Source organism: Pseudoxanthomonas taiwanensis (assembly GCF_010093135.1).
GTDB classification, from domain to species: domain Bacteria; phylum Pseudomonadota; class Gammaproteobacteria; order Xanthomonadales; family Xanthomonadaceae; genus Pseudoxanthomonas; species Pseudoxanthomonas taiwanensis.
On record NZ_PDWK01000002.1, the window covers coordinates 1 to 55813 of the forward strand.

General features: G+C 72.7%; 48 protein-coding genes and 1 pseudogene (1 of these 49 cut by a window edge). 25 read left to right on the forward strand and 24 right to left on the reverse strand.

All coding sequences use genetic code 11. The annotated features are described in order from the left end of the window. The 4 genes and pseudogenes from CR938_RS14420 to otsB form a co-directional block, all read right to left on the reverse strand. Positions 1 to 103: pseudogene (locus tag CR938_RS14420) on the reverse strand (transposase family protein); the annotation flags it as partial. 131 nt (positions 104 to 234) lie between these two features. Then, a complete protein-coding gene (gene otsA / locus CR938_RS00610) occupies positions 235 to 1605 on the reverse strand; it encodes an alpha,alpha-trehalose-phosphate synthase (UDP-forming) (protein ID WP_162123144.1) in 1371 nt (456 codons plus the stop codon). After that, positions 1602 to 3383 carry a glycoside hydrolase family 15 protein gene (locus CR938_RS00615; protein ID WP_162123225.1) on the reverse strand — a complete coding sequence of 594 codons (1782 nt, stop codon included), beginning with the start codon at positions 3381 to 3383 and terminating at the stop codon, positions 1602 to 1604. The genes otsA and CR938_RS00615 overlap by 4 nt, the downstream gene beginning before the upstream one ends. A 20-nt stretch (positions 3384 to 3403) precedes the next feature. Then, positions 3404 to 4186 (reverse strand): trehalose-phosphatase, encoded by a 783-nt coding sequence (gene otsB / locus CR938_RS00620; RefSeq protein ID WP_162123145.1) that lies wholly within the window; start codon positions 4184 to 4186, stop codon positions 3404 to 3406. 204 nt (positions 4187 to 4390) lie between these two features. On the opposite strand from otsB, the gene CR938_RS00625 reads away from it, so the two are divergent. The 6 genes from CR938_RS00625 to CR938_RS00650 all read left to right on the forward strand — a co-directional run bounded on the left by CR938_RS00625 (position 4391) and on the right by CR938_RS00650 (position 14141). Beyond that, the gene (locus CR938_RS00625) at positions 4391 to 6634 is read left to right on the forward strand and encodes a TonB-dependent receptor (RefSeq protein WP_162123146.1); all 2244 of its coding nucleotides are present in this window, start codon (positions 4391 to 4393) and stop codon (positions 6632 to 6634) included. A 104-nt stretch (positions 6635 to 6738) separates the two neighbouring features. Next, complete coding sequence (locus tag CR938_RS00630; protein ID WP_162123147.1) at positions 6739 to 8343, forward strand: hypothetical protein; 1605 nt, start codon at positions 6739 to 6741, stop codon at positions 8341 to 8343. A gap of 69 nt (positions 8344 to 8412) precedes the next feature. Further along, on the forward strand, positions 8413 to 9231 hold the full coding sequence (locus tag CR938_RS00635; RefSeq protein ID WP_162123148.1) for a DUF3014 domain-containing protein: 819 nt from the start codon (positions 8413 to 8415) through the stop codon (positions 9229 to 9231). Between the two features lie 65 nt (positions 9232 to 9296). Continuing rightward, positions 9297 to 9890: a DUF4166 domain-containing protein gene (locus tag CR938_RS00640; RefSeq protein ID WP_162123149.1), complete on the forward strand. Its 594-nt coding sequence runs from the start codon at positions 9297 to 9299 to the stop codon at positions 9888 to 9890. A gap of 205 nt (positions 9891 to 10095) precedes the next feature. Next, positions 10096 to 12681 (forward strand): ATP-dependent chaperone ClpB, encoded by a 2586-nt coding sequence (gene clpB / locus CR938_RS00645; RefSeq protein WP_162123150.1) that lies wholly within the window; start codon positions 10096 to 10098, stop codon positions 12679 to 12681. 173 nt (positions 12682 to 12854) lie between these two features. Next, a complete protein-coding gene (locus CR938_RS00650) occupies positions 12855 to 14141 on the forward strand; it encodes an O-acetylhomoserine aminocarboxypropyltransferase/cysteine synthase family protein (protein ID WP_162123151.1) in 1287 nt (428 codons plus the stop codon). Between the two features lie 28 nt (positions 14142 to 14169). Here CR938_RS00650 and CR938_RS00655 read toward each other — a convergent pair whose 3' ends face one another. From CR938_RS00655 to CR938_RS14890, 4 genes are all read right to left on the reverse strand, one after another. After that, entirely contained in the window at positions 14170 to 15381 is a 1212-nt protein-coding gene (locus CR938_RS00655) for an NAD(P)/FAD-dependent oxidoreductase (protein WP_162123152.1), read from the reverse strand. Between the two features lie 51 nt (positions 15382 to 15432). Beyond that, positions 15433 to 17136 (reverse strand): YbaL family putative K(+) efflux transporter, encoded by a 1704-nt coding sequence (ybaL, locus tag CR938_RS00660; protein ID WP_162123153.1) that lies wholly within the window; start codon positions 17134 to 17136, stop codon positions 15433 to 15435. Between the two features lie 156 nt (positions 17137 to 17292). Further along, positions 17293 to 19680 (reverse strand): TonB-dependent receptor plug domain-containing protein, encoded by a 2388-nt coding sequence (locus tag CR938_RS00665; RefSeq protein ID WP_162123154.1) that lies wholly within the window; start codon positions 19678 to 19680, stop codon positions 17293 to 17295. Between the two features lie 145 nt (positions 19681 to 19825). Continuing rightward, the gene (locus tag CR938_RS14890; RefSeq protein WP_425502388.1) at positions 19826 to 20191 is read right to left on the reverse strand and encodes a phosphatase domain-containing protein; all 366 of its coding nucleotides are present in this window, start codon (positions 20189 to 20191) and stop codon (positions 19826 to 19828) included. Here CR938_RS14890 and CR938_RS00670 point away from each other — a divergent pair. The 3 genes from CR938_RS00670 to CR938_RS00680 all read left to right on the forward strand — a co-directional run bounded on the left by CR938_RS00670 (position 20117) and on the right by CR938_RS00680 (position 23345). After that, positions 20117 to 21976, forward strand: coding sequence for an ABC-F family ATP-binding cassette domain-containing protein (locus CR938_RS00670; RefSeq protein WP_162123155.1), 1860 nt, complete (start codon positions 20117 to 20119; stop codon positions 21974 to 21976). The two genes, CR938_RS14890 and CR938_RS00670, sit on opposite strands and share 75 nt — an antisense overlap. A 77-nt stretch (positions 21977 to 22053) precedes the next feature. Continuing rightward, the gene (gene bla / locus CR938_RS00675; RefSeq protein WP_162123156.1) at positions 22054 to 22977 is read left to right on the forward strand and encodes a class A beta-lactamase; all 924 of its coding nucleotides are present in this window, start codon (positions 22054 to 22056) and stop codon (positions 22975 to 22977) included. 77 nt (positions 22978 to 23054) lie between these two features. After that, a complete protein-coding gene (locus tag CR938_RS00680; protein ID WP_162123157.1) occupies positions 23055 to 23345 on the forward strand; it encodes an FmdB family zinc ribbon protein in 291 nt (96 codons plus the stop codon). Positions 23346 to 23422: 77 nt separating this feature from the next. On the opposite strand, the gene CR938_RS00685 is transcribed toward CR938_RS00680, so the two are convergent. Next, positions 23423 to 24085 (reverse strand): DUF3011 domain-containing protein, encoded by a 663-nt coding sequence (locus CR938_RS00685; RefSeq protein ID WP_425502391.1) that lies wholly within the window; start codon positions 24083 to 24085, stop codon positions 23423 to 23425. A 454-nt stretch (positions 24086 to 24539) separates the two neighbouring features. On the opposite strand from CR938_RS00685, the gene aspS reads away from it, so the two are divergent. The 3 genes from aspS to CR938_RS00700 all read left to right on the forward strand — a co-directional run bounded on the left by aspS (position 24540) and on the right by CR938_RS00700 (position 27214). Further along, positions 24540 to 26297 carry an aspartate--tRNA ligase gene (gene aspS / locus CR938_RS00690; protein WP_162123158.1) on the forward strand — a complete coding sequence of 586 codons (1758 nt, stop codon included), beginning with the start codon at positions 24540 to 24542 and terminating at the stop codon, positions 26295 to 26297. Between the two features lie 96 nt (positions 26298 to 26393). Beyond that, positions 26394 to 26690 carry a DNA primase gene (locus tag CR938_RS00695; RefSeq protein WP_162123159.1) on the forward strand — a complete coding sequence of 99 codons (297 nt, stop codon included), beginning with the start codon at positions 26394 to 26396 and terminating at the stop codon, positions 26688 to 26690. Beyond that, entirely contained in the window at positions 26690 to 27214 is a 525-nt protein-coding gene (locus tag CR938_RS00700) for a GNAT family N-acetyltransferase (RefSeq protein ID WP_162123160.1), read from the forward strand. Before CR938_RS00695 ends, CR938_RS00700 begins: the two co-directional genes overlap by 1 nt. A 15-nt stretch (positions 27215 to 27229) precedes the next feature. Here the strand turns inward: CR938_RS00700 and CR938_RS00705 are convergent, their stop codons facing one another. Both CR938_RS00705 and CR938_RS00710 read right to left on the reverse strand, forming a co-directional pair. Then, entirely contained in the window at positions 27230 to 28177 is a 948-nt protein-coding gene (locus CR938_RS00705) for an AraC family transcriptional regulator (RefSeq protein ID WP_162123161.1), read from the reverse strand. A 554-nt stretch (positions 28178 to 28731) separates the two neighbouring features. Continuing rightward, entirely contained in the window at positions 28732 to 29649 is a 918-nt protein-coding gene (locus tag CR938_RS00710; protein ID WP_162123162.1) for an alpha/beta fold hydrolase, read from the reverse strand. Positions 29650 to 29774: 125 nt separating this feature from the next. Between CR938_RS00710 and CR938_RS00715 the strand changes: the two genes are divergently transcribed. The 7 genes from CR938_RS00715 (at position 29775) to ruvB (ending at position 36278) form a co-directional block, all read left to right on the forward strand. Continuing rightward, positions 29775 to 30614: an AraC family transcriptional regulator gene (locus tag CR938_RS00715; RefSeq protein WP_162123163.1), complete on the forward strand. Its 840-nt coding sequence runs from the start codon at positions 29775 to 29777 to the stop codon at positions 30612 to 30614. Positions 30615 to 30633: 19 nt separating this feature from the next. After that, positions 30634 to 31263, forward strand: a complete 630-nt coding sequence (locus CR938_RS00720; RefSeq protein ID WP_246190928.1) for an esterase/lipase family protein — start codon at positions 30634 to 30636, stop codon at positions 31261 to 31263. Positions 31264 to 31299: 36 nt separating this feature from the next. Next, a complete protein-coding gene (locus CR938_RS00725) occupies positions 31300 to 32040 on the forward strand; it encodes a YebC/PmpR family DNA-binding transcriptional regulator (RefSeq protein WP_162123165.1) in 741 nt (246 codons plus the stop codon). Positions 32041 to 32131: 91 nt separating this feature from the next. Then, positions 32132 to 32653: a crossover junction endodeoxyribonuclease RuvC gene (ruvC, locus tag CR938_RS00730; protein ID WP_162123166.1), complete on the forward strand. Its 522-nt coding sequence runs from the start codon at positions 32132 to 32134 to the stop codon at positions 32651 to 32653. Positions 32654 to 32684: 31 nt separating this feature from the next. Further along, positions 32685 to 33275 carry a Holliday junction branch migration protein RuvA gene (gene ruvA, locus CR938_RS00735; RefSeq protein WP_162123167.1) on the forward strand — a complete coding sequence of 197 codons (591 nt, stop codon included), beginning with the start codon at positions 32685 to 32687 and terminating at the stop codon, positions 33273 to 33275. Between the two features lie 20 nt (positions 33276 to 33295). Beyond that, positions 33296 to 35209 carry a potassium transporter Kup gene (locus CR938_RS00740; protein WP_162123168.1) on the forward strand — a complete coding sequence of 638 codons (1914 nt, stop codon included), beginning with the start codon at positions 33296 to 33298 and terminating at the stop codon, positions 35207 to 35209. Between the two features lie 43 nt (positions 35210 to 35252). Then, positions 35253 to 36278, forward strand: a complete 1026-nt coding sequence (gene ruvB / locus CR938_RS00745) for a Holliday junction branch migration DNA helicase RuvB (protein ID WP_162123169.1) — start codon at positions 35253 to 35255, stop codon at positions 36276 to 36278. A 37-nt stretch (positions 36279 to 36315) separates the two neighbouring features. On the opposite strand, the gene pdxA is transcribed toward ruvB, so the two are convergent. From pdxA to CR938_RS00775, 6 genes are all read right to left on the reverse strand, one after another. After that, positions 36316 to 37293 carry a 4-hydroxythreonine-4-phosphate dehydrogenase PdxA gene (pdxA, locus tag CR938_RS00750; RefSeq protein WP_162123170.1) on the reverse strand — a complete coding sequence of 326 codons (978 nt, stop codon included), beginning with the start codon at positions 37291 to 37293 and terminating at the stop codon, positions 36316 to 36318. Positions 37294 to 37297: 4 nt separating this feature from the next. Continuing rightward, entirely contained in the window at positions 37298 to 38653 is a 1356-nt protein-coding gene (locus tag CR938_RS00755; RefSeq protein ID WP_162123171.1) for a peptidylprolyl isomerase, read from the reverse strand. Between the two features lie 4 nt (positions 38654 to 38657). Next, positions 38658 to 40949 (reverse strand): LPS assembly protein LptD, encoded by a 2292-nt coding sequence (gene lptD, locus CR938_RS00760; RefSeq protein ID WP_246190923.1) that lies wholly within the window; start codon positions 40947 to 40949, stop codon positions 38658 to 38660. 108 nt (positions 40950 to 41057) lie between these two features. Next, positions 41058 to 41969 carry a histone deacetylase family protein gene (locus CR938_RS00765; RefSeq protein WP_162123172.1) on the reverse strand — a complete coding sequence of 304 codons (912 nt, stop codon included), beginning with the start codon at positions 41967 to 41969 and terminating at the stop codon, positions 41058 to 41060. Positions 41970 to 42024: 55 nt separating this feature from the next. Continuing rightward, positions 42025 to 42588, reverse strand: a complete 564-nt coding sequence (locus CR938_RS00770) for a cob(I)yrinic acid a,c-diamide adenosyltransferase (protein WP_162123173.1) — start codon at positions 42586 to 42588, stop codon at positions 42025 to 42027. A 21-nt stretch (positions 42589 to 42609) separates the two neighbouring features. Further along, positions 42610 to 43200: a hypothetical protein gene (locus CR938_RS00775; RefSeq protein ID WP_162123174.1), complete on the reverse strand. Its 591-nt coding sequence runs from the start codon at positions 43198 to 43200 to the stop codon at positions 42610 to 42612. 97 nt (positions 43201 to 43297) lie between these two features. Here CR938_RS00775 and ubiH point away from each other — a divergent pair, with 97 nt between their 5' ends. Both ubiH and CR938_RS00785 read left to right on the forward strand, forming a co-directional pair. Further along, the gene (ubiH, locus tag CR938_RS00780; RefSeq protein WP_162123175.1) at positions 43298 to 44500 is read left to right on the forward strand and encodes a 2-octaprenyl-6-methoxyphenyl hydroxylase; all 1203 of its coding nucleotides are present in this window, start codon (positions 43298 to 43300) and stop codon (positions 44498 to 44500) included. After that, a complete protein-coding gene (locus CR938_RS00785; protein ID WP_162123176.1) occupies positions 44497 to 45672 on the forward strand; it encodes an FAD-dependent oxidoreductase in 1176 nt (391 codons plus the stop codon). Before ubiH ends, CR938_RS00785 begins: the two co-directional genes overlap by 4 nt. Positions 45673 to 45676: 4 nt before the next feature. Here the strand turns inward: CR938_RS00785 and CR938_RS00790 are convergent, their stop codons facing one another. Beyond that, positions 45677 to 46066: an EF-hand domain-containing protein gene (locus CR938_RS00790; protein ID WP_162123177.1), complete on the reverse strand. Its 390-nt coding sequence runs from the start codon at positions 46064 to 46066 to the stop codon at positions 45677 to 45679. 470 nt (positions 46067 to 46536) lie between these two features. Continuing rightward, positions 46537 to 47253: a hypothetical protein gene (locus tag CR938_RS00795; RefSeq protein WP_162123178.1), complete on the reverse strand. Its 717-nt coding sequence runs from the start codon at positions 47251 to 47253 to the stop codon at positions 46537 to 46539. 189 nt (positions 47254 to 47442) lie between these two features. On the opposite strand from CR938_RS00795, the gene CR938_RS00800 reads away from it, so the two are divergent. Further along, on the forward strand, positions 47443 to 48594 hold the full coding sequence (locus tag CR938_RS00800) for a Gfo/Idh/MocA family protein (protein ID WP_162123179.1): 1152 nt from the start codon (positions 47443 to 47445) through the stop codon (positions 48592 to 48594). 13 nt (positions 48595 to 48607) lie between these two features. Here the strand turns inward: CR938_RS00800 and rlmM are convergent, their stop codons facing one another. The 4 genes from rlmM to CR938_RS00820 all read right to left on the reverse strand — a co-directional run bounded on the left by rlmM (position 48608) and on the right by CR938_RS00820 (position 52385). Continuing rightward, positions 48608 to 49660, reverse strand: a complete 1053-nt coding sequence (gene rlmM, locus CR938_RS00805; RefSeq protein ID WP_162123180.1) for a 23S rRNA (cytidine(2498)-2'-O)-methyltransferase RlmM — start codon at positions 49658 to 49660, stop codon at positions 48608 to 48610. 4 nt (positions 49661 to 49664) lie between these two features. Then, positions 49665 to 50225, reverse strand: a complete 561-nt coding sequence (locus CR938_RS00810) for a nucleoside deaminase (protein WP_162123181.1) — start codon at positions 50223 to 50225, stop codon at positions 49665 to 49667. Between the two features lie 2 nt (positions 50226 to 50227). Further along, on the reverse strand, positions 50228 to 50572 hold the full coding sequence (locus CR938_RS00815; protein ID WP_162123182.1) for a hypothetical protein: 345 nt from the start codon (positions 50570 to 50572) through the stop codon (positions 50228 to 50230). A 76-nt stretch (positions 50573 to 50648) separates the two neighbouring features. Beyond that, positions 50649 to 52385, reverse strand: a complete 1737-nt coding sequence (locus CR938_RS00820; protein ID WP_162123183.1) for a glutamine--tRNA ligase/YqeY domain fusion protein — start codon at positions 52383 to 52385, stop codon at positions 50649 to 50651. A 137-nt stretch (positions 52386 to 52522) separates the two neighbouring features. On the opposite strand from CR938_RS00820, the gene CR938_RS00825 reads away from it, so the two are divergent. Beyond that, complete coding sequence (locus CR938_RS00825; RefSeq protein WP_162123184.1) at positions 52523 to 52783, forward strand: putative signal transducing protein; 261 nt, start codon at positions 52523 to 52525, stop codon at positions 52781 to 52783. Positions 52784 to 52819: 36 nt separating this feature from the next. Then, the gene (msrA, locus tag CR938_RS00830) at positions 52820 to 53458 is read left to right on the forward strand and encodes a peptide-methionine (S)-S-oxide reductase MsrA (protein WP_162123228.1); all 639 of its coding nucleotides are present in this window, start codon (positions 52820 to 52822) and stop codon (positions 53456 to 53458) included. Positions 53459 to 53520: 62 nt separating this feature from the next. Here msrA and CR938_RS00835 read toward each other — a convergent pair whose 3' ends face one another. After that, a complete protein-coding gene (locus CR938_RS00835; protein ID WP_162123185.1) occupies positions 53521 to 54495 on the reverse strand; it encodes a transaldolase in 975 nt (324 codons plus the stop codon). A 258-nt stretch (positions 54496 to 54753) separates the two neighbouring features. On the opposite strand from CR938_RS00835, the gene pyk reads away from it, so the two are divergent. Further along, positions 54754 to 55813 carry the 5' portion of a pyruvate kinase gene (gene pyk, locus CR938_RS00840; protein ID WP_162123186.1) on the forward strand. It continues 407 nt past the right edge of the window, so the window shows 1060 of its 1467 coding nt (coding positions 1-1060); the start codon lies at positions 54754 to 54756; the stop codon falls past the right edge of the window.

The window sequence follows — 55813 nt, forward strand, 5'->3', positions numbered from 1 at the left end:
GGCCGCAGCGCGGGCAGGCCAGGCGCAGCCGCGGTACCCACAATTCCACCGCGTATTCGAACAGCGGCAGGTCCCGGATCCGGCGAACGGTCTGGTCGTGGATGGCCGCTACCGGCTGGTCACAGCCGCGTTGGAACCTCGGTGCGGATGGAACGCGCACACCCGGCGCATGGCATGGCCGCCCGGACGCGCGCGTGCGCCCCATCATCGGCATCCACAGCTGAGGGGAAGCTGTCAGGCCGATTCCAGGGCTGCCAGATAGTCCTTGCGCCAAGCCTGGATGTCGTGCTTGCGCAGGTGCTCCATCATCGCATGCCAGCGCTCCTTGCGCCGCGCCAGCGGCATGGTGGCCGCGGTGGCGATGGCGTCGGCCACGCCGTCCAGGTCGTGCGGGTTGACCAGCAGCGCCTCGCGCAGCTCCTGCGCGGCGCCGGCCAGCAGCGACAGCACCAGCACGCCGGGGTTCTCGGGATCCTGCGAGGCCACGTACTCCTTGGCCACCAGGTTCATGCCGTCGCGCAGCGGCGTGACCAGGCCGATGCGCGCGGTGCGGTAGAAGCCGGTGAGGGTGGCGTGCGGGAAGTTGCGGTTGACGTAGCGCAGCGGCGTCCAGTCCGGCTCGGCGTGGGCGCCGTTGATGTGGCCGGCGATCTGCTCCAGCTGGCTGCGCAGGTTGCGGTACTCGGTCACGTCGGTGCGCGACAGCGGCGCGATCTGCAGGTAGGTCAGCCGGCCCTTCTGGTCCGGGTGCCGCTGCAGGAAGCGCTCGAAGCCGTGGAAGCGCTCCGGCAGGCCCTTGGAGTAGTCCAGCCGGTCCACGCCGATGGCCAGCATGCGGTCCTCCAGGCTGGTGCGCAGGGCGCGCACCGCGGGCTTGGACACGGCCGCGGCCGCCTGGCGGGCGATGTTCTCGGTGTCGATGCTGATGGGGAAGGTGCCGGTGCGGAAGCGGCGCCCGTCCGGGCCCTCCAGCAGGTTCTCGCCGACGATGCGGCCGCCGCCGTACAGGCGCACGTAGGAGTGGAAGCGGTCGGTGTCGCGCCGGGTCTGGAAGCCGAGCAGGTCGTAGGAGTACAGGCTGGAGAACAGCTGGGTGTGGTCCGGCATGGCCATCAGCAGGTCCGCAGAGGGCACCGGCACGTGCAGGAAGAAGCCGATCCGGCAGCCGACCCCACGCTCGCGCAGCAGCGCCGCCAGCGGAATCAGGTGGTAGTCGTGCACCCACACCGTGTCGCTGTCGCGCAGCAGCGGCGCCAGGCGGTCGGCGAACATGGCGTTGACCCGCCGGTAGCCTTCGCGGGTGGCGCGGTCGTAGTCGATCAGGTCCAGGCGGAAGTGCAGCAGCGGCCACAGGGCGCGGTTGGAGAAGCCGTTGTAGTAGGCGTCCAGGTCCGCGCGGTCCAGGTCCACGGTGACGTAGCGGATGTTGCCGTCCTGCTGCTCGTGGACCTCGCCGCTGCGGGCGCGGCGGGCGGTGCGCCCGCTCCAGCCGAACCACACGCCGCCGCGCTCGCGCAGCGCGGCCAGCAGGGCCACGGCCAGGCCGCCGGGGCGGTTCTCCCCGGGAAGGGCGACACGGTTGGATACGACGATCAGTCGACTCACGAAGCCTCCTGCCAGGAGCGGGACAGCCGCATCGCGGCGATGATCAGGCCCACGTGCGAGTAGGTCTGGGGGAAGTTGCCCCAGCCCTCGCCGCTGTCGAAGGCCATGTCCTCCGACAGCAGGCCCAGGTGGTTCCGGCGCGCGAGCACCCGCTCGAACAGCTCGCGCGCCTCGTCCATGCGGCCGATGGCCGCCAGCGCGTCGATGTACCAGAAGGTGCAGATGGTGAAGCTGGTCTCCGGCGTGCCGAAGTCGTCCGGAGCGACGTAGCGGAACATGCCGTCGCCGCGGCGCAGCTCGCGGCCGATGGCCTCCACCGTGGCCACGTAGCGCGGGTCGCGCGCCTCGATGAAGCCGAACTTGGCCAGCAGCAGCAGCGAGGCGTCCAGGTAGTCGCTCTGGAACGAGGCGCTGAAGCGGCCGCTTTCCGGGCGCCAGGCCCGCTCCAGGGTGGCGGCGTGGATGATGTCGGCGCGCTGCCGCCAGTAGCGGGCGCGGTCCTCCAGGCCCAGGCGCGTGGCGATCTTGGCCAGGCGGTCGCAGGCCACCCAGCACATGGCCGCGGTGTAGGTGTGGACCTCGGCGCGGTTGCGGAACTCCCACAGGCCCGAGTCGGGCACGTCGTACAGGGCGAAGGCGCGTTCGCCCAGCGGCTCCAGGCGGGCGAAGGTGTCCATGTTGCCGGGGTCGGCCAGGCGCTGGTCGAAGAACAGCTGGGTGGAGGCCAGCACCACGCTGCCGTAGACGTCGTGCTGCTTCTGCATCCAGGCCAGGTTGCCGCGCCGCACCGGGCCCATGCCGCGGTAGCCGGCCAGCGAGGGCACCTCGTGCTCCTCCAGGCGCTCCTCGAAGCCGATGCCGTACAGCGGCTGCAGGTGGCCGTCGTGGCTGGCGATGTTGAAGATGTAGCGCAGGAATTCCTCCATGGTGCGGGTCGCGCCCAGGCGGTTGAGGGCGCGCACCACGAAGGCGGCATCGCGCAGCCAGCAGTAGCGGTAGTCCCAGTTGCGCGAGGTGCCCGGTGCCTCCGGGATGGAGGTGGTCATCGCCGCGATGATCGCGCCGCTGTCCTCGTACTGGCACAGCTTGAGGGTGATCGCGCTGCGGATCACCGCTTCCTGCCAGTCCAGCGGGATGGACAGGTAGCGCACCCACTCGCGCCAGTAGTCGCGGGTCAGCGCCAGCGCCTCCTCCACGTAGCCGGGGATGGAGCGGGCCAGCGGCTCGTCCGGGCCCAGCACCAGGTGCATGCGGTGGGTAAGCACGAACGGCAGGCCTTCGCGCACGAAGCGCACCGGCACGTCGGTGGTCAGGCGCAGGGTGAACTCCGGCAGCAGCCAGCGGATGTGGTTGCTGCCCCAGGTATGCTCGGGCACGCGCGCGCCCCAGTCGGCCAGCGGCCGCATGCGTACGCGCACGCGCGGGCTGCCGGCCAGCGGGGTGAGCCGGCGGATGATGGACACCGGCCGGTAGAAGCGCCCGTTCTGGCGCCAGCGCGGGGCGAAGTCCACCACCTCCACCGCGCCGCCATGGGTGTCGTACAGCACGGTGCGCAGGATCGCGGTGTTGGGCAGGTAGGCCTGCTCGGAATGGGAGAAGTCCTCCAGCTCGATGGCGAAGTCGCCGCCCTCGTGCTCGCGCGGGGAGAGCAGGGCACAGAAGGCCGGATCGCCGTCGAATGCCGGCAGGCAGGCCCAGACCACGCGCGCGCGCTGGTCCAGCAGGGCGCCGAAGCTGCCGTTGCCGATCACGCCCAGGTGCAGGTTGGCCTCGTGTATCTGCATGCGCGTCCCCGGATTCAGTCGTGGCCCGGCGTGGCGGTTTCCGCCACCGGTGCGTTGGCCAGCAGCCAGGCGTGCACGGCACGGGTGTCGGGCAGGGCGTAGGTGGCGGCGCTGGCGGTACGGGTGCCCACCAGCACGCTCCATCCTCCGGCACGGTTGGCGGCCTGGAAGCCGTATTCGTCGGTCAGATCGTCGCCGACGAACACCGGTACGCGGCCGGCGAAGGCGGGTTCGGCGAGCATCCGCTGCACCGCCCGGCCCTTGTCGCTGGCCGCAGGCACGAACTCGACCACGTGGTCGCCCGGCTGCAGGCGGTAACCGGGCAATCCTGCGACGCGCGAGCCGGCGAAGTCCAGTACCGCGGCGGCGGCGTGCGGGGCGGCGCGCCAGTGCAGCGCCAGGCTCACGCCCTTGTGCTCCACGCGCACGCCAGGGTGGGCGTGGGCCAGGTGCAGCGCCTCGCGGTGTAGCTCGTGCAGGAAGGCCGAGGTGTCCCCGGGGATGGCTGTGGCGGCCTCGCCGCTGCCGCGGAACTGGTGGCCATGCACGCCGGCGGCCGGCAACCGCAGCGGCGCGAACAGCGCATCCAGCTGCTCCAGGGTGCGGCCGCTGACCAGGGCCACGGCGCCGCCCAGCCGCGCGGCGATGCGGCCGATGGCGTCGCGTACCTGGGGCGGGATGCGGATGGCGGACGGGTCCGGATCGAAGTCGACCAGGGTTCCGTCCACGTCGAGGAACAGGGCGCAACCGTCCCCCAGTGGGGGGGGCAACGGACGTTCGGGTATCGCGTCGACCATGCGGACCATTGTGCACCACCACGGCGTGAGCACCAGGTCGGGGCCGCGCAGGCGCGTCCCGCCGCGGCGTGCGGATCGCGGCGGGCATCGCGCGGAACGCCCGCGGGATGGTATGTATCCGTCCATCCGGATGAAGCGATATGATGTGGCCGGCCGCCGTCCCGACCGGCCCGTCCTCCCTCCCGCCCCACCAGGAGCCTTCCGATGAAGCCCTCGCATCTCCCGCCGCTCCGCCGCCGCCCGCTGCCTGCCGCCCTGGCCGTCCTGCTGGCGGCACCGGCGCTGCACGCGCAGGACGCCGCCACCCTCGATGCGATCCAGGTCACCGCCCAGCGCAAGGTCGAGAACATCCAGGACGTGCCGGTGTCCATCACCAGCGTGGATGCGGAGAAGCTGGCCCTGTACGGCTCCGCCGGCGCCGACATCCGCTTCCTGTCCGCACGCGTGCCCAGCCTCAACATCGAGTCGTCCTATGGCCGCGCCTTCCCGCGCTTCTACATCCGCGGCCTGGGCAACACCGACTTCGACCTCAATGCCTCGCAACCGGTGTCGCTGCTGTACGACGAGGTGGTGCAGGAAAGCCCGCTGCTGAAGGGCTTCCCGCTGTTCGACCTGGAGCGGGTGGAAGTGCTGCGCGGCCCGCAGGGCACCCTGTTCGGGCGCAACACCCCGGCTGGCGTGGTCAAGTTCGAGTCGGTCAGGCCCTCGCAGGAGTTCGGCGGCTACGCCAGGCTGGGCGTGGGCAGCGACGCGATGGTCAACTTCGAGGGCGCGGTCGGCGGCCCGCTCGGCCCGCGCTGGTCGGCGCGCCTGTCGGCGCTGTACCAGCGCCGCGACGACTGGGTCGACAACACCCTCGACGGCGCGCCCAACGAGGGTTTCGAGGGCTACGACGAATCCGCGGTGCGGGTGCAGTTCCTGTACGAGGGCGAGGCCTTCGAGGCCCTGCTGAACCTGCACCGGCGCGACCTCAACGGCACCGCGCGCCTGTTCCGCGCCAACATCATCCAGCCGGGCACGAACGACCTGGTCCCCGGCTTCGATCGCGAAAAGGTCTCGCTGGACGGCGTCAACTTCTCCGACCTGGAGACCTGGGGCGCCAGCGCGCGCCTGCGCTGGGACTTCGACGGCCTGGTACTGCATTCGATCACCGGCTACGAGACGGCCGAATCGCTCAACCGCGGCGACATCGACGGCGGCTACGGCGCGGCGTTCCTGCCCGATTCCGGCCCCGGCGTGATCCCGTTCGCTTCCGAGTCGGCCGACGGCCTGCCGGACCACGAGCAGCTCACCCAGGAGCTGCGCCTGGAGTCGGCCTACGACGGCCCGTTCAACTGGCAGGCCGGCCTGTTCTGGTTCCGCGAGGAGATCACCATCCACGGCTTCAACTACGACTCGCTCAGCCCGGGCAACCCGCAGGCCGGCTTCGCCGTGCAGCAGCAGGAGAACACCGCCTGGGCCGTGTTCGCCTCCGGCGAGTACGACGCCACCGACCGGCTGAAGCTGCGCGGCGGCCTGCGCTACACCCGCGACCGCAAGGACTTCGCCGCGCAGGTGCTGGAGGCCGCGCCGTTCGGCGCACCGGTGGGCGGCCCGTACCGGGTGCACACCGACGCCAACGATGTCAGCTGGGACGCCAGCGTGGTGTACGCGGTGAACGAGGACGTGAACCTGTACGCGCGCGTGGCCAAGGGTTTCCGCGCACCCTCGATCCAGGGCCGGCTGCTGTTCGCCGATCCCGGCGCGCCCAACGGCGGCGTGACCACCGCCGACTCGGAGGAGGTGCTGTCCTGGGAGCTGGGCCTGAAGGCCGACCTGTGGGACCGCCGCGCGCGCCTGGGCTTCAACCTGTTCCGCTACACGGTGGACGACCAGCAGGTCATCGCCGTGGGCGGCGGCAGCAACATCGCCACCCTGCACAACGCCGACCGCACCATCGGCCAGGGCCTGGAGCTGGACCTGGAGGCCTACCTGACCGACCACCTGCTGGTGACCCTGGGCTCCAGCTACAACGACACCGAGATCCGCGACGACACGCTGTCGGTGGCCGTGTGCGCGGCCTGCACCGTGACCGACCCGCTGGACGCGGCCGGCCGGGCGCTGATCGACGGCAACCCGCTGCCGCAGGCGCCGGAGTGGGTGCACAACCTCACCGCGCGCTATGGCATGCCGCTGGCCGGTGGCGAGCTGTACTTCCTCACCGACTGGGCCTACCGCAGCGAGGTCAACTTCTTCCTGTACGAGTCGCGCGAGTTCCGCGGCAAGTCCTCGCTGGAAGGCGGCCTGCGCATCGGCTACCTGTGGAACCAGGGCGACCAGGAAGTGGCACTGTTCGGCCGCAACATCACCGACCAGGAGCGCATCGTCGGCGCGATCGACTTCAACAACCTCACCGGCTTCCTCAACGAGCCGCGTACCTGGGGCGTGGAGTTCCGCACCCGCTTCTGACCGGACGGGGCCGGCCGCGACGCCGGCCCCGCCACGTCCTCCCATCCGTGCGGGCCGGCCCGGTGCCGGTCCGCTTCCACGCGACCCGAGCGAAGACCATCCCGATGTCCGATGCCCCCGCCCAGTCCCGCCGCCTGCCCTGGATCGTCGCCGGCGACCTCAACGGGTTCTTCGGCCTGGTGGTCGACAACCTGTCCATCCTCGGCTTCATCGCCGCGGCCCTGGTCGGGATCTTCCAGTTCCCGGCGGAGGTCGTGTTCGGGCGCATGTTCCCCGGCACCGCGCTGGGCGTGCTGGTCGGCAACCTGGTCTACACCGTGATGGCGCGGTGCCTGGCACTGCGCAGCGGGCGTGACGACGTCACCGCCATGCCGCTGGGCCTGGACGCGCCGACCAGCATCGGCATGGCCCTGCTGGTGCTGGGCCCGGCCTATGCCGGCTTCCTGCGGCAGGGCATGGCCAGCGATGCTGCGGCACTGGCCACCTGGCGGCTGGGCATGGCCTCGCTGGTGGTGATGGGCCTGCTCAAGCTGGTGATGTCCTTCGCCGGCGACTGGGTCACCCGGGTGCTGCCGCGGGCGGCACTGCTGGGTTCCATCGGCGGCGCCGCGCTGGCGCTGCTGGGCTTCCTGCCGCTGGTCGAAACCCTGCGCAACCCGGTGGTCGGCATCGCCACGCTGGGCCTGCTGCTGTACGTGCTGGTCGGCAGGGGCCGGCTGCCGTGGAAGGTGCCGGGCGTGTTCGCCGCGTTCGTCGCCGGCACCGCGCTGTACTACGGGCTGGGCCTGGCCGGCCTCGGCGTGCCGGGTTTCCGCCTGCCGGAGCTGCAGCCGCCGGCCTTGGTGCTGCCGCTGCCCAATGCCGGCTTCATCGCGGGCCTGCCGTATACCGTGCCCTACCTGCCGCTGCTGCTGCCGTTCGGGCTGCTGATGGTGGTCGGCGGGATCAATGTCGCCGAAAGCGCGCGCGCGGCCGGCGACGACTACCGCACCCGCGACGTGCTGCTGGCCGAGGCGGTGTCCACCCTGGTGGCCGGCGTGTGTGGCGGCGTGGCCCAGACCACGCCCTACATCGGCCAGCCGGCGTACAAGCACATGGGCGCGCGCCACGGCTACACGCTGCTGGCCGGCCTGTTCATCGGCCTGGGCGGGATCCTCGGCTACGTGTCCATGCTGGTGCAGTGGCTGCCGGTGGCGGTGCTGGCGCCGATCATCGTCTACGTGGGCCTGGACATCACCGTGCAGGCCTTCCACGACAGCCCGCGCCGGCACGCGCCGGCGGTGGCGCTGGCCTTCCTGCCGGCGATCGCCTACCTGCTGGTGATCAAGCTGGGCAACCCGGCCTGGATCCCGGCGCAGACCTTCGCCGCGCTGTACGAGGGCGCCGACGGCCACGGCCTGCCGGAGCTGGCCGCGATCGTGACCCTGGGCAACGGCTTCATCATCACCGCCATGCTGTGGAGCCCCGCGCGGGTGGCGCTGGTCGGGCAGCGTCCCCGCCGTGCCGCGGCGGTGCTGCTGCTGGCCGCGCTGCTGACCCTGGTGGGCGTCATCCACTCCGTCGACCCGCGTGGCGGCATCTACCTGCCATGGTCGCTGGAGGGGGTGCGCGCCATCATCGCCTGGCAGTTCGCCGCAGGCTACGCGGTGCTGGCGCTGTTGCTCGGCCTGCTGTCGCTGCAGCGTGTGGCGCCCATGCCGCAGGCCTGACGCCGGGCCGGGGAACCCCTGCGGATCCTGCCGGTCAGACCCCGCATGTCCGCCACACGAGGAGACGACATGCACGAGGTCCGCAACCGTCCTGCACGCTGGCCCTGGCTGCTGGTGGCCGCCGCGGTGGCCGTGGCCGGCGGCTGGCTGCTGTGGCCGCGGCCGGCCGATCCGCCGGAAGCGGCCGCGCCGCCCGCGCCAGGCGGGCTCCCGCCATCGCCGCAACAGGCCGGGGACGGGGCGGAGGCGCCGCCGCGCCATCCGGTGGCGCCGCCGGAGGACGCGGCCGATGCGGCGATCCCGGCCCTGGCCGACAGCGACGCGGCAGTGCGCGACGCGCTGGCCGGGCTGGTGGCCGACCCCGCGGTCCTGGAGCTGCTGCTGCGCGACCATCTGGTGCAACGGCTGGTGGTGATGGCCGACAACCTCACCCAGGCGCGCGTGCCGCGCACCGCGCTGGCCTACCGGCCGCTGCCGGGCAGTTACGCGGTGGCGGAGCAGGACGGGGTGCAGATCGCGGACCAGGCGGCCAACGCCGGCCGCTACGCGCCATACGTGGCGGCCCTGACCGCCGCCGATCCGGCACGGGTGGCCGCGCTGTACCGCCGTTTCTACCCGCTGTTCCAGCAGGCCTGGGAGGAACTGGGCCATCCGCCGGCCTATTTCAACGACCGCCTGGTGGCGGTGCTGGACCACCTGCTGCAGGTGCCCGAGCCGGCGCAGCCGCCGGAGCTGGTGCAGGACGCGCACGGCCGGCTGCGCTACGCCGATCCGGCGCTGGAGTCGGCCTCGATCGGCCACAAGGCGCTGCTGCGGCTGGCGCCCGGGCATCGCGCCGAGGTCAAGGCCTGGCTGGCCGCGCTGCGCAGGGCGCTCGCCCGTCCCTGAGGCGGCGCTGCACGGATGCGGGCGCGGCGCTATCCTGCGCGCCCGTTCCACCGCCCGCCGCCACCATGACCGGCCAACCGCCCCCGACCGTCCTGACCACCGCCCCCGAACCGACGGTGTTCCAGCAGGTGCTGCGCGCGCCGTTCTTCAAGCTGCCGGAGAGCGTGCGGCGCCTGCATTCGGTGCGTGGCCGCGACGAGTTCGCCGGGCGGGTGGACATCGAGCGCGGCGGCGGCCTGCTGGCGCGGCTGTGCGGCTGGATCGCGCGGCTGCCGCCGGCGATGCGGCAGGCGCCGCTGCGCATCGGCCTGACCGCCGGGCCGGGCGCGGAGACCTGGCAGCGCCAGTTCGGCGGCCACCGCATGGTCCCCCGCCTGCGCTGCCGCAAGGGCCTGCTGGTCGAGCGCCTGGGGGCGGTGCAGTTCCGCTTCGCCCTGCACGTGGCCGACGGGGTGGTGTACTGGAACGTGGCCGGCGCGCGCCTGCTCGGGCTGCTGCCCCTGCCGGCGCGCCTGTTCGCCGGGACCCGGGGCCGGGAATGGGAGCAGGACGGCCGCTACCACTTCCACGTGGAAATCGCGCTGGTCCTGCTGGGGCCGCTGGTGCGCTACCAAGGCTGGCTGGAGCCGGCGGCGGAGGCGGCCGGCCCGCCGCCCTGACGGGCCGCGGCCGGAGGGGCGCTCTGCTTGGCTTGGCCGGAAGTGACGCTGTCGATGGTGGCAACCATTTCCGGCGGCGTCGGCCAAGGTGAAATTTGCGTAAATACCCCCGCATTCCGTCGCAGGCAGGCTTGAAACGGCCGCCGGCAACCGCACCTCTGGGGCATCGGGCCGGCTGGCGGCCCCAAGACTGGATGGTGCCCACATGCGGATGGACAAGCTCACTTCCCGTTTCCAGCAGGCGCTGGCCGATGCCCAGTCGCTGGCGGTGGCGCGGGACCACAACCTGCTCGAGCCGGTGCACGTGCTGACCGCGCTGCTGGACCAGACCGGCGGCCGCACCCGGCCGCTGCTGGCCCAGGCCGGCGCCAACGTGCCGCTGTTGCGCGAGCGCCTGGGCGAGGCACTGGAGAAGCTGCCGAAGGTGTCCGGCCAGGCCGGCAGCCTGTCCGTCGGCAACGACCTGGCGCGCCTGCTCAACCTGACCGACCGGCTGGCCCAGGAGCATGGCGACCAGTACATCGCCAGCGAATGGTTCGTGCTGGCCGCGCTGGAGGACGGCGGGGCCGCGGGCCAGGCGCTGAAGGCGGCGGGCGTGACCAGGGCCGGCCTGCAGAAGGCCATCGAGAAGGTGCGCGGGGGCGAGACCGTGCAGTCGGAGAACGCCGAGGACCAGCGCCAGGCGCTGGAGAAGTACACCATCGACCTGACCGCGCGCGCCGAGGCCGGCAAGCTGGACCCGGTGATCGGCCGCGACGAGGAGATCCGCCGCACCATCCAGGTCCTGCAGCGCCGCACCAAGAACAACCCGGTGCTGATCGGCGAGCCGGGCGTGGGCAAGACCGCGATCGTGGAGGGCCTGGCCCAGCGCATCGTCAAGGGCGAGGTGCCCGAGCAGCTCAAGGGCAAGCGCCTGCTGGCCCTGGACATGGGCGCGCTGATCGCCGGCGCCAAGTACCGCGGCGAGTTCGAGGAGCGTCTGAAGGCCGTGCTCAACGACCTGGCCAGGAGCGAGGGCCAGATCATCCTGTTCATCGACGAGCTGCACACCATGGTCGGCGCCGGCAAGGCCGAGGGCGCCATGGACGCCGGCAACATGCTCAAGCCGGCGCTGGCGCGCGGCGAGCTGCACTGCATCGGCGCCACCACCCTGGACGAGTACCGCCAGTACGTGGAGAAGGACGCCGCGCTGGAGCGCCGTTTCCAGAAGGTGTACGTGGGCGAGCCGTCGGTGGAGGACACCATCGCCATCCTGCGCGGCCTGAAGGAGCGCTACGCCGTGCACCACGGCGTGGAGATCACCGACCCGGCCATCGTCGCCGCGGCCACGCTGTCGCACCGCTACATCGCCGACCGGCAGCTGCCGGACAAGGCCATCGACCTGATGGACGAGGCCGCCAGCCGCATCCGCATGGAGATCGATTCCAAGCCGGAGGAGCTGGACCGCCTCGAGCGCAGGCTGGTCCAGCTGAAGATCCAGCGCGAGATGCTGAAGAAGGAGACCGACGAGGCCTCCAGGCAGCGCCTGGCCGACCTGGAGGCGGAGATCGCCAGGCTGGAGCGCGAGTTCGCCGACCTCAACGAGGTGTGGAAGTCGGAGAAGGCCGCGCTGCAGGGCGCCACCCGGATCAAGGAGCAGATCGAGCAGGCCAAGCTGGAGCTGGAGGCCGCCCGGCGCGTGCAGGACTTCGCGAAGATGAGCGAGATCCAGTACGGCCGCATCCCGGCCCTGGAGAAGCAGCTGGCCGCGGCGCAGGAGGCGGAGAAGAAGGAATTCCGCCTGGTCCAGGACAAGGTCACCGCCGAGGAGATCGCCGAGGTGGTCAGCCGCTGGACCGGCATCCCGGTCAGCAAGATGCTGGAGGGCGAGCGCGAGAAGCTGCTGCGCATGGAGGCCGAGCTGCACAAGCGCGTGGTCGGCCAGGACGAGGCCATCCGCGCCGTGTCCGACGCGGTGCGCCGCTCGCGCGCCGGCCTGTCCGACCCGAACCGGCCGATCGGCTCGTTCCTGTTCCTGGGCCCGACCGGCGTTGGCAAGACCGAGCTGTGCAAGGCACTGGCCGAGTTCCTGTTCGACAGCTCCGACGCCATGGTGCGCATCGACATGAGCGAGTTCATGGAGAAGCACTCCGTGGCCCGCCTGATCGGCGCGCCCCCGGGCTACGTCGGCTACGAGGAGGGTGGCTACCTGACCGAGGCGGTGCGCCGCCGGCCGTACTCGCTGATCCTGCTGGACGAGGTGGAGAAGGCACACCCGGACGTGTTCAACGTCCTGCTGCAGGTGCTGGACGACGGCCGCCTGACCGACGGGCAGGGCCGCACGGTGGACTTCCGCAACACGGTCATTGTGATGACCTCCAACCTGGGTTCGCACCAGATCCAGGAGATGGCCGGCGACGGTTCGCCGGAGGCCTACGTGCAGATGAAGGCCGCGGTGATGGGCGTGGTGCAGGCGCACTTCCGCCCGGAGTTCATCAACCGCCTGGACGAGATCGTGGTGTTCCACCCGCTGGACAAGGCGCAGATCAAGTCCATCGCCCGCATCCAGCTGCAGGGCCTGGAGAAGCGCCTGCACGATCGCGGCCTGAAGCTGGAGCTGTCGGACGCGGCACTGGAGCTGCTGGGCAACGTCGGCTTCGACCCGGTCTACGGCGCCCGTCCGCTCAAGCGTGCCATCCAGGCGCAGCTGGAGAACCCGCTGGCGCAGAAGATCCTGTCCGGCGAGTTCGGCCACGGGGACACGGTCAAGGTCGGCGCCGAAGGCGGACGCTTGGTGTTCGCCCGCGGCTGAGCCGGCACCGCCGGCCTTGCATGGGGAGGGCCGCCCGCGGGTGGCCCTCCGTGTCTGCGCGGTTATCAGCTGATGCCGCCGGGTAATCGGTTGGCCCTGAAACCATGCGCGCGCGCGGCCGTGGCGCCGGCTATCTTCGATGGCCCTGCCACGCTACGGTGAGACCAGCGCGCATGACCCGGCCGAACTGGAAGCCCGAAACCCTTGCCGTCCACGCCGGCTACCGCCCGGACCCGACCACGAAGGCGGTGGCCGTGCCGATCTACCAGACGGTGGCCTACGCCTTCGACAACACCCAGCACGGTGCGGACCTGTTCGACCTCAAGGTCCAGGGCAACATCTACACCCGGATCATGAATCCGACCACGGACGTGCTGGAACAGCGCCTGGCCGCGCTCGAGGGCGGGGTCGGCGCGCTGGCCCTGGCCTCGGGCCAGGCCGCGATCACCTACGCCATCCAGACCATCGCCGAGGCCGGCGACAACATCGTTTCCTCCAGCGCACTGTACGGCGGCACCTTCAACCTGTTCGCCCACACCCTGCCGCAGTTCGGCATCCAGGTGCGCTTCGCCGACTACCGCGACCCGGGCGCGTTCGAGCGGCTGATCGACGGGCGCACCAAGGCGGTGTTCGTGGAGTCCATCGGCAACCCGCGCGGCAACGTCACCGACATCGAGGCGGTGGCGAAGGTGGCCCACGCCCACGGCGTGCCGCTGATCGTGGACAACACCGTGGCCACGCCCTACCTGCTGCGGCCCTTCGACCATGGCGCCGACATCGTGGTGCACTCGCTGACCAAGTACCTGGGCGGCCACGGCACCAGCGTGGGCGGGGCCATCGTCGATTCCGGGCGCTTCCCCTGGGCCGAGCACCGCGAGCGCTTCCGCCGCCTCAACGAGCCGGACGTGAGCTACCACGGCGTGGTCTACACCGAGGCGCTGGGCCCGGCGGCGTACATCGGCCGCGCACGGGTGGTGCCGCTGCGCAACACCGGCGCGGCGCTGTCGCCGTTCAACGCCTTCCTGATCCTGCAGGGCATCGAGACCCTGGCCCTGCGCATGGAGCGGATCAGCCAGAACGCGCTGGCGGTGGCGCGCCACCTGCAGCGCCACCCGAAGGTGGCCTGGGTCAACTATGCCGGCCTGGACGACCACCCCGAGCACGCCCTGGTGCGCAGGTACCTGCCCAGGGGCGCCTCGGGCCTGCTGACCTTCGGCCTGCCCGGCGGGCGCGAGGCCGGCGCGCGCTTCCTGGACGCGCTGCAGCTGTTCACCCGCCTGGTGAACATCGGCGATGCCAAGTCGCTGGCCACGCACCCGGCCTCCACCACCCACCGCCAGCTCTCGCCGGAGGAGCTGGAACAGGCGGGCGTCAGCGAAGACACCGTGCGCCTGTGCGTGGGCATCGAGCACATCGACGACCTGCTCGCCGACCTGGACCAGGCGCTGGCGGCGGCCTGAGTGCGGCCGGCCGCGCCCGCGGCGCCGGTCAGGCCCTGCGCTCGAACGAGAACAGCGCCGCCAGCGGATGGCGGCGCCGCTCGATGCGCGCGCGCAGCAGCTGCGCGCCGATGGCCGAATAGGTGATGCCGTTGCCGCCGTAGGCCATGGCGAAGTGCACCCGCGGCCCCCACTGCGCGTGCGGGCCGAACCAGGGCAGGCCGTCGCCGGTCTCGGCGAAGGTGCCGGCCCAGGCGAAGGCCGGGCGCAGCCGCAGCTCCGGGAACAGGGCGCCCACCCGCCTGGTCAGCTTCCTGGCCTTGCCCTGGACCCGGGCGTCGCGGCGCAGGGGCACGTCCACCGCGTCGTCCTCGCCGCCGGCCAGCAGGCGGCCGTCCGGGGTCAGGCGCAGGTAGAGGTAGGGACGGGCGCTCTCCCAGATGAGGGTGTCGCGCAGCGCGGCCTGCGCATCGGCCGGCAGCGGGTCGCTGACGAAGGCGTAGCTGGAGCGGTTGCGCGCCACGTTCTTCTCCAGCCAGCGCTGGTTCTCGTAGCCGCAGGCCAGGACCACGTGGCCGGCATGGACCTGCACGCCGGCGTCGGTGGCCAGCACCACCTTGCGCGGCTGCGGGCGAATGGCGACCACCTCCTGGTGGTCGTGGACCGGCGTGCCGGCCCTGGCCAGGCGCGCGAACAGGGCGTGGGCCATGCGGTACGGATCCACCTGCGCGGCCTTGTGGCTGAGGATCGCGCCCGGGGCCTCGAAGCCCCAGGCCTGGCGGATCTGCCCGGGCTCCAGCCAGTCCACGGCGATGCCGTGGCGGCGGCGCGCCTGGAACTCCTCGTGCAGGTCGCGCACGTGCCGGCGCCGGCTGGCGTAGTACAGGCTGGTGCAGGGGCGGAACCCCACCCCGGGCAGGCCGCGGGCCCGGCCGCGCAGCCAGTCGATGGCCTCCACGCAGGCCAGGTAGGCGCCGGCGGCGTTGTCCTCGCCGTGCCGGCGGGCCAGGTCCACCAGGTGGGTGTCGATCTCGTACTGGAGCAGGGCGGTGCTGGCACTGGTGCTGCCCCAGCCCAGGTCGCCCTTCTCCAGCACCACGACCTCGTGGCCGTGCGCGGCCAGTTCGTCGGCGATGAGCGCGCCGGTGATGCCGCCGCCGACCACGGCCACGTCGCAGCGCAGGTCGCCCCGCGGCGGCGGGTGCGGCGGGGCCAGCAGGTTGCGCACCGCCCAGAAGGGGCAGCCGCTCTTGGTATCCATGGCGGCCAGTCAACCCGGCCGCGGGCGATCACCCCGTGAAGGCCGCCCGGCTCAGACCGGCGGCACCGCCACCTCGCGCCCGGCGTAGCGGAACGGCGGGGGGGACATGACCATCTCGGCCAGCGAGTAGGCCAGCTCGCGCTCGGCCATGACGGCGCCGGCGGCGCCGTGCTGCAGCAGGGGCTTGACCTCGGCGTCGCTGGGCGCGCGCGCCCGCACCGGCAGGGCGGGATTGATGGCGCGCAGCTTGGCGATGGCCTCGCCGGCCTCCAGCGGCTGCGGGATGGCCAGGATGGCGATGGCCGCCGATTCCGGGTGCGCCTCGGCCAGCACCTTGTCGGAGGCGGCGTGGCCGCGGATGCCGGGGATGCCGGCCGCATGCGCGCGCTCCACGTGCAGGGCGTTGTCGTCGATGACCACCACCGGCACCCCGCGCTCGCGCAGGACCATGGCCAGCTCGCTGCCGACCCGGCCGTAGCCGATGACGATGGCGTGGTGGCCCGGCTGCAGCGGCGGGCCTGCGGGCGGTTCCGGCTCCTGCCGGGCCGGCGCCTGCTCGCGGTGCCGCGCCTCCCAGCGGTCCAGCAGCATGAAGATCAGCGGGTTGAGCATGATCGTGATCAGGGCGCCGGCCAGCACCAGCGCCTGGCCGGCCACCGGCAGGATCCCCAGCGCCACGCCCAGGCCGGCGATGATGAAGGCGAACTCGCCGATCTGCGCCAGCGAGGCGGAGATGGTCAGTGCGGTGGACTTGGGGTGGCCGAAGGCGCGCACGATCAGGAACGCGGCCGCCGACTTGCCGAACAGGATGATGGCGGCGGTGGCCAGCACCTGCCAGGGATGCTCGACCAGGATGGCCGGGTCGAACAGCATGCCCACCGACACGAAGAACAGCACCGCGAACGCGTCGCGCAGCGGCAGCGAGTCGTTGGCCGCCTTGTGGCTGAGCTCGGACTCGTTGAGCATCATGCCGGCGAAGAACGCGCCCAGGGCGAAGGACACGCCGAACAGGGCGGCCGCGCCGAACGCCACGCCCAGGGCGATGGCCAGCACCGAGAGGGTGAACAGCTCGCGCGAGCCGGTGCCGGCGATCTTCTCCAGCACCCAGGGGATGACCCGTCGCCCTACCAGCAGCATCACCGCCACGAACAGGCCCAGCTGGACGAAGGTCCAGCCGATGCGGGACAGCACGGCGCCGAGGGTGAGCGATTCGCGGCCGGCGTCCGGGCCGAACAGGCTGGCGATGACCGGCATCATCACCAGCGCCAGCACGCAGGCCATGTCCTCCACGATCAGCCAGCCGACCGCGATCTTGCCGCGCATGGTCTCCAGCAGGCGGCGCTCCTCCATGGCCCGCAGCAGCACCACGGTCGAGGCGGTGGCCAGGGAGAAGCCGAAGATCAGGCCGTGCAGGTGCGGCCAGCCCATCAACCAGGCCACACCCCAGCCGAGCACGGTCGCCACCGCGATCTGCGCCACCGCGCCGGGGATGGCGATCCACTTCACCTCCAGCAGGTCGTCCAGCGAGAAGTGCAGGCCCACGCCGAACATCAGCAGCATCACGCCGATCTCCGACAGCTGGTTGGCCAGCTCCTGGTCGGCGACGAACCCGGGGGTGAACGGGCCGACGCAAACGCCGGCCAGCAGGTAGCCGACCAGGGGCGACAGGCGCAGCCGGTTGGCCAGGGCGCCGAGCACGAAGGCCAGGCCCAGGCCGACGGCGACGATCTCGATCAGGCTGGTGTCGTGGTGCATCGGGGAGGGGTGTACCTGGGAGGGGCGGCGGCGGGCCGCGTGCAACGAGTTTCGCCGCTGCCCCCGTGCGCCGTAAGCAAATTCCGGAGCGGCCTTCCCCCGGAACGGAAAGGCCCCGCCGGGGCGGGGCCTTCCGTGCCGGCGCGGCGGCGCGGCTCACCAGGCGTAGCCGACCCGGCCGTAGACGTAGCGCCCGTTGAAGCCGAACGGCGAGTACAGGCTGTACGGCATCATGCCGGAGGTCGAGTTCGGGAAGATGGTCTTCTCCGGGTACTCGTCCAGCACGTTGTCCGCACCCAGGGTGAAGGTCCAGCCCGCCACCGGGCGGAAGCTGACCGAGGTGTCCAGGGTCCAGCGGGCGCCGTAGGTCTGGTCCTGCGCCGGATTGGAGGCATGGCGGCTGGTGAACTCGCCGTAGCGGGTGGCGTTGGCGGCCAGCTCCCAGGCACCCGCGCGCCACAGCGCGCCCAGGGCGAACTTGTCGCGCGGTGCGCCCTCCTCGATGCGGCCGCGCTCGTCGCGGCCGATGCGCTCCAGGTTCGCACCCAGCTGGTCCAGGATCGGCGGGTTGGGCGCGATCCGGGTGACCTCGGTCTTGTTGCGGTTGTAGCTGGCGGTCAGGTCCAAGGCGGAGGCGGCCAGCGGCACCGTCCAGGTGCCGACCACGTCCACGCCGCGGGTGCGGGTGTCGATGGCGTTGTTGAAGTAGCGTGCCGCGGTCACCCCGTTGATGCCGAGGCTGGCCAGCAGGTCCTGCGCGGCCTGGTTGTCGGTCAGGTTGAGGTTGGACGACAGCACGATGCGGTCGTCGATGTCGATCTGGTAGGCGTCGATGGTGATGTACAGGCGCTCGGCCGGCTGCAGCACCAGGCCCAGGCTGTACGACAGCGAGGTCTCGGCCTTGAGCGGCTCGGCGCCCAGGGCCTGGGCCACCGCGCCGGAGGCGGGGAAGGTGCCGGTCTCGGTGACCACGCTGTTGTTGATGTTGGTGGTCACGGCCTGGTAGTTCTGCTGGGCCAGGGCCGGAGCGCGGAAGCCGCTGGACACGGTGCCGCGCAGGGCCACCGCCTCGGAGAAGGCGTAGCGGGCCGACAGCTTGCCCGAGGTCTCGGTGCCGAAGTCGGAGTAGTCCTCGTGGCGGCCGGCGATGCCGGCGGAGAAGCGGTCGGTCAGGTCGGCCTCCAGCCCGGCGTAGACCGCGTAGCTGTGGCGCTCGTAGCTGCCGGCGTTGCGCGGGGTGAAACCGGCGAAGCCCTGCGCGCCGCTGCCGAAGTAGGAATCCGGCTCGCCGGCCGACTGCCGCCACTCCTCGTTGCGGTACTCGGCGCCGAGGGACAGGGTGGCCGGGTAGGCCAGGCCGAGGTCGAGCGCGCGCGAGAAGTCGGCGTTGACCACGTCCTGCCGGTACTGCAGGTTGCCGGTGTAGAAGCGGTGCGGGCTGCCCACGCCCAGGCTGTAGTTGATGGTGTTCTGGGTGTAGAAGTCCAGGTCGTTCTCGCCGAAGTTGTAGCTGATGTCCCAGTTCCAGCCCGACCCGGTGCTGCCGCGGGCGCCGAGCACCACGCTGCGGTCCTGCGAGATCTGGTTGATCTCCGGCACGTAGCCGTCGGGATAGACCTGCGCCAGCAGCGCGCCCTGGCCGCTGTGGTTGCGCGAGCGGTAGAAGGCGAAGGAGACGATGTCGCGGTTGCTGCCGATCAGGGTGGCGTAGAGCTGGCTGCTGTCGCCGATGTCGAAGGCGGCGTTGGCCGAGACCGCGAACTGGTCCACTTCCGGATCGCCCATCTTGAAGGCACGCTCGCCCACGCCCGGGAAGTTGCCGGTGTGCGGCGCGGTGCCCTGGTAGGGGCCGGAGCGGTTGGTCGGGTCCTGGTGGCCGACCTGGGCGGCCAGGTGCAGGGTGCCGCCGTCGTTGCCGAAGGACAGCCCGGCGTCGCCGGCCAGCTGCCACTGGCGGCCGTCGCCCTCGGAATACTCGCCGCCGCCGAGGCTGATGCTGCCGCCCTCGCCGGCGCCCTTGAGCACGATGTTGACCACGCCGGCGATGGCGTCCGAGCCGTACTGCGCCGAGGCGCCGTCGCGCAGCACCTCCACGCGTTCGATCGCGGCGATCGGGATGGCGTTGAGGTCCACGGCCGAGGAACCGCGGCCGATGGTGCCGTTGACGTTGACCAGCGCCGAGACGTGGCGGCGCTTGCCGTTGACCAGGATCAGCACCTGGTCCGGCGAGAGGCCGCGCAGCTGCGCCGGGCGCACGCCGCTGGTGCCGTCGGCCATGGCCGGGCGCGGGAAGTTCAGCGAGGGCAGGGCGCGCGCCAGCGCGGTGGCCAGCTCGGTGGTGCCGGTGGCCTGCAGCGCCTCGGGGGTGATGATGTCGATCGGCGACTGCGACTCGGCCACGGTGCGGTCGGCCACGCGGGTGCCGGTGACGATCACCGTGTCCAGGGTGCTCGCCTGCACCGGGGCCTCCTGGCCGCGCGCGGGCGCGGCGGCGAGCGTGGCGGCGATGGCGATGGCCAGCGGGGAGAAAGCGCGGAAGGACATGTCTGACGGGGCTCCTTTGCGGTGTTGCAGGAACGCCGGGCGGGCCCCGGCGGATGACGGTGTCGCACTGCCAGGAAGCTTCGCACTGGGAACCGGCACGCACGCGTCTGCGGCGTCAATATCGCATTCACCTGCGCGCCGGTTCTCAGGAATTTTGATTATATGCACATGCCCGGAGCGGCCGGGGAGCCGTGCAGGGCGGACCAGCGCGCCGCGAAATCGCGACGCAGGCCAGCTGCGCGGCCGACCGGATGCAGTTCGGGCTGGCCCTGCGCAGGCATTCGGCGGCGGCCGCCGCCGGCAGGTGCCTTTGCACCACCAGGAAGCAGGCCAGCATCGATCCGGCGCGTCCCGGACCACCGCGGCAATGGAAGGCGACCGGCGCGCCGGCGCGCGGGACCGGGGAGGGTGGTGCCGCATCCGCTAGAATCCGCGCATGATCGCCTTCCGCAACTTCGCCCTGCGCCGGGGCGAGCGCCTCCTTTTGTCCGACGTCGACCTGGCCCTGCACGCGGGCTACCGGGTCGGCGTGGTCGGCCGCAACGGTGCCGGCAAGTCCAGCCTGTTCGCCGCCGTGCGCGGCGAGCTGGAGCCGGACCGCGGCAGCCTGGAGCTGCCGGGCAAGGTGCGCATCGCCTCGGTGGCGCAGGAGACTCCGGCGCTGCCGGAGCCGGCGCTGGACTTCGTGCTCGGCGGCGACGCCGTGGTGGCCGCGGCGCTGCGCGAGGAAGCCGAGGCCAGCGCACGCCAGGACTGGGAGGCGGTGGCCGCCGCGCACCAGAAGCTGGCCGAGCTGGGCGGCTACGACGCCGAGGCTCGCGCCGGCCGCCTGCTGCACGGCCTGGGCTTCCCGGCCGAGGTGCACCGCCGGCCGGTGGCCTCCTTCTCGGGCGGCTGGCGCGTGCGCCTGAACCTGGCGCGCGCGCTGATGACGCCCTCGGACCTGCTGCTGCTGGACGAGCCGACCAACCACCTGGATCTGGACGCGGTCTACTGGCTGGAGCAGTGGCTGCTCAAGTATCCGGGCACGCTGCTGCTGATCTCGCACGACCGCGAGTTCTTGGACAACGTCACCACCCACACCCTGCACCTGCACGGCGGCACCGCCAGGCTGTACACCGGCGGCTACACCGACTTCGAGCGCCAGCGCGCCGAGCAGCTGCGCCAGCAGCAGATCGCCTACGAGAAGGAGCAGGCCGAGCGCGCCCACCTGCAGAGCTTCATCGACCGCTTCAAGGCCAAGGCCAGCAAGGCGCGCCAGGCACAGAGCCGGATGAAGCGACTGGCCAAGCTGGCCGGCACCGAGCCGGTGCGGGTGGAGCGGCAGTTCCGCATCGAGTTCGCGCCGCCGCCGAAGCTGCCGCACTCGCTGATCCGCCTGGACGGCGTGGACGCCGGCTACGGCCGCGACGCGGTGGTCCTGCGCGGGGTCGGCTTCGGCCTGGAGGCGGGCGACCGCATCGGCCTGCTCGGCCCCAACGGCGCCGGCAAGACCACCCTGGTGCGCACGCTGGTGGGCGAGCTGCCGGTGCTGGCCGGCGATCGCGCCACCCACCCGGACCTGCGCATCGGCTACTTCGCCCAGCACACGGTGGAGTCGCTGCGCGAGGGCCAGTCGCCGGTGGACCACTTCCGCGAGCTGTCGCCGGACGTGCCCACCCAGGCCATCCGCGACTTCCTGGGCAGGTGGAACTTCCCCGGCGACCGCGCCTTCGAGCCGGTGGACGGCTTCTCCGGTGGCGAGCGCGCGCGCCTGGCCCTGGCCCTGATCGCCTGGCAGCAGCCGAACGTGCTGCTGCTGGACGAGCCGACCAACCACCTGGACCTGGAGATGCGCGAGGCACTGGCCGAGGCCCTGGCGGACTTCGACGGGGCCATCGTCATGGTCAGCCACGACCGCCACCTGATCGGCCTAGTCTGCGACACCTTCTGGCGCGTGGCCGACGGCCAGGTCGAGCCGTTCGACGGCGACCTGGACGAATACGCCGCCTGGCTGCGCACCCGCCCGGTGGCGCAGGGCACGCGCGCGCGCCTGCAGGAACAGGCCCCGCCGCCCAGGCCGGCGCCGCCCCCGGCGCCCGCGCCGGCGCGCAAGGTCAATCCGGTGAAGCTGGCCGCGGCGGAGAAGAAGGTGGCCGAACTGGAGGCGGCCCTGGCCGAGGTGGACGGCCAGCTGGCCGACCCGGCCAACCATCCCGATGCCGCGCGCATGGCCGCGCTGACCCGCCAGCGCGGCGAGCTGGCCGCGCGCCTGGAGCAGGCCGAGCTGGCCTGGCTGGAACTGATGGAAGGCTGACCGGCGGGGCGGCGGCCGGCGTGCCGGCCGCCCTCCCGCGGTCATACTGCGGCCCGGCCGCCACACGGAGGATGCCGATGTCCGACCGCCGCCATTTCCTGCGCCTGGGCGCCGGGGTTTCCGCCCTGGCACTGGCCGGTCCCGTCCTTGCCGCCGCGCCCGCGGCGACCGACCCGGCCCTGGCCGTGATCGCCGCGGCGCCGGACTTCGCCGCGCTGGAGGCGGCCAGCGGCGGGCGCCCGGGCGGATGCCTGCTGGGCACCGCCCGCGGCCGCGGGCAGGGCCACCGCCTGCCCGAGCGCTTTCCCATGTGCAGCACCTTCAAGGCGCTGCTGGCGGCGGCGGTGCTGGCGCAGGCCGACCAGGGCCGGTTGTCGCTGGACCGGCGCCTGCAGGTGCGCGCGCGGGACCTGCTGGAGCACGCGCCGGTGACCCGCCGCCACGTGGGCAAGGACCTGACCGTGCGCGACCTGTGCCGGGCCACCATGGTCACCAGCGACAACACCGCCGCCAACCTGCTGTTACAGGCCATCGGCGGCCCGGCGGCGGTGACCGCCTTCGTGCGCGCGCTGGGCGATGGCGTCACCCGCCTGGACCGCTACGAGCCGGAGCTCAACCTCCACGCGCCCGGCGATCCGCGCGACACCAGCAGCCCGGCGGCGATGGCCGCCAGCCTGGCCCGCGTCGTCGCCGGCGAAGCGCTGGCCCCGGCCTCGCGCCAGCAGCTGGCCGACTGGCTGGTCGACAACCAGACCGGTGACGCCTGCCTGCGCGCCGGCCTGGGCCCGCGCTGGCGGGTGGGCGACAAGACCGGCAGCGACGGCCGCGGCATCCGCAACGACGTGGCCGTGCTGTGGCCGCTGGCCGGCGGCGCGCCGCAGGTGCTGGCGGCCTTCCTGGAGGGCGCGCGGGTCGGGGCCGCGGCACGCGACGCGGTGCTGGCGCAGGCCGCGCGCCTGGCCGAGGGCCTGGTCGGCGGTGGCCAGCCGGCGGGACCTTGAAATCCGCGCTATCGTCCCCACGTCACCGTGGCCGGCCTCCGCCGCCGGCATCCATCTTCCCCGAACCTTTCTCCGTCATGCCGATTTACGCGTTCCAGTGCGCCGAATGCGGCCACAGCTTCGACCGCCTGCAGAAACTCTCCGATCCTGATCCGGACGCCTGTCCGGCCTGCCAGGCCAAGGGCGGCGTCCGCCGCCAGGTCACCGCGCCGGTGTTCCGCCTGGCCGGCAGTGGCTGGTACGAGACCGACTTCAAGAAGGACGGCGACAAGAAGCGCACCCTCGCCGACAAGGGCGAGGGCGGCGCGAAGTCGTCCGATGCCGGCAGCCCGGGCAGCAGCAGCACCACCGCCGCGACGGCCTCCTGAGGCCGCCGCGATCCGCCCACCCGGGGCCGGCCGGCATCACGCCGCGCCGGCCCTTTGCATTGCCGCTGCGGCGGCGCTCAACGCCCGGCGAAGCGCGCGCGGCAGCCGCCGTCCACCCAGACCAGGCCCTCGCGCTCCTTCCAGCCCCAGTTGTGGCCTTCCTGGCAGCGGGTGCTGGACAGCTGCTCGACCAGCACCGGGCGGCCCCAGCGGCGGTCCCAGTTGCCCGCGCGGAAGCGCTTGCCGTCGCTGCTGCAGGTGATCGTGTGGCCGGCGACGGCGCCGGCCAGGGCGAACTCGCCGCGGCAGCCGGCGTCCACCCAGATGTCGCCGCCGCGCTGGCCCCAGTTGCGGCCCTCGACGCAGGCGGGGTCGGACAGCTGCTTCACCAGCACGGCCCGGCCGCGGAAGCCGGCGGGGCCGAGCTGGGGGCGGCGGTCGCGGCTCTCGCAGCGGACGATGCCGCCGCTGCCGGCGTGCGGGCGGCCGCGCCCTTCGGCGAAGCGGCCGCGGCAGCCGCGGTCCCCCCACATGGTGCCGCCGCCACCGCCGAAGTTGACGCCCTCCACGCAGCGCGTCCTGGAGATGTTCTCCACCAGCACCGGACGGCCGCGGAAGGGCGTGCGGCATTCGCGGCGGCGGTGGTCGGTGCTGGAGCAGATCAGGGTCTGGCCGGTCCAGCTGGACCCGTTCCAGCCGCCCCAGCCGGCGCCCGGACGGCCGCTGCGGCTGCCGCGCAGGGACGCGGCGATGTCCTGGCGCACCTGGTCGAAGGTCCAGCCGGCGGCGACCCGGTCCAGGTAGAACTCGAGCTGGTCGTCGGGGATGGCCCGGCCCCGTGCCTGGCGGGCGTACTCGCGTTCGATCGTCTCCACCCGCTCCGGCAGCGGCATCCGCCGCAGGTCCTGGTGCCCGCGCCCTGGCTGGGCGGCGGCCGGGACGGAGGACAGGGCCAGGCACAGGGCCACCAGGGCCGCGGCCGGGAAGGCGGGCTTTCGACGCTGTATGGGGATCGGGACTCCTTGGTGCGGCCACCACGATGGTGGCGATGGGCGGGATTTAACCGGAGCCGGCTTAATGCCGCCCCACCGTGCCCGTCGCAGGGGGCGGCCGCATTTGCCGGACCGCCCCGGCACGCTCAAAATAACTGGCTTTTCCGGCGCCGGCGCGCCGGTCCCCCTCCGTGGAGTTCCCATGCGTACCCATTACTGCGGCCTGGTCGACGAGACCCTGATCGGCCAAACCGTCACCCTCGCCGGCTGGACCGACGTGGCCCGCAACCTCGGCGGCGTGTGCTTCATCGACCTGCGCGACCACGAAGGCATCGTCCAGGTCACGGTCGAGCCCGACAACGCCGAGGCCTTCGCCGTGGCCGCCTCGCTCGGCTACGAGGACGTGATCCAGGTCGAGGGCGTGGTCCGCGCCCGCCACGCGGTCAACGAGAAGATCCGCACCGGCAAGGTCGAGGTGATCGCCAGCCGCATCACCGTGCTCAACAAGGCCGCGCCGCTGCCGTTCCACGCCCACGAGAACCCGGGCGAGGACATCCGCCTGAAGTACCGCTACCTGGACCTGCGCCGCCCCGAGATGCAGCGCATGCAGCGCACCCGCATCCGCCTGGTGCAGGCCCTGCGCCGCTGGCTGGACGCGCGCGGCTTCCAGGACATCGAGACCCCGATCCTGACCAAGGCCACCCCGGAGGGTGCGCGCGACTTCCTGGTCCCGGCGCGCATGCATCCGGGCGAGTTCTACGCCCTGCCGCAGAGCCCGCAGCTGTTCAAGCAGATCCTGATGATCGCGGGCTTCGACCGCTACTACCAGGTCGCACGCTGCTTCCGCGACGAGGCCCTGCGCGCCGACCGCCAGCTGGAGTTCACCCAGCTGGACATGGAGTTCGCCTTCGTGCGCGAGCGCGACGTGCAGGACACCGTGGAGGCGATGATCCGAGACGTGTTCCGCGAGGTCATCGGCGTGGAGCTGGCCGACCCCTTCCCGCGCATGACCTGGGCCGAGGCCATGCGCCGCTACGGCTCGGACAAGCCGGACCTGCGCAACCCGCTGGAGCTGGTGGACGTGGCCGAACTGGTGAAGGACTGCGGCTTCGCGGTGTTCAGCGGCGCGGCCAACGACCCCAAGGGCCGGGTGGTGGCGCTGCGCATCCCTGGCGGGGCCAGCCTGAGCCGCAAGCAGATCGACGAGTACGCCGCGCACGCGGCCAAGTTCGGCGCCAAGGGCCTGGCCTACGCCAGGATCGACGGGAACGGCGCGGTCAACTCGCCGATCGCCAAGTTCTTCGCCGAGGACGCGTTCGCCGCGCTGCTGGCGCACGTGGGCGCGGACAAGGGCGACATCGTGTTCTTCGGCGCCGGCCCCTACAACAGGACCAGCGAGTTCATGGGCGCGGTGCGGCTGAAGGCCGGCAGGGACTTCGGCCTGGTCGAGGAGGGCTGGCGGCCGCTGTGGGTCACCGACTTCCCGATGTTCGAGTGGGACGAGGAGGAGCAGCGCTACGTGGCCCTGCACCACCCGTTCACCGCCCCGGCCGTGGACGACATCGAGCAGCTGCGCGCCGACCCGGCCTCGGCCGTCTCGCGCGGCTACGACATGGTGCTCAACGGCAACGAGATCGGCGGCGGCTCGATCCGCATCCACCGACCGGAGATGCAGAGTGCGGTGTTCGAGCTGCTGGGCATCGGCGCCGAGGAGGCGCAGGCCAAGTTCGGCTTCCTGCTGGACGCGCTCAAGTACGGCGCCCCGCCACACGGCGGCATCGCCTTCGGCATCGACCGCATCGCCGCGCTGATGGCCGGCACCGACTCGATCCGCGACGTGATCCCGTTCCCCAAGACCACCACCGCGCAGTGCCTGATGACCGGCGCGCCCTCGCCGGTGCCGGACGAGCAGCTGGCCGAAGTGCACGTGCGGGTGCGCGAGGAGTCGCTGCAGAAGTAGCCCGGCCGGGCCCGTGCCGCCGGCGCGGCGCGGGCCCCGGCAGGTCCCTTCAGGCCGCTCCCGCCAGGGGCCGGCTTCCATGGCAAGGAGGATGTGATGAGCCAGTTCGCGTTCGCGCTGCAATGGGAAAGGCTGGACAACGAGGGTTCCGAGCCCGGGCTGGTGACCGAGCGTGCGCGCGTGTTCGGCGGCTGGCTGGTCCGCGTCGGCAGCAACCCGTCCGCCATGGCCCTGGCCTTCGTTCCCGATCCCGGGGGGCGCTGGGACGGCGAGGACTTCGGCGAGGACGACTACGCCTGCGACGAGGACGACGAGGACTACGACGAGGACGGGGACGATGACGACGACCCCGACTTCGACGTGGACGACGAGTACGAGGAAGACGAGGACTGATGGAGCTGCGCCTGCGTCGCGCCGGGCCGGGTGACGCGGCGACGCTGTCATCGCTGTGCGCGCGCACCTTCACCGAGACCTTCGGCCACCTGTACCCGCCGGAGGACCTGGCCGCCTACCTGGCCGAGGCCTACGCCGTGGAGCGCCAGGCGCAGGTGCTGGCGCATCCGGACTATGCGGTGTGGCTGCTGGAGGACGCGGACGGCAACGCGCTGGGCCATGCCGCCGCCGGACCCTGCGGCCTGCCGCATCCGGAGGTGGCGCCGGGCGACGGTGAGCTGAAGCGGCTCTACCTGGTCAAGGGCCTGCAGCGCGCCGGCCACGGCACGCGCCTGATGCAGGCGGCGATGGACTGGCTGCTGCGCGACGGGCCGCGCACCCTGTGGGTGGGCGTGTGGTCGGAGAACCACGGCGCGCAGCGCTTCTACGCGCGCTGGGGCTTTGCCAGGGTGGGCGAATACCTGTTCCCGGTCGGCCGCCAGCGCGACCTGGAGTTCATCCTGCGCCGCCCGGCCGCGCCCTGAGACGCGCGCCGCGCCTCAGGGGCCGCCGGAGGCGATCCGGGCGCGGACCTGGCTGACCTCGGTGCGCGGTGGCGCACCGAACAGGCGCTTGTAGTCCCGGCTGAACTGCGAGGGGCTCTCGTAGCCGACCCGGTGCGCGGCCGCGCTGGCTTCCAGCCCTTCGGCGAGCATCAGCCGGCGTGCCTCGTGCAGGCGCAGCTGCTTCTGGAACTGCAGTGGCGACATCGTGGTGGCCGCCTTGAAGTTGTGGTGCAGCACCGACACGCTCATGTGCACCGCCCGGGCCAGTTCCCCGATGCGCAGCGGCTCCTGGAAGTGCTGGCGCAGCAGTTCGACGGCACGGGCGATCCGCTGCGGGCGGCTGTCGCGCACCGCGACCGCGCGCAGGTGCTGGCCCAGCTCCCCGCGCAGTACCCGGTAGAAGATCTCGCGGATCGCCATCGGTGCCAGCACCGGCAGGTCCTGCGGGTCGTCGAGCAGGCGCATCAGCCGCAGCACCGCGTCCAGCAGCTGCGGCGTCACCTGCGCCGCGAACGCGGCGCGGGCGATGCCGGGGCGGGCAGTCTGGCCGCCGGTGTCCAGCAGCAGGCTGGCGATCTGCTCCGGATCGATGTCCAGGCGCAGCGACAGGTAGGGCTTCTCCGGCGTGGCCTCCACCACCTGGCCCATCATCGGCAGGGTCATCGACACCACCAGGTAGTGCAGCGGGTCGTAGTGGTAGACCTGACCGCCGAGCATGGCGATCTTGCTGCCCTGCACGACGATGCACAGGCGCGGCTCGAACACGTTCGGCGCGCATGGCGTGGGCACGCTGGAGCGTGCCAGCTGCAGCTGCGGCAGCACCGTGGGGTGGATGCCGTCGCCCAGCGGACGCGTCAGCCGCGCGATGCGGTCGGCCAGCTCCGCCTGCTGCGCGGCGAGCGCGTGCGGGGCGATGGCGCGGGGAGGAGTCATCTCGCTCATGGCCTTCGGTCTCCTGCCGGTGCCGGGGATTATCCGGCGCCGGGCGGCCGGCGCCGCGCCGGCGCGGGCCGGTTTGCAGGATCGGGCAAGCCTGCGCCACCAATGGGATGCCGCCGGCGGCCAGCCGATGTTCACGCTCGCTGCGCTCGACCCGCTGCGGGGCGTGGTGCACGTGCCGCAGCGCATCGCCCTGCAGGTGCGGCCCGGGCTGCAGGCCGAGGTCGTCTTCCCCGGACTGCCCGGCGAACGCTTCCAGGCCGAGGTGGTGCGGGTGGCCGGCAGCATCGCCGGTGACACAGGCGGACCAGGGCGAGGCCATCGCCCTCCGCCGGGCGGCGCTGGGCCGCAATCCCGGCGGCCAGGTCGAGGTCCTGGACGGACCGGCGCCGGACGATGCCGTGGTGCTGTGGCCCAGCGCACTGCCGGCCGAAGGCAGCCGGGTGCGGGTGCTGCCGGCCGCGGCGCAGGGCGCCGGTTCGCAGCGGGAAGGCCCCCGGCGGCACCCGGCACGCGCGGCGACGGCCGCCTTGCGGCGGCCGTCGCTTGCAGCGTGGTCACTGGCGCAGGAATTCCAGCAGATCCTGGTTGAGCCGGTCCTTGTGCGTGTCGGTCAGGCCGTGCGGCGCGCCCGGGTACTCGATCAGCCTGGCACCGCGCACTAGCCTGGCGGTGACGCGGCCGGAGACGTCGATCGGCACGATCTGGTCGTCGTCGCCGTGGATCACCAGGGTCGGCACGTCGATCTTCGCCAGGTCTGCGCGCATGTCGGTGGCCGAAAACGCGGCGATGGAATCGTACGTGTTCTTGTGGCCGCCCTGCATGCCCTGCGCCCACCAGCTGTCGATCAGGCCCTGCGAGGGCTGCGCGCCGGGACGGTTGAAGCCGTAGAACGGGCCGGACGGGATGTCGCGGTACAGCTGCGCGCGGTTGGCCAGCTGGCCGGCGCGGATGCCGTCGAACACCTCGATGGGCACGCCGTCCGGGTTGTCCTCGGTCTTGAGCATGAACGGGGTGACAGCCGACACCAGCACCACCTTCTTCACCCGCGAGGTGCCGTGGCGGCCGATGTAGCGGGCCACCTCGCCGCCACCGGTGGAAAAGCCGACCAGGGTGGCGTCGCGCAGGTCCAGTGCGTGGATCACCGCGGCCAGGTCGTCGGCGTAGTGGTCCATGTCGTTGCCGTCCCAGGGCTGGCTGGAGCGGCCATGGCCGCGGCGGTCGTGCGCGACGACGCGGAAGCCGTGTCCGGCCAGGAACAGCATCTGCGACTCCCAGCTGTCGGAGTTCAGCGGCCAGCCGTGGCTGAAGGTGACGACCGGGCCGTCCTTCGGGCCCCAGTCCTTGAAGTACAGGCGCACGCCGTCGTGGGTGACGACGTGGTCGCCCTCGATGCGGGCGGCGGCGGCCGCCCGGGTCGGGGAGACCGGCGACGCGGCGGACGCGGAAGTGGTGTTGCGGATCTCGGTGGACATGGCGTCGGCTCCTGTCGGGGGGAAGGGAAGACCGGACGGCGCGGCCGTCCGGTGTGGCCATCTTCGCCGGCCGCTAACGCCGGGGGACGGCATAAAATCCGGAAAAATTGACCCGGAGTACGGCAATGGCCGACAGGCTGGCGGCGCTGATGGCGCACTTCCCGGTCAGCGCACGGGTGTTCAACGCCGGGCCGCTGTGCGGCATCAACACCCTGAATAGCGACGGCGTGCATGGCCAGCTGCACCTGGTGCGCAGCGGCGCGCTGGAGGTGCAGTACCGCAACGCCTCGCTGCAGGTGGACCGGCCGAGCCTGCTGTTGTTCCCGCGGCCGCTCACCCACCGCTTCATCACCGATCCGGAGCGCGGCGTGGACATGGTCTGCGCCAACCTCAGCTTCGAGGGTGGTGCCGGCAATCCGGTGGTGCGGGCGTTGCCGGAACTGCTGTGCGTGCCGCTGGAGGAGCTGCCGGAGACCGGCCTGGTGCTGTCGCTGCTGTTCCAGGAGGCGTTCGAGGAGCGCTGCGGGCGGGTGCCGCTGATCGGGCGCCTGTTCGAGGTGCTGATGATCCAGCTGCTGCGCCACCTGATGGAGCAGGGGCAGGTGCGCGCCGGCCTGCTGGCCGGGCTGGGCCACGCGCGCCTGCGCCATGCGCTGGTGGCCATGCACGAGGCTCCGGGGCGGGACTGGACCCTCGAGGGACTGGCCGCGAGGGCCGGGATGTCGCGCAGCGTGTTCGCCGACACCTTCCGCGACGTGGTCGGCATGACCCCGGGCCAGTACCTGCAGGGCTGGCGCGTCAGCCTGGCGCAGCGGGCGCTGCGTCGCGGCCGTCCGCTGAAGGTGATCGCCGCCGAGGTGGGGTATGCCAGCGAGGCGGCGCTGTCGCGCGCGTTCAAGGCCCACACCGGGGTGTCGCCGCGGGCATGGAAGGCCCGCCAGCAGGAGGCCGTGCTTGCGCGCTGACGGTGGCGGGGAGCGGGTGCTGCTGATCCATGGCCTGTGGAACCGGCCGTGGTGGCTGCTGCCGCTGGCCTGGCGGCTGCGCCGATCCGGTTTCCTGGTTGGCCACTTCGGTTATCCCAGCATCGTCGGCGGCGCCGAGGGTGCCTGCCAGGCCCTGGTCGAGCGCCTGCGCGGCGGGCCGCCGTGCCACCTGGTCGGGCACAGCCTGGGCGGACTGGTGGCGCTGGAGGCGCTGCGCCGGGCCCCGGACCTGCCGGTGCGGCGGGTGGTGTGCCTGGGCTCGCCGCTGTGCGGCAGTGCCACGGCGCGCCGGCTGGCGCTGCGGCCGTGGTCGGCCTGGCTGCTGGGGCGCTCGGCCGGAATGCTGCTGCGTGGCTGCCGGCCCTGGGACGGCAGCGCCGAGGTGGGCGTGATCGCCGGCGACCGGCCGCGCGGTATCGGCCGGCTGCTGGCCGCGGTGGATGCGGCCTCGGACGGCACCGTCGCCCTGCACGAGACCTGCCTGCAGGGCGTGGCCGGGTACTGCCGGGTGCGCGCCAGCCACACCGGGCTGGTGCTGTCGGCCGAGGCGGCGCGGCAGACGGCCGCCTTCCTGCGCACCGGCCGTTTCCAGGCCGGCCCCGGCGGGGAACCGGGGGCGCCGGTATAATTCCCCGCCTTGTTCACAGCAGCACTACGGATACCGATGGCCGGGCATTCCAAGTGGGCCAACATCCAGCACCGCAAGAACGCGCAGGACGCGAAGCGGGGCAAGATCTTCACCAAGCTGATCCGAGAGATCTCCGTGGCCGCGCGCATGGGCGGCGGCGATCCTTCCGCCAACCCGCGCCTGCGCTCGGCCGTGGACAAGGCGCTGTCGGCCAACATGGCCAAGGACGTGATCGAGCGCGCGATCAAGAAGGCCACCGGCGAGCTGGAGGGCGTGAACTACGAGGAGGTCCGCTACGAGGGCTACGCCCCCGGCGGCGTGGCGGTGATCGTGGACTGCCTGACCGACAACAAGGTGCGCACCGTCGCCGACGTGCGCCATGCCTTCGGCAAGTTCGGCGGCAACCTGGGCACCGACGGCTCGGTGTCCTTCATGTTCCGCAAGCTGGGCGTGCTGAGCTTCGCCCCGGGCGCGGACGAGGAGAAGATCACCGAGGCCGCGATCGAGGCCGGCGCCGACGACGTGGTGGTCTACCCCGAGGACGGCTCGATCGACGTGCTGACCGCGCCGGAGAACTTCGCCGCGGTGCGCGACGCGATGAAGGCGGCCGGGCTGGAGCCGGCCCAGGCCGAGGTCACCTACCGCGCCGACAACGAGGTGTCGGTGACCGGCGAGACCGCGCAGCAGGTCGCCAAGCTGCTCGACTGGCTGGAGGACCTGGACGACGTGCAGAACGTCTACTCCAACGCCGACCTCGGCGAGGACGCCTACTCGTGAGCGCCGCGGCCGGGAGCGGGGCGGCGCCGTGCGGGCGGCCGCCTTTCCCGTGCTCCCGGTCCGCCGGGGCGGTTCCCGGTGGCAGCCGCCCATGACCCGCATCCTCGGCATCGATCCCGGTTCGCAGCGCACCGGCGTGGGCATCATCGACGTCGACGCCACCGGGCGTGCGCGCCACGTCCACCACCAGGCGCTGGTGCTGCTGGGCGAGGGCGGCTTCGCCCAGCGCCTGCGCCGGCTGCTGGACGGCCTAGGCGCGCTGATCGACGAGTACCGCCCGGACGAGGCGGCCATCGAGCAGGTGTTCGTGGGCCGCAGCCCGGAGTCGGCGCTCAAGCTGGGCCAGGCGCGCGGCGCGGCGATCAGTGCGGTGGTGCTGCGCGACCTGCCGGTGAGCGAGTACGCCGCGCGCGAGGTCAAGCTGGCGGTGGTCGGCACCGGCGGCGCGGAGAAGGCCCAGGTCCAGCACATGGTCGCGGCCATGCTGGGCCTGAGCGGGCGCCTGCAGGCCGACGCCGCCGACGCCCTCGCCGTGGCCCTGACCCATGCCCACGTGCGCGCCACCGCGCGGCGGCTGGGCGTGGCCGCGCGCGAGGCCTGGAGCAGAAAATGAGCCGGACCGAGTTCCGCTGGAGGATGTGCCCATGATCGGACGCCTGCGCGGCATCGTGGCGGTGAAGCAGCCGCCCTGGCTGGTGGTGGACGTCAACGGCGTCGGTTACGAGCTGGAGGCGCCGATGAGCACCTTCTACGACCTGCCCGAGGTCGGGCGCGAGGTGCACCTGTTCACCCACTACGCGCAGAAGGAGGACAGCGTGGCGCTGTACGGCTTCCTGCGCGAGAGCGAGCGGCGCCTGTTCCGCGACGTGCAGCGGGTCAGCGGCATCGGTGCCCGCATCGCCCTGGCGATCCTGTCCGGGGTGAGCGTGGACGAGTTCGCGCGCCTGGTCCAGGCTGGCGACGTCACCGCGCTGACCCGCATCCCCGGCATCGGCAAGAAGACCGCCGAGCGCATCGTGGTGGAGCTGCGCGACCGCGCCGGCGACCTGGCCGGCGGCGGCGCCGCGGCCGGGATGCCCGCCGCGGCCGGCGATCCCCAGGCCGACGCCGCCATCGCCCTGCAGCAGCTGGGCTACAAGCCGGCCGAGGCCGCACGCATGGCGCGCGACGCGGCCGCAGCCGGCGACGACGCGGCCGCGATCATCCGCAAGGCGTTGCAGTCGGCGCTGCGCTGATCTTTACTTGGCGGATGACCATGTCCAGCTCCCAGCAGGCACAGCAAGCGGGCTCCACGGGGCATGCCCAGGGCGGGCACCTGGCCCTGGTGATGGCCGCCATCGGTGTGGTGTTCGGCGACATCGGCACCAGCCCGCTGTACACCATCAAGGAGGCCTTCTCCGGCCACTACGGCCTGCAGCCCGACCACGCCACGGTGCTGGGCGTGCTGTCGCTGGTGTTCTGGTCGCTGATCCTGGTGGTCACGGTCAAGTACGTGACCATCATCATGCGCGCCGACAACAACGGCGAGGGCGGCATCATGGCGCTGATGGCGCTGGCCCAGCGCAGCCTGCGCCCGGGTTCGCGCTCGGCCTACCTGGTCGGCATCCTCGGCATCTTCGGTGCCTCGCTGTTCTTCGGCGATGGCGTGATCACCCCGGCCATCTCCGTGCTCGGCGCGATGGAGGGCCTGGAAGTGGCCGCGCCGGGGCTGCACAACTTCATCGTCCCGCTGACAATCGTGGTGCTGGTGGTGCTGTTCGCCAGCCAGCGCTTCGGCACCGCCAAGGTCGGCAAGGTGTTCGGCCCGGTGACCATGCTCTGGTTCGTGGCCATCGCCGCGATCGGTGCCTGGAACATCATCAAGGCGCCGGAGGTGCTCAAGGCCTTCAATCCGTGGTGGGCGGTGCTGTTCTTCGCCGACCACGGCTGGCACGGCGTGTTCATCTTCGGCGTGGTGGTGCTGGCGGTGACCGGCGGCGAGGCGCTGTACGCGGACATGGGCCACTTCGGCGCCCGGCCGATCCGCCACGCCTGGTACTTCTTCGTGCTGCCGTCACTGATGCTCAACTACCTGGGCCAGGGCGCGCTGCTGCTGGAGGACCCGGCCGCGGTGCGCAACCCGTTCTACGTGGGCGTGCCGCAGTGGGGCCTGATTCCGATGATCGTGCTGGCCACGGCGGCCACGGTGATCGCCTCGCAGGCGGTGATCACCGGCGGCTTCTCGGTGGCGCGCCAGGCCATGCAGTTGGGCTACATCCCGCGCATGCGCATCAAGCACACCTCCAGCGAGACCATCGGCCAGATCTACATCCCCGCGATCAACTGGTCGATGATGGTGGTCGTGGTGGGCCTGGTGCTGGCCTTCCGCAGCTCCTCCAACCTGGCCGTGGCCTACGGCATCTCGGTCTCGGCCACCATGCTGATCGACACCCTGCTGCTGGCGCTGGTGGCGCGCACGCTGTGGCCGGTGTGGCGGCGCTGGGTGCTGCCGCTGTGCGTGGGCTTCTTCCTGATCGACGTGGCCTTCGTCGTGGCCAACGGCGCCAAGCTGCTGCAGGGCGCCTGGTTCCCGGTGGTGCTGGGCGTGCTGCTGTTCGTGCTGATGCGCACCTGGCGGCGCGGCCGGGAACTGCTGCGTGAGGAGATCCGCAAGGGCGGCATCCGCGTGGACACCTTCCTGCCCGGGCTGATGCTGGCCCCGCCGGTGCGCGTGCCGGGCACGGCGGTGTTCATGACCAGCGACAGGGACGTGGTGCCGCAGGCGCTGCTGCACAACCTCAAGCACAACAAGGTGCTGCACGAGCGCAACGTGTTCCTGACCGTCGAGACGCGCGACGTGCCCTACGTGCCGCGCTCGCAGCGGCTGAAGATCGAGCCGATCGGCGACGGGTTCTACCGGGTCACGGTGCGCTACGGCTTCATGGAGACGCCGGACGTGCCGCTGGCGCTGATGGGGGCCTGCGACGACGAAAGCGGCCTGACCTTCGACCCGATGGAGACCACCTACTTCGTCAGCCGCCAGACCGTGGTCGCCAACCGGCACCGGGGCATGCCGGTCTGGCGCGACCGGCTGTTCGCGGTCATGCACCGCAATGCCGCGCCGGCGGACCAGTTCTTCCGCATCCCGGGCAACCGGCTGGTCGAGCTGGGCGCGCAGGTGGAGATCTGAACGGGATTTTCCCGCGCCGCCCGCTTGCCCGCATAATCGCCGCATGAACCAGACACGCATCCTCGGAGCCGCCGTCACCCGCGAGGACGAGGCCTTGGAGGCCTCGATCCGCCCGCAGCGCCTGGACGAGTACCTCGGCCAGCAGCCGGTGCGCGAGCAGATGCAGATCTACATCGAGGCCGCGCGCGCGCGCGGCGAGGCGCTGGACCACGTGCTGATCTTCGGCCCGCCGGGCCTAGGCAAGACCACGCTCAGCCACGTGATCGCCAACGAGCTGGGGGCGAACCTGCGGGTGACCTCCGGTCCCGTGATCGAAAAGGCCGGCGACCTGGCCGCGCTGCTGACCAACCTGCAGCCGCACGACGTGCTGTTCATCGACGAGATCCACCGCATGTCGCCGGTGGTGGAGGAGGTCCTCTACCCGGCGATGGAGGATTTCCAGATCGACATCATGATCGGCGAGGGCCCGGCCGCGCGCTCGATCAAGATCGACCTGCCGCCCTTCACCCTGATCGGCGCCACCACCCGGGCGGGCCTGCTGACCGCGCCGCTGCGCGACCGCTTCGGCATCGTGCAGCGGCTGGAGTTCTACACGCCGGAGGAGCTGACCCGGATCGTGCGCCGCTCGGCGCGGATCCTGGGCATCGACTGCGAGCCGGAGGGCGCGGCCGAGATCGCGCGCCGCTCGCGCGGTACCCCGCGCATCGCCAACCGCCTGCTGCGACGGGTGCGCGACTATGCCCAGGTCAAGGCCGGCGGGCGCATCGACAGGGACGTGGCGCAGGCGGCCATGGCCATGCTCAAGGTGGACCCGCAGGGCTTCGACGAGCTGGACCGGCGCCTGCTGCGCACGGTGATCGAACACTTCGACGGCGGCCCGGTGGGCGTGGAGTCGCTGGCGGCCTCGCTGTCGGAGGAGCGTGGCACCCTGGAGGACGTGGTCGAGCCGTTCCTGATCCAGCAGGGCTTCCTGGTGCGCACCGCGCGCGGGCGCATGGCCACCGCCAAGGCCTACCGCCACCTGGGCCTGCCCACGCCCACCCGCGGCGAGATCGGCGAGCTGTTCTGAGCGGCCATGCCCCTTCCGCCGGGCGGCGGGGGGAAGGTCAGCGCTGCAGGCGCTGCGCCGCCATCCGCGCGCAGGTGGCCACCGCCGCCTCCAGGCTGGAGGGATCGGCCAGGCCCTTGCCGGCCAGGTCCAGGGCGGTGCCGTGGTCCACGGCCACGCGCGGGTAGGGCAGGCCCAGGGTCAGGTTCACCGCGCGCTCGAAGCCGCTGTACTTGAGCACTGGCAGGCCCTGGTCGTGGTACATGGCCAGCACCGCGTCGAAGCCGCGCAGCCGGGCGGGCAGGAAGGCGGTGTCGGCCGGCAGCGGGCCGGCCAGGCGCATGCCCTCGCCGCGCAGCTGCTCCAGCACCGGGCCGATGACCTCGATCTCCTCGCGCCCCAGGTGGCCGTCCTCGCCGGCGTGCGGATTGAGCCCGAGCACGGCGATCACCGGGTCGGCGATGCCGAAGTCGGTGCGCAGGGCGCGGTGGGTGATCGCCAGCACCCGGCGCAGGAGTCCGGCGTCGATGGCGTCAGGCACCGCGCGCAGCGGCAGGTGGGTGGTGGCCAGGGCCACCCGCACCACGTCGTTGGCCAGCATCATCACCACCTCGCAGCCGGCGTGGCCGGCCAGCAGCTCGGTGGTGCCGGTGTAGGGGATGCCGCCCTCGTTGATGGCCGACTTCTGCACCGGGCCGGTGACCATGCCCTGGAAGCGGCCGTGCAGGCAACCGTCGGCCGCGTCCAGCAGGGCGTCCACCACCGCACGCGCGTTGCGCGGGTCCGGGCGGCCGAAAGCCACCGTGTTGGCGTTGGGGAACATGCGCAGCGGCAGGTCGCCGGGCGCGCGCGCCGGCTGGTCCTCGTGCAGCAGGTTCAGGGGCAGACCCAGCGCCTCGGCCGCGGCCTGCAGGGTCAGCGGGTCGGCGAAGGCGACCAGGCGGCAGTCGCTGCGCGGCCGTTGCGCCAGCCGCACACACAGCTCCGGCCCGACGCCGGCCGGCTCGCCCGGTACCAGCGCAAGCCGGGGCAGCATGGCATCAGCCGCCGGCCGGCGGGGTCTCGCCGGAGGTGCCGATCGGGTCCACGTCCTCTGCGCGGTCGCCGGCGCGGTAGACCACGTAGGCCTCGCCGCGCAGCTCCTGCAGGAAGCGCTCGTACTCCTCCTCGAGCTTGCGGCGGCCGATGGTGTCGCGGACCTGGGCGCGGCGGGCCTCGTCGGTCACGTCGCTCTCGCGCCGGGCCACGCGCTGGATGATGTGCCAGCCGGCCTCGCTGCGGAACGGCTGCGACACCTGGCCGTCCTCCAGCGCGGTGATCTGGCCGCCGAACTCCTCGCCGTAGGCCTCGGCCGGGAACCAGCCCAGGTCGCCGCCCTGGCCGCGGGTGTTGTTGTCCTCGGAGGCCTCGCGGGCCACCGCCTGGAAGTCCTCGCCGGCCTCGATGCGGGCGCGCAGGGCCTCGATCTTGGCGCGCGCGGCGGCGTCGTCCTGGCGGTCGTTGACCCGGGCCAGGATGTGGCGGACGTGGTACTCGGTCAGGGTCTGGGCCGGGGCCTGGTCGGCGTCGCGCACGTCCACCAGCTGCAGCAGCTGGAAGCCGCTGGGGCCGCGGATCGGGCCGATGATCTGGCCCGGCTGCATGTCGCGGATCAGCCGCGCGAACGCGGTCGGGACCTCGTCCAGGCTGCGCCAGCCCAGGTCGCCGCCCTCCAGGGCGTTGGGGCTGTCGGAATAGCGCACGGCCGCGGCGGCGAAGTCCATCTCGCCGCGGTCGATCACGCTCTTGATGCCGTCGATCTTGCGCTGGCCGGTGGCGATCTGCTCGGCGGTGGCGCCCTCCGGCAGGGCCACCAGGATGTGGGCCAGGCGGTACTGGCGGCCGCTGGCAGCCTGCTGGGCCAGGGCGGCGTCCACCTCGGCCTCGCTCACGCTGACGCGCTGGACGAAGCTCTGGCGCAGGCGCTGCACGGTGATCTCGTCGGCCAGGGAGCGGCGGAACTCCTCGAAGGCCATGCCGTCGGCGGCCAGGCGCTCGCGCAGGCCCTCCACGGTCATGCCGTTCTGCTGAGCGATCGTGGCCACGGCGCGGCTGATCTCCTGGTCGTTGACCCGGATGCCCATGGAACGGGCACGGGCCACCTGCAGCCGCACCAGCACCAGGCGCTCCAGCACCTGGCGCTCGAGCACCGGGCGCGGCGGCAGCTGGTTCTCGCGGCCGGCGTACTGCGCCAGGATGTTGCGCACCGCCAGGTCCAGCTCGCTCCTGAGGATCACGTCCTCGTCCACGATCGCGGCGATGCGCTCGACCGGCTGCAACTGCTGCGCCAGGGCGGAGAACGGGAAGGGCAGCAGCAGCAGGGCCGCCAGGAGGATCGCGGAGATGCGTCGGCTCATGGACTCAGGGAATGAGGTTCGGATCGTAGTCGTCCGGATCGGGCGTGGTGTTGCTGGGCGGGACCAGGTACAGGTCGTCGCGGTGGTAGCCGAGAATAGCACGCCGCAGGGTGCGCTCCGTGTCCTGGCCGGCCGAACCCAGGCCCTTGAGCACGAACTCCACCTGAATGGCGTTGTCCAGGTCGCCCTCGCGGTTGCGTACGTAGCGGCGGGCCAGGGCGCGCACGGCCAGGCAGCAGCTGTCCCACTGCACGCCGGCGATGGCCTCCAGCAGCTTGTCGTCCTGGAGGGAGTGGTAGTACCGGCCCACCACGCTCCAGGTCTGGTTGATCGGATAGAGGAAGGAGGCGTCGGCCTGCTCCAGCAGGCCACGGCGGTAGCGGTAGCTGAGGTTGACCACGCCGTCGTCCGGCCACAGGTAGCGGGCGCGGATGCTGGCCAGGTCCTCGCGGCGGAACTTGGGGTCCCACTGGTAGGAGGTGCCCAGGGTCCAGCGGTCGTTGACCACGTAGTTGGCGTCGGCCACCCAGGCCGACTTGCCGCGCTCGACCGGGGTCTCGCCGGCCGCGACCACGCGCGAGTCCTCGAAGTAGCGGATCTGGCCGATGCTGGCCGACAGCTTCTCGCGGCCGTCCGACTGCCGGATCAGGCGCGTGCTCAGGGCCACGGTGAGCTGGTTGGCGTCGGTCTGGCGGTCGGCGCCGGAGTAGCGGTTGTCGCGGAACAGCTGGCCCCAGCTGAAGGTGAACGGGCGGGTGTCGAACAGCGGCAGCCCGTCCTGGTCGCGGTAGGGCGCGTACAGGTAGAACACGCGCGGCTCGAGCGTGTTCAGGTAGGCGTTGCCGCCCCAGGTGACCTCGCGGTCGAAGTACACGCCGGCGTCCACGCTGCCGATCGGCAGGCTGCGGGTCGGGTTGCGGTCGCCGCCCAGGCTGTCGGCCAGGCCGGACTCCAGCTGGTAGGCGGTGTAGCGCCAGGCCAGGGTCGGGGTCAGGTACCAGGCCGGCCCGCCCAGGCGTGCGGAGATCGAGGGCTTGAGGTCCAGGCGGCGGCCGCCGTCGCGCACGCTGTGGTGGAAGTTCACCGCCTCCGCCCACAGGCCCGCGTCCAGCCAGCGGCCCAGCGGCTGCTCCCAGTTGACGTAGGCGCGCGGCAGGCGGCTGTACGGCAGGTTGGCGTCGGTCAGCGTGTAGTCGGTCAGCTGGAAGTGCTCGGCCATGGCCCCGGCCGTCCAGTACTGGCCGGTGCCGAACACGCCGGCGGTGCTCTGCAGGTAGGAGGCCGAGACGCCTGCCAGGCGGTTGCTGAAGTCCTCCACGTAGCGGTCGTCGCTGACCCAGCCGACGTTGGCGCGCGCCTGCCAGTGCGCGTCCAGGTTGTGGTAGCCGTTGAAGGAGAAGCGGCCGCGGTCGCGGTCGCGCAGGTCGTCGTCGGGCATGTAGCTGGCGTCGAAGGTGCCGCGGCCCTTGCCGTACAGGTAGCGGAATTCGGCGTCCAGCATGAAGCCGCGCTTGGTCATCAGGCGCGGGGTCAGGGTGGCGTCGTAGTTCGGCGCCAGGTTGAGGTAGACCGGCTGGCGGTAGTCGAAGCCGTTGCGGCCGGACATGCTCACCGACGGGTACAGCAGGCCGGTGCGGCGGCGGTCGTCCACCGGGAACTTGAACCACGGCACGTACAGCACCGGGAAGCGGCCCAGGCGCAGCACCGCGTTGCGGGCCACGCCGAAGCCCTCGTCGTTGTCCACGTCGATGCGCTGGGCGCGCAGCTCCCAGGCCTGCTGCGACGGATCGCAGGTGCTGTAGGTGGAGTGGTGCATCTGCCCCAGCGGGCCATGCAGGCGGATCGATTCGGCGCCGCCGTTGCCGCGCCGGTCCACCAGCTGGTAGCGGACGTTGGTGATGACGTGGGTGTCCTCGTCCTGGTTGCCCTCGGCGCGGTCGGCGACGATGCGGATGCCGGAGTCCTGGTAGCGGACGTTGCCCTCGGCCACGTAGGTGCCGCTTTCCACGTCGAAGCGCAGCGCGTCGGTGCCGAGGAACTGGTCGCCGCGGACCAGGGCCACGTTGCCCTGGTACTGCGGGGGGGTCTGGGTGCCGGAGAGGCTGTCGCCCTCGATCTCGGTCGGTTGCTGGTCGCGCGCGACCGCGCCGGCCGCCGCCGGGGGCGCGTCATCGAACGGGGGGACGATGTCGCCGGCCGGGCACAGGGCCCAGCTCAGCGGCTTGTCCTCGGCCGCGGCCGGCAGGCACACGGCGATGGCGAGCGGGAGCGGCAGCAGGCGCAGGGGGAATCGCACGGGCTCGGGTATCCGGGGAAAAAACGGCCGTAGCTTGCAGGAAGGGGGTGCATGGGGGCAATGAAAGGCGGCCGCCTGGGGCGGCCGCGATTCATGCGCCGGCGGACTTCAGCCCAGTGCCCTGAGGTGGGCGACCACCGACTCGGCCAGCGCCTCCGGCTGGTAGCCGCCTTCCAGCATGGACCCCACGCGCCCGCCGGCGTGGCGCCGGGCGATGGTACGCAGCTCGGCGGTGAGCCAGGCGAAGTCGTCGGCGTCCAGCATCAGGTCGGCCAGGGGGTCGGCCATGTGCGCGTCGAAGCCGGCCGAGACCAGCAGCAGCTGCGGGGCGAACGCGTCCAGCGCCGGCAGCAGCTCGTCGGCCCAGGCGTTGCGGAACTGGAAGCTGCCGGCCCCCGGCGGCAGCAGCACGTTGTACAGGTTGCCGGCGCCGCGCTCGTGGCCGCGGCCGGTGAGCGGGTACAGATCGGACTGGTGGCTGCTCAGGTAGGCCACCTTCGGCTCGTCGCGGAAGATGGCCTGGGTGCCGTTGCCATGGTGCACGTCGAAGTCGACGATGGCGATGCGCTCCAGCCCGTGCTGGTCGCGGGCGTGGGCCGCGGCCACGGCGATGTTGTTGAGCAGGCAGAAGCCCATCGCGGTGTCGGCCGAGGCGTGGTGCCCGGGCGGGCGCACCGCGCAGAAGGCCACGGCGTCCTCGCCGGCCATCAGCGCGTCCACCGCCGCCACCCCGGCCCCGGCCGCGTGCAGCGCCGCCTGCGCCGAGCCGGGCGAGAGCCGGGTGTCGTCGTCCAGGGACACCACCGTGCCCGCTTCCACCGCCGCCAGCACCTGGTCGATCAGCGCGGCCTCGTGGACCCGGCGCAGGTCGCCGCGGCGTGCCGGCGGTGCCTCGCGCCAGGCCAGCTCCAGGCCGGAGTGGTGCAGGGCCTGCAGCACCGCCTGCAGCCGCTCGGGGCGCTCGGGGTGGTCGGGGCCGGGATCGTGGGCCAGGCAGGCCGGGTGGGTGAAGACGAGCATCCGGCCAAGCTACCGCGGGCCGGACGCCGGCGCCACCGGGGCGACGCGGAGGGGGTCAGTCCGGGGCGTGCCGGCGCTCGCGGCGCCACAGCACCTCGCCCTGGCCGTCGGCCCGGGCCAGCACCCGCGCCAGCACGAACAGCAGGTCGGACAGGCGGTTGAGGTAGCGCAGCGCCTGCGGCCGCACCGCCTCGGCCCGCGACAGGGCCACCGCCTCGCGCTCGGCGCGGCGGACGATGGTGCGGGCCAGGTGGCAGCGTGCGGCGGCCTCGCCGCCGGCCGGCAGGATGAAGTCCTTCAGCGGCGGCAGGCCGGCGTTGTAGCGGTCCAGGTGCCGCTCCAGCGCCTCCACGTCGGCGTCGGTGATGGCGGTGTGGCCGGGGATGCACAGCTCCCCGCCCAGGTCGAACAGCTGGTGCTGGATGGCGGTCAGCAGGTCGCGCACGTCCTCCGGCACGCCCGGCGCGGCCAGCACCACGCCGATGGCCGAGTTGGCCTCGTCCACCGTGCCGTAGGCGGCCACGCGCGGGGCGTCCTTGCCGGTGCGGGTGCCGTCGCCCAGCCCGGTGCTGCCGTCGTCACCGGTGCGGGTGTAGATCTTGGACAGGCGGTGGCCCATGCCAGGCGACCGGCGGGAGGCTCAGTGCTGCGCGGCGCGGGCGGCGCGCAGCAGTGGGGCCACGCGCTCGGCGGCCACCTGCAGCACCGCGGCGATGGCGGTGTAGCCCGCGGCGGTGCCCATGTAGCCCGGCAGCCAGTCGAGGAAGTTCTGCCACCAGCCGGCCAGGGTCGGCTCGGCGACCACGCCGCTGTACCAGTAGAAGGTGCCCTGGGCCACGAGCTGGCAGGCGGTCACGGCGACCAGGAAGGCGGCCAGCAGGCGGCCGGCCGCGGCCAGGTCGGCGCCCCGGTAGTGGCGGCGCAGCCAGGAGCCGCCCATCCACAGCAGACCGTAGGCCGGGATCAGGCCCCAGTAGGCGGCCGAGACGCAGTAGTGGTCCCAGAAGGCCATGCTGTGGCTGGAGATCACCACCCAGTCGATGCCCATGGCCAGCGCCATCAGCAGCGGGAACACCGCGCGGCCCCAGCCGCGCAGCAGGAAGCCGCCGACGAAGAACACCGCCCAGGTGGCGTCCGGCGGCGAGAAATGGTCGAACACGTGCGCACGCGAGGCGGCCATCAGCAGGGCCAGGACGGACAGAAGGAAGAAGCGGGACGTGTTGGCGGTCATGGCACACGGTGGGTGAAGACTCGACCGGCATTCTAGCCGACCCCGGCCGCCGGCGGCGCGCGGCGGGAACGGCGGCGCTGGCGCGTATCATGTGCCGATGATCCCCACCCATGACGTGCTCATCGTCGGCGGCGGCCTGGTCGGCGCCAGCCTGGCGATCGCCCTCGACGGGCTGCCCCTGGACGTGGCCCTGGTCGAGGCCACTCCGCCCGGCGAGCTGCCGGCGGTGTTCGACCAGCGCAACCTCAGCCTGGCCGCCGCCTCGGTCAACGCCCTCACCGCCCTGGGCGTGATGGAGCAGCTGCGCGCGCCCACCGGGCCGGTGCGCCGCATCCACGTCAGCCGCGCCGGCGATTTCGGCAGCGTGAAGCTGGAGGCGGCCGACTACGGCCGCGAGTGCTTCGGCCGGATCGTGGTGGCGCGCGACTTCGGCCAGGCACTGGAGGCGCGCCTGGCGCGGGTGGGGCGCCTGACCCGTTACCGGCCGGCGCGCTTCCTCGGCCTGGAGCCGGGCGAGGGCGGGCTGCGCCGGGTGCGCCTGGCCACCGCCGAGGGCGGGGAGCTGCGCCTGGACGCGCGCCTGCTGGTGGCCGCCGACGGCACCGCCAGCGGGGTGCGCCAGGCCCTGGGCATCGGCGTGCAGCGCCACGACTACGGCCAGACCCTGTTCGTGGCGCGCGTGCGCGCCAGCCGCGCGCCCGACGGCACCGCCTGGGAACGCTTTACCGCCAGCGGCCCGACCGCGCTGCTGCCGCGCGGCGACCGCGCCTTCGGCATCGTCCACGGCGTGCCCACGGCGCAGGCCGAGGCCGTGGCGGCATTGGACGAGCGTGGCTGGCTGCAGCGCATCCAGGACGTGTTCGGCTGGCGCGCCGGCCGCTTCCTCGAATCCGGCCCGCGCAGCGCCTACCCGATCGCACGGGTGGTGGCCGCGGCACTGGCCGCGCCGCGTGCGGTGCTGCTGGGCAACGCCGCGCAGACCGTGCATCCGATCGGCGCCCAGGGCTTCAACCTGGGCCTGCGCGACGCCCTGCCCCTGGCCGGGCTGCTGCGCGCCCATGCCGGCGACCCGGGCGACGAGGCCCTCCTGGCGCGCCATGTGCGACAGCGCCAGGCCGACCGCGAACGCACCCTGGCCTTCTCCGACGGCCTGGCGCGGCTGACCTCCAACCCCTCGCCGCTGCTGCGTCCGCTGCGCAGCCTGGGCCTGCTGGCGGCCGACCGCGCCGCCTGGCTACAGGCCTGGCTGGTGGGCGGGGCCATGGGCCTGCGCGGCGACGTGCCGGAGCTGTGCCGATGAGCCGCGTGCGCCTGGACGTGGTGGTCGCCGGCGGCGGCGTGGTCGGCGCGGCCTGTGCCCTGGCCCTGGCGCGCGCCGGCCTGGAGGTGGCGCTGGTGGATCCGCAGCCGGCGCCGTCCTGGTCGCGGGCCGAGCCGGGCCTGCGCGTGGTAGCGCTGGCACCGGACGCGGCCGACCTGCTGGCCCGCCTGGAGGTGTGGCCGCAGGTGCTGGCCGCGCGCGTCCAGCCCTACCACCGCATGCGCGTGTGGGACGCGGCCGGCGGCGGCGAGCTGGCCTTCGACGCCGGCACCCTGGGCCGCCCGGCGCTGGGCTGGATCGTGGAGAACGACCTGCTGATCGAGCGCCTGCGCGCGGCCCTGCCGGCGGCGGGCGTGCGCGTGCACTGCCCGGGCAGGGTCGAGTCGCTGGAGCAGGACGCGGCCGGCGTGCGCCTGCGCCTGGACGACGGCACCCGCCTGGACGCGCGCCTGGCCGTGGCCGCCGACGGCGCGGCCTCGGCGCTGCGGCGCATGGCCGGGGTGGAGGTGGACGCGCACGACTACGGCCAGCGCGGCGTGGTTGCCTACATCGGGACCGAGCGCCCGCACGAGGACACCGCCTGGCAGCGCTTCCTGCCCGGCGGGCCGCTGGCTTTCCTGCCCTTCACCGAGGGACGCTGCTCGATCGTGTGGACCCTGCCGCAGGAGGAGGCCGCGCGCGTGCTGGCGCTGGACGATGAGGCCTTCGCCGTGGCCCTGACCGACGCCTCGGCGGCGCGCCTGGGCCGGGTGTGGCCGGTGTCGCGCCGTGCCGCCTTCCCGCTGCGCCGGCAGCTGGCCCGGCAGCAGGTGGCCGGGCGCGTGCTGCTGCTGGGCGACGCGGCGCACGTGGTGCATCCACTGGCCGGACAGGGCGTGAACCTGGGCCTGCGCGACGTGGCCGCCCTGCTGGCCACGGTGGAGGAGGCGGCGCGCCGGCACGTGGACTGGTGCGCGCCGCACCGCCTGCAGCGCTGGGCGCGCACGCGCCGCGCCGACAACGTGCTCTCGGCGCACGCCTTCGAGGCGATCAACCGGCTCTACTCCAACGAGCACCCGGCCGCCGTGCTGGTGCGCGGACCGCTGCTGGGCCTGGCCGGGCGCCTGCCGCCGGTGCGGCGCGCGCTGTGGCGGCACGCCGCCGGCGTATGAGCCGCTAGCGGATCCAGCCGGACAGTTCCTCGCGGTCCAGGCGGCCGTCGTTGTTGGCGTCCACCGCGCGGAACTCGTCCAGCAGGGTGGGGTTGGCCGCCGCTTCGCGGCGGTCGATCATGCCGTCACCGTTGGCGTCCATCGCCTCGAAGTCGATGCGGTAGTCGCCGACGACGCTGTCCGGCTCGACCGAACGGACCACGATCTTCTCGTCGTGGTCGCGGGGCAGCACCACCATGCCGGTCTGGCGTTGCAGCGGCTGGCCCTGCGGCGCGGGCGTGGTCTCGGGCAGCGGCAGGGCCTGGACCGCGCCGGATCCGGGGCCGTCGAAGGCGAGGGCGTGGGCGGCCAGCAGCAGGCCGGCGCAGGAGCAGGGCAGGACGGAAACGCGCATGGCATGCATCTCCCCATGGACACGGCCAAATGCTGGCGCGGCGACAATGAAGTGCCGGTAAACCCGCCCGGCTCCCCGGCGCGGATGCGTTCCTCGCGGCCGGGCTGCGCCCTGCAGGGAGCCGCGTCCGCGGCGATCCGGCCGGCATGTCCGTGCCGGCGTTCGAGCGCCACGTGCGAGATGGGCGATCGGGGGCATCGCGTCGTCCGCGACGACCATCCGGTGCTCCCCCCGGGCGCATCCGCCGCGAGCGGACAGGCGTCGCCACCCGCCCCTGTAGGAGCCGCGTCCGCGGCGACCCGGCCGGCATGTCCGTGCCGGCGTTCGAGCACCACGTGCGAGACGGGCGATCAGGGGCGTCGCATCGTCCGCCACGACCATCCGGCGCCCCCGCCCGGGCGCATCCGTCGCGGCCGGGCGGGGCGTCGCCGTTCACGCGGTCCGTGCACAGAGGGACCGGTCGCCGGTGTTCACAGGAAGGGGAAGACCAGCCTGAGGAGGTTGCGCAGCGCACCCTCGGCGCTGCCGGCCCCGGCCCGGGCGCCCAGGCTGTTGAGCGCGTTGCGCACGTCCTGCCAGCCGATCTGCGCCAGGTCCTTGCGCAGCAGCTCGGCCAGCTCCTGCGAGGCCGGGGCCAGCTCGCGCAGCCGGCGCACCACCGCCTCGGTGTCCGGCTGCAGGAAGCCGCTGCGCTCGGCCAGGGCCACCAGGGTGTCGAAGCGCACCGCCAGCACCTCGCGGTTGCGCTCGTACACCGGCAGGCCGCCGGCGTCGAGGATGGCCTGCTCGAAACGGGCGCGGTCGTCCGGGTGCTCGATGCGCACGGCCAGGAAGCCGCCCTTGCGGCTGCGCTCGCTGACATGGCGCGCGCCGGCACGCAGGTTGGCCTCGGTCAGCACGTGGCCGAGGATGCGGCGCAGGGCCTGGTCGGCCGGTTCATCCACCAGCTGCCGCCAGCGCGCATAGCCGTCGCGGCGCAGCGTGCGCAGTTTCGCCGGGGTCACCCGCAGCTGCGCGGCGGCGGTGTGGTTGCTGGCGGCGCGGTCGATGGCGCCGTCGCGCTCCAGCAGCACGAACACCAGCAGCTCCAGGTCGCGCTTGCCCAGCGCGCCGAAGCCCTGCAGCAGCATCTGGCGCAGGAATTCGTCGGCGAAGGCGGACGGGTCGCGGAGTTCGAGGTGGGGCATGGCGGCTTCCTCCCGGTGCGGCAGTATCGGCCGGCGGCCTCGCAGGGCATGAGAATGCCCGAAACCGTGCCCGCGGCCGCCTTCACAGGCCCGCCAGGGATGTGACGCATGCCGCCGTTCGCGCCGCGGCCCAGGCTGTGGCATCGTCGTGCGGCCCGCATGCCTGCGCTCGTCCATCCGGAGGAAGCCATGGGACCCCAGGGACGCACCCGCCGCGAACTGCTGGCCGCCATCGCCGGCGCCGGGATCGGCGCCGCCCTGCCGCCTGCCGCGCGGGCGGCGCCGGTGGCCGGGACATCCGGCGCCGCGTCCGTGCCGCGGCGCAAGGACTCGGTGGGCGTGGCCCTGGTCGGGCTGGGCCACTCCGCCAGCACCCGCCTGGCGCCGGGCCTGCAGCTGACCCGCCACTGCCACCTGGCCGGCATCGTCACCGGCTCGCCGCACAAGATCCCGGAGTGGCAGCGCCGCTACGGCATCCCCGACCGCAACGTCTACAGCTACGACGACTTCGACCGCATCGCCGACAACCCGGACATCCAGGCGGTCTACATCGTCACGCCCAACGACCTGCCCCTGCCGCTGACCCTGCGCGCGGCCGCCGCCGGCAAGCACGTGTGGTGCGAGAAGCCGATGGCGATGGACGCGCAGGAGGCGCGCGCCATGATCGAGGCCTGCCGCCGCGCCGGCGTGCAGCTGACCATCGGCTATCGCCTGCAGCACGAGCCGACCACGCGCCGGCTGATGGCCATGGCCCGCGAGCGGCCCTACGGCCGCATCCTCCAGGTCCGTGCCGAGGCCGGCTTCCACGCCTACGACGACGTGGATCCGGCCCGCAAGCCGTGGCGGCTGCTGCCGCAGCACGGCGGCGGGGCCATGTACGACATGGGGGTGTACGCGCTCAACGCCGCCCGCTACTGCACCGGGCAGGAGCCGGTGGCGGTGCGTGCGCGCCAGGAGATCCACCGTCCACACCTGTTCGAGGGCGTGGACGAGACCATGCATTTCACCCTGGAGTTCGCCGACGGCACGGTGGCCGAGTGCGCCACCAGCTTCGGCCAGGCCATGAACCACCTGCGCGTGGACTGCGAGCGCGGCTGGTACGAGCTCTCGCCGTTCCAGACCTACAGCGGCCTGCGCGGCCGTACCAGCGACGGGCAGACCTTCGCCGACAGCGTGCCGCACCAGCAGGCCAGGCAGATGGACGACGATGCCCTGGCCATCCTCCGGGGCACCGCGCCGCTGGTGCCGGGCGAGGAGGGCCTGCGCGACATGCGCGTGGTGGACGCGGTCTACGCCTCGGCCCGCGCCGGCGGGCAACGCATCGAGCTGGCGCGGGAATGACCGGCGCGCCGGCTCAGGCCGGCCGCGCGAACACCGTGATCTCCTCGCGGTCGTGGTACAGCTGGCGCGTGCGCACCCGCAGCGGGCGCCCGGCCTGCTCGCGGAACAGGTCCAGGCACAGCCGGGTTTCCTGCCAGCGCTTCTTCATCGGCAGCTTGAGGTTGAACACCGCCTGACGGCACCAGCCATGGGCGAACCACTGCGCCATGCGCGCGGCCACCCGGCTGGGCTGCTCGACCATGTCGCAGACCAGCCAGTCCAGCGGCCCGGGCGGCTGCCAGCGGAAGCCGTCGGCGCGCAGGTGCTCGACCAGGCCGCTGTCCAGCACGTGCTGGCGCAGCGGGCCGTTGTCGATGGCCCACACGCGCACGTGGTGGCGGGTCAGCACCCAGGTCCAGCCGCCGGGCGCGGCGCCCAGGTCGGCGGCGCTCATGCCCGGGCGCAGCAGCTGCTCGCGTTCGGCCGCGTCCAGCAGCACCAGGAAGGCCTCCTCCAGCTTCAGCGCCGAGCGCGAGGGCGCGTCCGGGTGCAGCTTCAGGCGCGGGATGCCCAGCGGCCAGGGGGCGCTGTCGCGCGGGTCGGCCAGGGCCAGCAGGGCGTGGTCGCCCGCCAGGAAGCACACATGCAGGCGCGGCAGGTGCGGATCGCTCCCGGCCGCCAGCACACCGGCCTTGCGCAGGGCCGGGCGCAGCGCGTTGCCGAAGCTGCGCGCCAGCGCCGACAGCGGCTTGCCCGCATCGGTGTCCGGATGCTCCACCCAGGCCTCGCCCAGACGCAGGCCGGGCGGCAGCGCGGCCAGCAGCGGGCCCAGCCGGTCCTTCGGATCCAGGCCGCGCAGTTCGGCCAGCAGGCGCAGCTTCTGCCGGGCGAAGACCAGGTCGCGGAAGGGCAGGGCGCGGGCCAGCGCGGCGGCATCTCCGGCGTCGGCGGTGATGAAGCGCACGTGGCCCGCGTCGCGCTCGGCGCGCGCGTAGCCGGGCACGCCGGCCGCGGCGGCGCGTTCGCCCAGTTCGGCGGCCAGGTCGGATTCGAAGCCCTGGCGGCAGTAGCACAGCAGGCCGTGCATGGCGTCAGTAGCGCTCGCCGCCGCCTTCGCCATAGGCGCGCAGCACCTGGCGCGCCTGTTCGCGCAGGAGGTCACGGACCACGGTGATGCCGCGCCGCTCCAGCTCGCCGATCCAGTCGGCCGGCAGCGGGCCCTCGTCGAACTCGGTCAGCTCCATCACGTCCTCGGCGCGCGCGCCGATCAGCAGGCGGTCGATGCCCGCCCAGATGGTGGCGCCGTAGCACTGGCAGCAGGGCTGCGAGGAGGTGGCCAGGGTCACCGGCGAAAGCACCTCGTTCAGGCGCGGCGCCTGCAGGCGCTGCTGGGCGAGCATGTAGGCCATGTTCTCGGCGTGCGCCAGCGAGGTGGCGTGGGGCACCACGCGGTTGACGCCGGCGGCGATGACGCGGTGGTCGGGGCCGAATACCACCGCGCCGAACGGGCCGCCCGAGCGTGCCTCCACGTTGCGGCGCGACAGCTCGATGGCCAGCGCCACCTTGGCCTCGTCGCTTTCGTAGGTGGCGGCCGGGTCCACGACCTCGTGGATCCAGGCCGGCAGGGTCAGGTGTACCTGGGCGTAGAGCATGCTCAGTTTCCGGAAGCGTTGGGGTCGTAGCGGGCCGGCAGGGCCTGGCACCGGCCCTGCACGCACCGGCAGCCGCCGATCTCGGGGAAGCCGCACACGTCCATGCGCCCGTCGGCGCGGCACTGCGCCTGCACCGCGGCCGGGTCCACCGCGGCGTCGCGGTGGACGCAGGCCGGCATGGCGCCGCAGCAGTTGCCCACGTTCTTCACCACGCAGTCGGCGTCGCTGCGGCAGGAACGGTCCGGGGCCAGCGGCGAGGCGGGGGCGGCCGGCCCGGCGGGGGCGGCCGGGGGCGGCGCGGCGCAGCCGGCCAGGACCAGCAGCAGGGCGATGACGGCGTGTTTCATGGCACGGCCCTCCCGGTTGGCGCGGGCGGGCCGGGGGCCCGCCGCGGCTGGCACGGCCGCGGCCGTGCCGGGCGGGTCAGCCCGCCCACGTGTCGCGCAGGGTCACGCTGCGGTTGAATACCGGACGGCCCGGCGCATGGTCGTAGCGGTCGGCCACGAAGTAGCCCAGCCGCTCGAACTGGAACGACTGCTCCGGCTCGGCGGCGGCGGCGGCCGGCTCGACGTAGCCGGTGACGATGCGGCGCGAGTCGGGGTTGATGTAGTCGCGGTAGGTCCTGCCGTCCTCGCCGGCGTCCGGGTCCGGCACGGTGAACAGCCGGTCGTACAGGCGCACCTCGGCGGCCACGGCGTGGCGCGCGCTGACCCAGTGGATGGTGCCCTTGACCTTGCGGTTGGCGCCTTCCATGCCCGGACGCGACTCCGGGTCCAGCCAGCCGCGCAGCTCGACCACGTTGCCGGCCTGGTCCTTGACCACCTCGTCGCAGCGGAAGATGCCGGCGCCGCGCAGGCGCACCTCGCCGCCCGGCACCAGACGCTTGAAGCCCTTGGGCGGGACCTCGGCGAAGTCGTCGCGTTCGATCCACAGCTCGCGCGAGAACGGCACCAGGCGCTGGCCCAGCGACTCGTCCTTGGGATGGTTGGCGAAGGTGAGCTGCTCCTCGTGGTCCTCCGGCAGGTTGGTGATGACCAGCTTCAGCGGGTCCAGCACCGCCAGCCGGCGCGGCGCGCGCGCGTCCAGATCCTCGCGCAGGCAGCCTTCCAGCACCGAGAAGTCGATCACCGAGTTCTGCTTGGAAATGCCCACCCGGTCCACCAGCATGCGCAGCGACGCGGGCGTGTAGCCGCGCCGGCGCAGGCCTTGCAGGGTGTACATGCGCGGATCGTCCCAGCCGTCCACCAGGCCCTCGGCCACCAGCTGGGTGAGCTTGCGCTTGCTCATCACCGTGTAGTTGATGTTCAGGCGCGAGAACTCGATCTGGCGCGGCTTGGCGGCCTCGATCGGCAGGCCCTTGGCCTTCAGCGGCTCCAGCAGCTCGGGGTGGCCGGCCAGGTCCACGTTGTCCACGCACCAGTCGTACAGCGGGCGGTGGTCCTCGAACTCCAGGGTGCACAGCGAGTGGGTGATGCCCTCGATGGCGTCGCCCAGGGCGTGGGCGAAGTCGTACATCGGGTAGATGCACCAGCCGTCGCCGGCGATCGGGTGCGGCATGTGCTTGATCCGGTACAGGGCCGGGTCGCGCAGGTTCATGTTGCCGCTGGCCATGTCGATCTTGGCGCGCAGGGTGCGGCTGCCTTCCGGGAACTCGCCGGCGCGCATCCGCCGGAACAGGTCCAGGTTCTCCTCGACGCTGCGGTTGCGGTACGGCGACTCGCGGCCCGGCTCGGTGAGGGTGCCGCGGTACTCGCGCACCTGCTCGGGCGACAGGTCGCAGACGTAGGCCTTGCCGTCGCGGATCAGCTTCTCGGCGGCCAGGTAGTAGACCTCGAAGTAGTCCGAGGCATGGCGCAGGCTGGCCCATTCGAAGCCCAGCCAGCGCACGTCCTCCTGGATGGCGCGGACGAACTCGGGGTCCTCCTTGGCCGGATTGGTGTCGTCGAAGCGCAGGTTGCAGCGGCCGCCGAACTCCTCGGCGATGCCGAAGTCCAGGCAGATCGCCTTGGCGTGGCCGATGTGCAGGTAACCGTTGGGTTCGGGCGGAAAGCGCGTGCGGATCGCGGTGTGCTTGCCGCTGGCCAGGTCCTCGCGGACGATCTGGCGGATGAAATCGCGCTTTTCCGGGGTCTCGGAGGCGGGCGTGGCGTTTTCGGACATGGCGTGGGCAGCGGAATGCAAACCGCAAGTTTAGCCGACCCCCGGCGCCCCGGTTCGGGGGACGGGCAGGGGCGTCAGGGCGCGGTAACGGCGGCGGGCGTATGCTCGGGCCGTCCCGACCGCGCCGGAGCCCCGCCATGAAGGTCGCCTACCGCGCCCACAACCTGATCGACGCCCACCTGGCCCGGCACGTGCTGGAGGACGCCGGCGTGCCGGCCTTCGTCTTCGGTGAGGATCTGCTGGGGGCGGCCGGCGAGCTGCCGGTGTTCGGCGTGCTGCGGGTGTGCGTGCCCGACGCGGCCTGGCCGGAGGCCGACGCCGCCCTGCAGGCCGCAGGCCTGCGCGGCGGCCCCGACGGGCCGGCCGCGGACCCCGTTCCCGGCCTGCTGCCGGCCTGAACCACCGGAAGGAGACCCGCCATGAGCCTGGAAACGCTGCTGGGCGTGGGGGCGTACAGGCAGCGCATGCCGCGCCCGCAGGACCTGCTGCCCGGCCGCGACGCCCCGCTGCCGCTGCACAACGTCCACCACGTCCACGGCCGGCCGCTGCGCGGCGACTTCCCGGGGATGGAGACCGTCGAGTTCGGCATGGGCTGCTTCTGGGGCGCCGAGCGCCGCTTCTGGCAGCTGCCGGGGGTGTACACCACGGCGGCCGGCTACGCCGGCGGCGGCACCCCCAATCCGACCTACCGCGAGGTCTGTTCCGGCCGCACCGGCCACGCCGAGGTGGTGCGGGTGGTGTACGACCCGGCGCAGGTGGACTTCGCCACGCTGCTGCGGCTGTTCTGGGAAGGCCACGACCCGACCCAGGGCATGCGCCAGGGCAACGACGTGGGCACCCAGTACCGCTCGGTGATCCACTGCCACACCCGCGCCCAGTACCAGGCGGCCACGGCCAGCCGCGCCGCCTACCAGGCGGAGCTGCACCGGGCCGGGCTGGGCGAGATCACCACCGTCATCGCGTACCCGCCGCCGCCGTTCTACTACGCCGAGGACGAGCACCAGCAGTACCTGTCCAAGCACCCGGACGGCTACTGCGGCCTGGGCGGCACCGGGGTGGCCTGCCCGCTCTGAAGCCGGGCGCCGGATGCGCGCAGGCCACCCCGTCCGGGCGGCCTGCGCGGTGGCGGGGCGGGTCAGGCCCCCAGGCGCGCGGCGATGTCGTTGCGCAGCGCGTCCAGGTCGCGGGCGAAGGCGGCGATGCCCTCGGCCAGCTTCTCCGAGGCCATGGCGTCGGCGGCCAGGTCGGCGGCGAAGCGCTCGGCGGGCACCGGAGCGGGGGTGCGCTGCTCGCGCGGCGGCGGCCCCAGCTTCCGCTCCACCGTGCCGGTGGAGCTGTCCAGCTGCTCCAGCAGCTCCGGCGAGATGGTCAGGCGGTCGCAGCCGGCCAGGGCCAGCACCTGGTCCACCGAGCGGAACGAGGCGCCCATCACCACGGTGGCCGCGCCGCGCCGCTTGAATTCGTCGTAGACGCCGCGCACGAAGCGCACGCCCGGGTCCTCGTCGATGCTGGCCGGCACCTGGCCGCGGGCCTTGTGCCAGTCGAGGATGCGGCCGACGAACGGCGAGATCAGGAACGCGCCGGCCTCGGCGCAGGCGATGGCCTGGGTCGGGTTGAAGATCAGGGTCAGGTTGCAGTCGATGCCCTCGGCCTGCAGCTGGCGCGCGGCCTCCACGCCCTCCCAGGTGGCGGCCACCTTGATCAGCACCTTTTCGCGCGGGACGCCGCGCTCGGCGTACATGGCGATGAACTTGCGCGCCTTGGCCACGGTGGCGGCGGTGTCGTGGGCCAGGTCGGCATCCACCTCGGTGGACACCCGGCCGGGCACCAGCGCGGCGAGCATGGCGCCCACGCCCACGGTCAGGCGGTCGGCCACCTCGTCCACCAGGGCGCGACGGTCGCCGGACCGGGAGCGGGCCCAGGCCAGCTCGCGCTCGATCAGGTCGGCGTACACCGGCAGGCCCAGCGCCTTTTTCACCAGCGTGGGGTTGGTCGTGCAGTCGACCGGGCGCAGCCGGGCGATGGCGTCGTAGTCGCCGGTGTCGGCGACGACCACGGACAGTTCGCGCAACTGCTGCAAGCGGGACGGAGTGGAAGCGTTGGCGGTCATGACCTGGCTCGGAAACGGTTGGAGGGACGACGACGGCGGAGCGTAGCCGCACCGGGGTGGACGCGGGGTGGGCGCCGGTGGTGCGGATGCCGTCCGGGCTATGGTAGCGTTATCAGGAAGGGATTTCGCCAGCCACGGGGAGACCGCGGTGGGGCGCCGCTTCCCTTCCCGTGCGTATGGCGCGGGCGTGCGCAAGGGCACGGCCGCGGATGTGCGCGCTGTGTAAGCTTTCTCCGCCTTCCTTCCGGCCAAGCCTCCATGACCGATCGCCTGCGTCGCACCAAGATCCTCGCCACCCTCGGTCCGGCTACCGACCCGCCCGGGGTGCTGGACGCGCTGCTGCGCGCCGGGGTCAATGTCGTCCGCCTCAATTTCTCCCACGGCGATCCGTCTGGGCAGGCGCGCCGCGCCGAGGAGGTGCGCGCCGCCGCCCGCCGCCAGGGTGTGGAAGTGGGCATCCTCGCTGACCTGCCGGGCCCGAAGATCCGCATCGAGCGCTTCGCCGAGGGCAAGGTGACGCTGCAGGCCGGCGCCCGCTTCGACCTGGTGGCCGAGGCCGACGCACCGCCGGGCGACGCCACCCGGGTGGGCGTCAGCTACCTGGGCCTGCCCGACGACGTCGCCCCGGGCGATGTGCTGCTGCTGGACGACGGCCTGGTGCAGCTGCGCGTGGAGCAGGTGCAGGGGCGCCGCATCGTCACCACCGTGCTCAACGACGGCGTGCTGTCCGACCGCAAGGGCCTGAACAAGCTCGGCGGCGGCCTGTCGCTGGGCGCGCTGACCGACCGCGACCGCGAGCTGATCGCCTACGTCGCCGGACTGGGCGTGGACTTCATCGCCGTGTCCTTCTGCCGCAACGCCGAGGACATGGAGGAGGCGCGGCGCATCGCCCGCGAGCACGGCAGCGACGCGTCGCTGGTGGCCAAGATCGAGCGCACCGAGGCGGTGCGCAACCTGTCCGAGATCGTCGAGGCCTCGGACGTGGTGATGGTCGCGCGCGGCGACCTGGGCGTGGAAATCGGTGACGCCGAGCTGCCGGGCCTGCAGAAGAAGATCATCCGCGAGGCCCTGGCCCAGAACAAGGTCGTGATCACCGCCACGCAGATGCTGCAGTCCATGGTGGAAAGCCCGATCCCGACCCGTGCCGAGGTGCTGGACGTGGCCAACGCGGTGATCGACGGCACCGATGCGGTGATGCTCTCGGCCGAGACCGCCGCCGGCGCCTATCCGGTGCGCGCGGTCGAGACCATGGCCCGCATCTGCCTGGGCGCCGAGCGCCAGTTCCAGACCGAGGTGGACTTCAGCAAGGCGCCGCGCA

Excerpts from the sequence above, each read along its gene's own strand:
- otsB (WP_162123145.1), bottom strand. The coding sequence starts at position 4,186 with ATGGTCGACGCGATACCCGAACGTCCGTTGCCCCCCCCACTGGGGGAC.
- CR938_RS00625 (WP_162123146.1), top strand. The coding sequence starts at position 4,391 with ATGAAGCCCTCGCATCTCCCGCCGCTCCGCCGCCGCCCGCTGCCTGCC.
- CR938_RS00630 (WP_162123147.1), top strand. The coding sequence starts at position 6,739 with ATGTCCGATGCCCCCGCCCAGTCCCGCCGCCTGCCCTGGATCGTCGCC.
- CR938_RS00635 (WP_162123148.1), top strand. The coding sequence starts at position 8,413 with ATGCACGAGGTCCGCAACCGTCCTGCACGCTGGCCCTGGCTGCTGGTG.
- CR938_RS00640 (WP_162123149.1), top strand. The coding sequence starts at position 9,297 with ATGACCGGCCAACCGCCCCCGACCGTCCTGACCACCGCCCCCGAACCG.
- clpB (WP_162123150.1), top strand. The coding sequence starts at position 10,096 with ATGCGGATGGACAAGCTCACTTCCCGTTTCCAGCAGGCGCTGGCCGAT.
- CR938_RS00650 (WP_162123151.1), top strand. The coding sequence starts at position 12,855 with ATGACCCGGCCGAACTGGAAGCCCGAAACCCTTGCCGTCCACGCCGGC.
- CR938_RS00655 (WP_162123152.1), bottom strand. The coding sequence starts at position 15,381 with ATGGATACCAAGAGCGGCTGCCCCTTCTGGGCGGTGCGCAACCTGCTG.
- ybaL (WP_162123153.1), bottom strand. The coding sequence starts at position 17,136 with ATGCACCACGACACCAGCCTGATCGAGATCGTCGCCGTCGGCCTGGGC.
- CR938_RS00665 (WP_162123154.1), bottom strand. The coding sequence starts at position 19,680 with ATGTCCTTCCGCGCTTTCTCCCCGCTGGCCATCGCCATCGCCGCCACG.
- CR938_RS00670 (WP_162123155.1), top strand. The coding sequence starts at position 20,117 with ATGATCGCCTTCCGCAACTTCGCCCTGCGCCGGGGCGAGCGCCTCCTT.
- bla (WP_162123156.1), top strand. The coding sequence starts at position 22,054 with ATGTCCGACCGCCGCCATTTCCTGCGCCTGGGCGCCGGGGTTTCCGCC.
- CR938_RS00680 (WP_162123157.1), top strand. The coding sequence starts at position 23,055 with ATGCCGATTTACGCGTTCCAGTGCGCCGAATGCGGCCACAGCTTCGAC.
- aspS (WP_162123158.1), top strand. The coding sequence starts at position 24,540 with ATGCGTACCCATTACTGCGGCCTGGTCGACGAGACCCTGATCGGCCAA.
- CR938_RS00695 (WP_162123159.1), top strand. The coding sequence starts at position 26,394 with ATGAGCCAGTTCGCGTTCGCGCTGCAATGGGAAAGGCTGGACAACGAG.
- CR938_RS00700 (WP_162123160.1), top strand. The coding sequence starts at position 26,690 with ATGGAGCTGCGCCTGCGTCGCGCCGGGCCGGGTGACGCGGCGACGCTG.
- CR938_RS00705 (WP_162123161.1), bottom strand. The coding sequence starts at position 28,177 with ATGAGCGAGATGACTCCTCCCCGCGCCATCGCCCCGCACGCGCTCGCC.
- CR938_RS00710 (WP_162123162.1), bottom strand. The coding sequence starts at position 29,649 with ATGTCCACCGAGATCCGCAACACCACTTCCGCGTCCGCCGCGTCGCCG.
- CR938_RS00715 (WP_162123163.1), top strand. The coding sequence starts at position 29,775 with ATGGCCGACAGGCTGGCGGCGCTGATGGCGCACTTCCCGGTCAGCGCA.
- CR938_RS00725 (WP_162123165.1), top strand. The coding sequence starts at position 31,300 with ATGGCCGGGCATTCCAAGTGGGCCAACATCCAGCACCGCAAGAACGCG.
- ruvC (WP_162123166.1), top strand. The coding sequence starts at position 32,132 with ATGACCCGCATCCTCGGCATCGATCCCGGTTCGCAGCGCACCGGCGTG.
- ruvA (WP_162123167.1), top strand. The coding sequence starts at position 32,685 with ATGATCGGACGCCTGCGCGGCATCGTGGCGGTGAAGCAGCCGCCCTGG.
- CR938_RS00740 (WP_162123168.1), top strand. The coding sequence starts at position 33,296 with ATGTCCAGCTCCCAGCAGGCACAGCAAGCGGGCTCCACGGGGCATGCC.
- ruvB (WP_162123169.1), top strand. The coding sequence starts at position 35,253 with ATGAACCAGACACGCATCCTCGGAGCCGCCGTCACCCGCGAGGACGAG.
- pdxA (WP_162123170.1), bottom strand. The coding sequence starts at position 37,293 with ATGCTGCCCCGGCTTGCGCTGGTACCGGGCGAGCCGGCCGGCGTCGGG.
- CR938_RS00755 (WP_162123171.1), bottom strand. The coding sequence starts at position 38,653 with ATGAGCCGACGCATCTCCGCGATCCTCCTGGCGGCCCTGCTGCTGCTG.
- CR938_RS00765 (WP_162123172.1), bottom strand. The coding sequence starts at position 41,969 with ATGCTCGTCTTCACCCACCCGGCCTGCCTGGCCCACGATCCCGGCCCC.
- CR938_RS00770 (WP_162123173.1), bottom strand. The coding sequence starts at position 42,588 with ATGGGCCACCGCCTGTCCAAGATCTACACCCGCACCGGTGACGACGGC.
- CR938_RS00775 (WP_162123174.1), bottom strand. The coding sequence starts at position 43,200 with ATGACCGCCAACACGTCCCGCTTCTTCCTTCTGTCCGTCCTGGCCCTG.
- ubiH (WP_162123175.1), top strand. The coding sequence starts at position 43,298 with ATGATCCCCACCCATGACGTGCTCATCGTCGGCGGCGGCCTGGTCGGC.
- CR938_RS00785 (WP_162123176.1), top strand. The coding sequence starts at position 44,497 with ATGAGCCGCGTGCGCCTGGACGTGGTGGTCGCCGGCGGCGGCGTGGTC.
- CR938_RS00790 (WP_162123177.1), bottom strand. The coding sequence starts at position 46,066 with ATGCGCGTTTCCGTCCTGCCCTGCTCCTGCGCCGGCCTGCTGCTGGCC.
- CR938_RS00795 (WP_162123178.1), bottom strand. The coding sequence starts at position 47,253 with ATGCCCCACCTCGAACTCCGCGACCCGTCCGCCTTCGCCGACGAATTC.
- CR938_RS00800 (WP_162123179.1), top strand. The coding sequence starts at position 47,443 with ATGGGACCCCAGGGACGCACCCGCCGCGAACTGCTGGCCGCCATCGCC.
- rlmM (WP_162123180.1), bottom strand. The coding sequence starts at position 49,660 with ATGCACGGCCTGCTGTGCTACTGCCGCCAGGGCTTCGAATCCGACCTG.
- CR938_RS00810 (WP_162123181.1), bottom strand. The coding sequence starts at position 50,225 with ATGCTCTACGCCCAGGTACACCTGACCCTGCCGGCCTGGATCCACGAG.
- CR938_RS00815 (WP_162123182.1), bottom strand. The coding sequence starts at position 50,572 with ATGAAACACGCCGTCATCGCCCTGCTGCTGGTCCTGGCCGGCTGCGCC.
- CR938_RS00820 (WP_162123183.1), bottom strand. The coding sequence starts at position 52,385 with ATGTCCGAAAACGCCACGCCCGCCTCCGAGACCCCGGAAAAGCGCGAT.
- CR938_RS00825 (WP_162123184.1), top strand. The coding sequence starts at position 52,523 with ATGAAGGTCGCCTACCGCGCCCACAACCTGATCGACGCCCACCTGGCC.
- CR938_RS00835 (WP_162123185.1), bottom strand. The coding sequence starts at position 54,495 with ATGACCGCCAACGCTTCCACTCCGTCCCGCTTGCAGCAGTTGCGCGAA.